Below are 41,052 nucleotides of genomic sequence, written 5' to 3'. Positions count from 1 at the left end.
CCTTCAGCGCCAGGTGCAGCATGACGATCGAGTCCTTGCCGCCGGAGAACAGCAGCACCGGCCGCTCGAACTCCCCCGCCACCTCACGGAAGACGTGCACCGCCTCCGACTCCAGCACCTCCAGGTGAGGCAGCGCGAAGGGGCTACCGGGGGCGCTCATGCCAGCCCCCGTCCCGCCAGCAGGGCGTGCAGCGCCCCTGCCGACTCCGCCACGCTCTGCCCGTGCGCCTCGATCCGCAGGTCCGGGTCGGCCGGCGCCTCGTAGGGGTCGTCGACGCCCGTCAGCCCGGAGATCTCGCCCGCGGCCTGCCGTGCGTACAGGCCCTTGACGTCCCGCACCGAGCACACCTCGACGGGCGTGGCCACGTGCACCTCCAGATAGCCGGTGCCCCGCTCCTGGTGGTGCTTGCGCACCGCCTCGCGGGAGTCCGCGTACGGCGCGATCACCGGGACGAGCACCTTCACGCCGTGCGCGGCGAGCAGCTGTGCGACGAAGCCGATCCGCCGCACGTTGGTGTCCCGGTCCTCCCGGGAGAAGCCCAGCCCGGCCGAGAGGAACTCGCGGATCTCGTCGCCGTCCAGCACCTCCACCCGGTGTCCCTCGTCGCGCAGCCGCCCGGCCAGCGCCCGGGCGATCGTGGTCTTGCCCGCGCTCGGCAGGCCGGTGAGCCAGATGGTGGCCCCGCTCATCGCTTGCTCCTGCTCCTGTGTCATCCGTGCAGCCCGCATTCGGTCTTGGCCAGCCCCGCCCAGCGGCCGGCGCGCGCGTCCTCGCCCTCGGCGACCCTGCGGGTGCAGGGCGCGCAGCCGACGGAGGCGTAGCCGTCCATCAGCAACGGGTTGGTGAGCACGCCGTGTTCGGCGACGTACGCGTCCACATCCTCCTGGGTCCAGCGGGCGATGGGGGAGACCTTCACCTTCCGCCGCCGCTCGTCCCAGCCGACGACGGGGGTGCCCGCGCGGGTGGGGGACTCGTCGCGGCGCAGCCCGGTCGCCCAGGCGTCGTACGCGGCGAGCCCGCGCTCCAGCGGCTCGACCTTGCGCAGCGCGCAGCACAGGTCGGGGTCGCGGTCGTGCAGCCGGGGGCCGTGGGCGGCGTCCTGTTCGGCGACGGTCGCGCGGGGCGTGAGCGTGATGACGTTGACGTCCATCACGGCGGCGACCGCGTCGCGGGTGCCGATGGTCTCCGGGAAGTGGTAGCCGGTGTCGAGGAAGACGACGTCGACGCCTGGCAGGGCGCGCGAGGCGAGGTGGGCGACGACCGCGTCCTCCATGGAGGAGGTGACGCAGAAGCGCTCCCCGAAGCTCTCGGCGGCCCAGCGCAGTATCTCCGGCGCCGTGGCCTCCTCCAGCTCGCGGCCCGCCCGTTCGGCGAGCGCCCGCAGATCGGTGGCGGTCATGAGGTGCCGTCCCCTTCGCCGGGTACGGGTACGGGTACGGGTGCGGGGCCCCGGTGGCGCGGGGCCAGCAGCCCGAGGAACGACAGCCGGAACGCCCGGCTGCAGGCGGCGCATTCCCAGGCGCCGTGCCCTTCCTCGGAGGGGCGCAGGTCCTCGTCGCCGCAGTAGGGGCAGTAGAAGGGGGCGGCGCGTCCGCTCATGACAGGTCCGCCTCACCGGCGCGCGCGACCCAGGACGCGAACCGCTCGCCGTCCTCGCGCTGTTCGCCGAAGCGGGTCAGCACCCGCTCGATGTAGTCGGGCAGTTCCGCGGAGGTGACCTTCAGGCCGCGGACCTTGCGGCCGAAGCCGGCCTGCAGGCCCAGCGCACCGCCCAGGTGCACCTGGAAGCCCTCGACCTGGCGGCCGTCCGCGTCCAGCACGAGCTGGCCCTTGAGGCCGATGTCGGCGGTCTGGATGCGGGCGCAGGCGTTGGGGCAGCCGTTGATGTTGATGGTGACCGGCTCCTCGAAGTCCGGCATCCGGCGCTCGAGTTCGTCGATCAGGGAGGCGCCGCGCGCCTTGGTCTCCACGATGGCGAGCTTGCAGAACTCGATGCCGGTGCAGGCCATCGTGCCGCGCCGGAAGGGGGAGGGCGTGACCTGGAAGCCCAGCGCCTCCAGCCCGGCGACGAGGGACTCCACCTGCCCGCGCGCCACGTCCAGAATGATCATCTTCTGCTCGACCGTGGTGTTGAGCCGGTCCGAGCCGTGGGCCGCGGCCAGTTCGGCGATCTTGGTGAGGGTGGCGCCGTCCACCCGCCCGACGCGCGGGGCGAAGCCCACGTAGAAGCGGCCGTCCTTCTGCTCGTGCACGCCTATGTGATCGCGCCAGCGGTTGCTCGGCTCGGCCGGCGGCGGCCCGTCGGCGAGCTTGCGCTTGAGGTACTCGTTCTCCAGGACGTCGCGGAAGCGCTCCGGGCCCCAGTCGGCCATCAGGAACTTCAGCCGGGCGCGGGTGCGCAGCCGCCGGTAGCCGTAGTCGCGGAAGATGCCGACGACGCCCGCCCACACGTCCGGCACGTCCTCCAGCGGCACCCAGGTGCCGAGCCGCTCGCCGAGCCGGGGGCTGGTGGACAGCCCGCCGCCCACCCAGACGTCGAAGCCGGGCCCGTGCTCGGGGTGGACGACGCCGACGAACGCGATGTCGTTGATCTCGTGGACCACGTCCTGCACCGGCGAGCCGGAGACCGCCGACTTGAACTTCCGCGGCAGGTTGGAGAATTCCCTGCTGCCGATGTAGCGGCGCTCGATCTCCTCGATGGCGGGCGTGCCGTCGATGATCTCGTCCGCGGCGATCCCGGCGACCGGCGAACCGATGATCACGCGCGGGCAGTCGCCGCACGCCTCCGTCGTCGACAGCCCGACGGCCTCCAGCTTCTCCCAGATGGCGGGCACGTCCTCGATGCGCACCCAGTGCAACTGGATGTTCTGCCGGTCGGTGATGTCGGCCGTGCCGCGGGCGTAGGTCTGCGAGACCTCGCCGATGGCGCGCAGCTGGGCGACGGTGAGCCGGCCGCCGTCGATGCGGACGCGCATCATGAAGTACTCGTCGTCCAGCTCCTCCGGCTCCAGGACCGCGGTCCTGCCGCCGTCGATCCCCGGCTTGCGCTGGGTGTACAGCCCCCACCAGCGCATCCGTCCGCGCAGGTCCGCGGGGTCGATGGAGTCGAAGCCGGCCTTCGAGTAGATCGTCTCAATGCGTGTCCGCACGTTGAGACCGTCGTCGTCCTTCTTGAACTGCTCGTTGCCGTTGAGCGGGGTGAAGTGGCCCACGGCCCACTGGCCCTCGCCGCGGTGGCGGCCGGCCTTGCGGCGGGACGTGGCGGCTGAGGGGGTGTGCGAGGTGGCAGCCATGGCGGTATGTCCTTCGGTGGCCTGCGGGTACGCCCACGGGTGCCCCCGGCCTGCGTACGGGTACGGGTACGGGTGCTCACGGGGCTGCGTGGGTGCGCAAGGGGGACGCTCGTCCGCGGCATCGGGGACGGCGGGGGAGCGGGCGAAAGTCAGGAAACGGCAGTGCTGGTGCTGAGACGTCAGCCCGCCGGACAGATGGCGCTGGACACGCGGACGAGGTCGACGTGACGCCGACTCACCAAGACGATTCCAGCTCCGGACATGGGGGAAGCGTGGCACGGCGGGATCCGGCCAGTCCACCATTGTCCGTAATATGGACGAACCCGTCCCGCATCGCGGGACGGGTTCGCTCGGCGGCCTGTGCCGCCCGTGACGGGTGCGGTGCCTGTGCTCAGGCGTGGGCGCCCGGCCAGGGCCCGGGCGGCGCGGTCTCCGGCTGCTCCTCGGTCTTGGTCGCAAACAAACGGAAGCCGCGCTTCTCGTAGTTGGCCACCGCGTGCTCGCCGTCCAGGCTGCAGGTGTGCAGCCAGACCCGCCTGGTCGGCTCCAGGCCCTCCCAGCGGTCGGCCAGGTCCCAGGCCCGCGCGGTGCCGTACGACAGCAGGTGGCCGCCGATGCGGCGGCCGCGGAACCCCGCGATCAGCCCGAAGTAGACGATCTCGACGGTGCCCTCGGGCTGCGCCTCCAGCTCCATGTAGCCCGCCGGCGTCCCGTGCTCGTACGCCACCCAGGTCTCGACCCCGGGCCGCTCCAGGTGCGCGCGCCACTGCTCGTGGCTCCAGGGCAGCCGGTCGAGCCAGGTCACGTCACCGCCGACGGCCGTGTAGAGGAACCGGCTGAACTCGGGCGAGGGCACCTCGGACCGGACGATCCGGATGCCGGACGCCGCGTCCGGAACCTGGACGGGCACGAGGTCGGCGGGCGAGGTCTGTTCCAGCGACCAGGTGGTCACGGTGGTCGTACGGATGCTCATACGTCCAGCGAACCACGGGGCGGTCCGCACGCTGCGCGTGGGGCCCGCGGGGCCGCGCGACTCCCGGCCCTGGGCGCCGGGTGCCTTTGCTCCCGCCGCGGCGGGGTCCGGCGGTGCCGGGCGGGTCTCGGGGGCGGTTCGGCGCCGCCGGGGACCTTGTGGGGGCTGATCGCCGTTGCGGCGGGGGTGGGGTGGCGCGGCTTTCGATTCCGGCGAGGCTCCTGCTTCCGCCGCGGCGGTGCTCAGCCACCGCGGTGGGGTCCGGCGGTGCCGGGCGGGGCCTTGGGGTCGGTTCGGCGCCGGGGCGTAGATCGCGGCTGCGATCCGGTCGGCGCCCGCCCGCGTGCTGCCGCGGCTCCTGCGTTCGCCGCAGCGGCGCTCAGCCGCCGTGGCGGAGTTCGGCGGTGCCGGGCGGGTCTCGGGGCGGGGTGGGTGCCGGGGCCGTCACCGGGTCCGGGCGCGGTCCGTCAGGACTACCGGGGCCGTTGACGACGGGAGGAGGTCTTCGCCCCGTGGTGGGGTCAGGAGGCGGACGTCGACGCCGTCCGCGAAGCGGTACGGGCGGTGGCCGAGCACGCCCCCCAGGGTGCGGCGCATGCGGGACATCTCCGCGCGGACCGTGACCGTCCGGGAGGCGTCGCCGAACAGGTCCGCCGCGAGCTCCGCGGCGGAGCGGCCCCCGGGGTGCCGCGCCAGGACGTACAGCAGCTCGGCGTGGCGCGGGCTGAGCTCCTGCGACCACTCGCCGGCGGCGCCCGCGACCGTGACCGTCCAGCGGCGCGGGCCGCGCACGTCGAGCACGACGCGGTTGGGCACGAGCTCGGCCCGCGGCGCCTCCTCCACCTGCACCAGCCAGCCGTCCGGCAGCGGCGCGAGCGAGCACAGCCCGAGCGAGGGCAGCCACGCCCGCCCCGCCTGCACGGACTTGGGCAGCGAGACCCGGCCGACCGGCCCCATGCCGGTCACCGCCGCGGCCCAGCCGTCGCGGTCCACCACCAGCGCCCGCCCGCTCACCCGGGCCAGCATGGGGGCCGCGACCGCCCGCAGCCGCTCCACCGATTCCCAGTGCCGGGCCCGCAGCTCCCCCTCGCCCAGCTTCGCGACCGCCGTGACCAGCGGCAGCGTGGCGGGGTTGAAGACCGGCGCCGGGCCGCTGACGTTCAGCACGCCCAGCAGCCGCCCGTCGCGCGGATCGTGCAGCGGGGCCGCCGCGCACGTCCACGCGTGGTGGGTGCGGACGAAGTGCTCGGCCGAGCGCACCTGCACCGGCCGCCGCTCGACGAGCGAGGTGCCGATGCCGTTGGTGCCCACGAGCTCCTCGGCCCACGACGCCCCCACGTCGAAGCCGAGCCGGTCGGCGCTGCGCAGCACGCCGGGGTTCCCCTGCCGCCACAGCACCCGGCCCTCGGCGTCCGTGACGGCCATCAGGTGCCGCTCGATGTCGACCACCGAGCCCAGGCCCTCGTGCAACTGGCCGAGCAGCGCCGCGAGCGGCGAGCGCTGCCGCCGCTGCTCGACCTCGTCGGCCGGCAGCGGCGGGGACGAACCGCCCTTCTCCGGATCGACGCCCCGCAGCCGGACGCGGTGCCAGGACTGCCCGATGACCGGGCGCGGGGGCACGGGAGGCCGTGCGTCACCCAGGCAGGCCTCCCGGACGGCCGGCAGCAGGCGTTCGTCGGTGGTTCCGCGGTTCACGCTGCCATGGTGCCGTCCCGCGGGCCCGTCCGGCGGGGCATCCGCAGGATTGCAACTCCATGCAACTGTTGCGCGGGGGCCCGACGCGGGCGGATGGTGTGGGAGAGCGGCCGGAGGGTGGTGCCGAGTCGGCGCAGCATCACCCTCCACCGGACGCTCGTTCCGCCCCATGTCGCCCGCCTGTTCGGCGGGCGTGCGAGCCGACGCTGCCAGGGCGGATACGGTTAGAGCGTGCAGGCAGCAAACGAATCACCGGGGCGTCGGGCCGGCCGGCTGCACAGGGCTCGCGTCCTGTACCGAAATGTCTCGAAACGCAGGATGGCGTGGCTTCTTCTGAAGGACACGGTCAACTCCTGCATCGAATACCGCGTCACCGGGCTCGCGGCGGAGGCCGCGTTCTTCACCCTGCTGTCGCTGCCGCCGCTGCTGCTGGGCCTCCTCGGCCTGCTGGGCTACCTGGACGACTGGACCGGCACCAACACGATCGGCTCCATCCAGGAGAACATCCTCAAGGCGTCCGCGACGGTCCTCAGCGACAAGGGCGTCAACGAGATCGCCCGGCCCCTGCTGCGGGACGTCACCAAGGGCCGCCCCGACGTCATCTCCGTCGGCTTCGCCATCGCGTTGTGGTCCGGCTCGCGCGCCGTCAACGTCTTCGTCGACACCATCACGATCATGTACGGGCTGGAGGGCAAGCGCGGCATCGTCCGGACCCGCCTGCTCGCCTTCCTCCTCTACATCGTCGCCCTCCTCATCGGGGCGGTGGCGCTGCCGCTGATGGTCGCCGGGCCCGAGGCGGTGGTGGACGTCGTGCCCTGGAGCGCCGACGTCGTGCGCTTCCTGTACTGGCCCGTCGTCATCCTGCTGTGCATCGCCTTCCTCACCACGCTCTACCACGTGTCCGTGCCGGTCCGTTCGCCCTGGCAGGAGGACATCCCCGGGGCGCTCGTCGCCCTGACGATGTGGGTGTTCGGCAGCTTCCTGCTGCGCATCTACCTCACCCACACGGTGGAGGGCCTGACCATCTACGGCTCCCTCGCCGCGCCCGTCGCCGTGCTGCTGTGGATCGGCGTCTCGGCCTTCGCCGTGCTCGTCGGCGCCGCCGTCAACGCCGCGCTCGACCGGGTGTGGCCGTCGGTGGCCACCGCCGCTGCGCGCGCCGACGTCGACCGGCTGCGGGCCGCGGCCGCGGCGCAGGAGGCGGCCGAGCGTGCGGCCCGCGCGATGGAGGCGAGCCTGGAGGACGACCTCGACGACTACGGCCCGGACGAGGGCGTGATCGGCCAGGACCGCGAGCCGCCCTCGGAGTTCCCGGAGCGGTGGGCCCAGTTCCTGCCCCCGGACGACGTCCGCTCCCGCCTCCAGAAGGAGGGCCACCAGCCCAAGCACGCGCGGCACGCGAAGCGGCGCGACTAGAGAGAAAAACCTTTCGCGCTCACCCTTCCGCCCTGCCTAAGCTCACCCCAGCGCGAAGGACGCGTGTTCCCAGGAGAGGAGGCGAGGACCGATGACTGTCACGGCCCGCACCCAGCAGAAGTCCGTCACTTCCTTCTCCTCCCTTAAGGAACACCGTCTTGACCGAGCTCTCACACCCTCTCGCCCCCTACGGCTGGGACGAAGGGTTCGCTGACAGCTTCACCGCACACGCCGCCGGGGGCGTCCTCCCCGGCCGCATCGTCCGCGTCGACCGGGGCCGTTGCGATGTCGTCGTGCCCGTGCCGGACGGCACCGGCGTGCAGACCGTGCAGGCCGACACCGCGCTCGTCACCACCGGCGACCCGCTGAACATCATGTGCACCGGCGACTGGGCCGCCGTCGACACCGACCGCGCAATGGTGCTCGCCCTGCTGCCCCGGCGCAGCGCGTTCGTGCGCTCCACGTCGTCCAAGCGCTCCGAGGGCCAGGTCCTCGCCGCCAACGTCGACCACGCGGTCATCGCGGTCTCCCTGGCCGTGGAGCTGGACCTGGGCCGCGTCGAGCGGTTCCTGGCCCTGGCCTGGGAGAGCGGCGCCGAGCCGGTGGTCGTCCTCACCAAGGCCGACCTCGTGCCCGACCCCGTCGTCCTCGGCCACCTCGTCGCCGACACGGCGACCGTGGCGCCGGGCGCCCAGGTGCTCGCCGTGAGCGCGGAGACCGGCGAGGGCGTCGACGTCCTCGCCGCCTCCCTGGCCGGGGGCACGTCCGTGCTGCTCGGCCAGTCCGGCGCGGGCAAGTCCACCCTCGCCAACGCCCTCGTCGGCGAGGAGGTCCAGGGCGTCAACTCCGCCCGTGACCGGGACGGCAAGGGCCGTCACACCACCACCACGCGCAACATGCTCAAACTGCCCTCCGGCGGCGTCCTGATCGACACCCCGGGGCTGCGCGGCGTCGGCCTGTGGGACGCCGGGAGCGGCCTCTCGCAGACGTTCGCCGAGATCGAGGAGCTGGCAGCCCGCTGCCGGTTCCACGACTGCGGGCACGCCGCCGAGCCCGGCTGCGCCGTCCTCGCGGCGGTCGACTCGGGGGAGCTGGGGCAGCGGCGCCTCGACAGCTACCGCAAGCTGCAGCGCGAGAACGCGTGGATCGCCTCCCGCACCGACGCCCGGCTGCGGGCGGAGATCCGCCGCGACTGGAAGCAGAAGTCGGCGGAGGGCCGCGAGGCGTACGCCCGCAAGCGGGGCGGCCTGTAGACACGGTTCCCCCTTGCCGGGTGCGGTACCGCCCGGGCGCGACGCCCGGGCGGTACGGGCCGAGGCGGCCCGGCGCCGTCGCGGCGGGATCCTTCTCCGCCGCGACGGCGGGACGGCCTTCGGCGGGACGGCCTTCGGCGGGACGGCCTTCGGCGGGACGGCCTTCGGCGGGACGGCCTTCGGCGGGACGGCCTTCGGCGGGACGGCCTTCGGCGGGACGGCCTTCGGCGGGACGGCGTCCGGTGGGGTGGCCCCCGGCCCCGTGGGCGGCCCCCGGCGGCCCCGCAGGCAGTGAGACGGCCCGGCAACCGTGGGCGGTGCCGGGCCCGTCTCGGGTTCCGGAGCCCGTACAGCCGCCGCGCCCGGGCCCGTCCGGCGCCGTCGCGGCGGGATCCTTCTCCGCCGCGACGGTGGGACGGCCTCTCGTGGGACGGGCCCCGGTGGCCGTCGGCGGGCCCCGGGCGGTGCTGGGCGGCGCGGCCTCGGCCTCCGTACAGCGCGCCCGGACGGGCCCGAAAGGCCCCGTCCGATTTCCGCCAGTCGCACGCGGCCCCGTGCCGCAGACTGGACGCATGGACGACGAGGCCCGCTACCAGGCGGTACACAGCAGGGACGCCCGTTTCGACGGCGAGTTCTTCCTCGCCGTGAAGACCACCGGCATCTACTGCCGTCCCAGCTGCCCCGCCGTGACCCCCAAGCGCCGGAACGCCTGCTTCTACCCCTCGGCCGCCGCCGCGCAGGGCGCCGGGTTCCGCGCCTGCCGCCGCTGCCGCCCGGACACCGCCCCCGGCTCCGCCGAGTGGAACGTCCGCGCCGACCTCGTCGGCCGCGCCATGCGTCTGATCGGCGACGGCGTCGTCGACCGCGACGGCGTCGCGGGCCTCGCCTCCCGCCTGGGCTACAGCGCCCGGCAGGTGCACCGCCAGCTCACCCAGGAGCTCGGGGCCGGCCCCATCGCCCTCGCCCGCGCCCAGCGCGCCCACACCGCGCGCGTGCTGCTGCAGACCACCGACATGCCGGTCACCGGCATCGCCTTCGCCGCGGGCTTCGCGAGCGTGCGCCAGTTCAACGACACCATCCGCGAGATCTACGCCGCCACCCCCAGCGGCCTGCGCGGCTGCAGGAGCCGCCGGCCCGCCGGCGCCGGCATCCCGCTGCGGCTGGCCCACCGCGGCCCCTACGCCGCCCCCGAGATCTTCGGCTTCCTGCAGCGGCGCGCCGTCCCCGGCGTCGAGGAGGTCCTCGGCACCGAGGGCGCCCGCCTCTACCGCCGCACCCTGCGGCTGCCCTACGGCACCGGCGTCGCCGAGGTCCGCGAACCCCGCCCCGGGGACGGCCGGCACGGAGCCTGGCTCGACTGCCGGATCCACCTCACCGACCCCCGCGACCTGGCCACCGCCGTGCAGCGCGTACGCCGCCTGTTCGACCTCGACGCCGACCCCTACGCCGTCGCCGAGCGGCTCGGCGCCGACCCCCTGCTGCGCCCGCTCGTCGAGTCCCGGCCCGGCCTGCGCTCGCCCGGCGCGGCCGACGGCGAGGAACTGGCCGTGCGCGCCGTGCTCGGGCAGCAGGTGAGCGTGGCCGCCGCGGCACGGCTCGGCGAGCGCCTCGTCGCCGCCTACGGCAAGCCGCTGCCCGCCCCCGACGGCGGCCTCACGCACCTCTTCCCCGAGCCCTCCGCCCTCGCCGACGCCGCCCTCGACGAGCTCGGCATGCCCGACGCCCGCAAGCGCGCCCTGCGCGCGACGGCCACGGCCCTCGCCGACGGCACCGTCCGCCTCGACCCCGGCGCGGACCGCGAGGAAGCGGCCCGGGCCCTCCTCGGCCTCCCCGGCATCGGCCCCTGGACCGCCGGATACGTCCGGATGCGGGCCCTCGGCGACCCCGACGTCCTCCTCGGCGACGACGCCGGCGTCCGCCACGGCCTCGCCGCGCTCGGCGCGGACCCCGGCGCCGCCGACGCCTGGCGCCCCTGGCGCAGCTACGCCCTCCACCACCTCTGGCACCTCGCGGCCACGGCCGCCCCGACCCGCAAGGACTCCTGACCATGACCACCCTCTACAGCGAGATCACCAGCCCCCTCGGCCCGCTCCTCGTCACCGGCCGGCCCTCCGCCGGCGCCCCCGGCGGGACCGCCATCGCCTCCCTGTCCGTGCCCGGCCAGAAGAACGCCCCCGCCGTGGCACCGGGCTGGCAGCGCGACACCGCCGCCTTCGCCGAGGCCGAGCGGCAGCTCACCGCGTACTTCGCGGGCGAGTCCCGGGACTTCCGCCTCGAATTCGCCGCGGAGGGCACGGAGTTCCGCCGCCGCGTCTGGGACGCCCTGGACGCCATCCCCTACGGCGCCACCACCACCTACGGCGAGCTCGCCGCCCGCATCGGCGCCTCCCGCGCCGCGGTCCGCGCGGTCGGCGGCGCAGTCGGCGCCAACCCGCTGCTCGTGCTGCGCCCCTGCCACCGGGTGATCGGCGCGGACGGCTCGCTCACCGGCTACGCGGGCGGCCTGGACCGCAAGCGCGCCCTGCTCGCCCTCGAAGGCTTCGGAGGCATCGAAAGCATCGGAGGCGCGGCGGGCCGGTGAGCAGGTGAGCCGGGCCCGGCCCGGGCACCGCCCCGGCGCCCGGCTCACCCCACGGTGACCGCGCCGATCCACACCCCCACCACGAGCAGGCAAGCGAACAGCTCCACGAGGACGCTCGTGCCCAGCGCCCGCATCACGTTCCGCGTGGACGCCCACGCCGCGCCGTGCCCGCCCAGGCGCCTCCGCTCCATGCCGTAGAGCCCGGCGACGAACCCCGGGACCGCGCCCAGCACCGGGATCACGAAGAAGCCGGCGATGCCGGAGACCCCCGCCACCAGGAAGGCGCGGCGCGAGATGCCCGCGCCCCGGAGACGGCGGGGCGGCAGCAGCCAGCCGACGGCCCGCTCCAGCAGCAGTACGCCCGTCGCCCCCGCCAGCACGGCCCAGGCGAGGGCGGTCCGGTCGGCCATCGACCACCACAGCACGCCGGCCCACACGATCGGCGGCCCCGGCACTCCGGGGGTGACGACGCCGAGCAGGCCGAGCAACATCACGAGGCCGACCAGGACCAGCTGCCACGTCCCCATGCACCAAGGTTGCCGGAAGCCGGGCGGCGGCGCCCCCGGACGATTGCGGCCACCGTGGCCGAGACCCGACCCCCGCCTCCCACCTGCGGGAATACCCGGGGATGCCGGGGGACGCCGGAGGATGCCGGGGGACGCCCGGAGATGCCCACCGGGGTCCGCGTCAGCGGCGTGCGGTCCATCCGTGCGCGGCCGCGTGCCAGCCCAGCTGCAGCCGGGTGGTCACCCCGGCCAGCTCCATCAGCCGCTTCACCCGGCGCTGCACCGTGCGCAGTCCGAGCCCGAGCTGCTTGGCGACGCTCGCGTCGGTCAGGCCGTCCATCAGCAGTGAGAGCACCGCCAGGTCGAGCGCGTCGGGCCCGGCCGCAGTGCCGTCGGCCGCGCGCCGGGCCGCGTCCGCACAGACCCGGAGGGGGAGGGCCTCGTTCCAGATGTCCTCGAACAGATTCACCAGCGACGCGAGCAGCGGGCCGGGGTGGACGACCAGGGCAGCCGGCTCGGGCAGCTCGGGAAGCGCGGCGAGCCCGGCCGTGCGAGGGGTGAGCGGAAGCAGGGCAACTGCGCGGTCGGCGATCACCAGTTCGGCGGGAATGCGCTCCGCGACGCGCATCAGAGCCGGATCCCCGGAATCCGGCAGCGCGGCGAGGCCTGAGCGTTCGACGACGGTGCGGTGGGGTATGCCGGACGCTGTGTCCGATGAAACGGCTGAGCCGTCCGAGCTTCCCGAGCTGTCAGAGCCGCCCGATCCCTCCGGGCCGCCTGATCCCTCCGAGCAGACCGAGCCGTCCAGCGCGGCCCGGTCGGCCGTCCGCCAGGGCCTTCCCGTCAGCAGTGCGCATATCTCCACGGAGGCTCCGTGGCGTATGCGCAGCAGCCGTTCGTCAACACAGCGTGCGCCCGTCACCAGTTCCACACCACTGTGTCCCGCGGGCTGCTGCCGTTCCTTTTCCGTCCCCCCGCAACGGCCCATCTCCCGGACTGCGGCAGGCCCTTCCAGTCCAATGGCACCGAGCACACGACATCCCTCCCCGCGACCGCTTTTCGACTCGGTCATCATCCCCGGGTGAGGTCTGCCGTGCACTCTTCCCGTATGCCCAAGAGTATGGACAATAAGGGCATGAGCCAGCAGGGGGACCCGCGCACCGGCCAAGAGGACGCCTGGTGGGGCGAGTTGTACGACAAGAATGCACCGGATATCGGCTCCGCCGCCGGGGACGACAGCAGCCTGGACGAGCGATTCACCTCCGCCTCGGCGGTGGTGAGGGCGGAGTCCGGCGGTGAACGGCCGAAAAGGACGCAAAGGACGGTGAGGGCGCCGAGAGCAGAGCCCCCCGATCCACCGCGGCCTCCGGATCCCGTCGCCGTTCCCCCGAGCGGGCTTCCTTCACTGCCGAAGGGATACGGGGCGCCCCGTTCGCGCGGGGTGCCCGGGCGTTCCGAATTCACGCCCCCGCCGCCCGGAGCGGAACCTCCGCCCGAACTGCCCCCGCCTTCGCGCGCGGAGCGGCTCGCCGACGGTCCCGTGCCCGGCCGGGCGGCCAGGGTCCCTCTGCCGAGGATTCCGAAACCGCCGGATCTCCATTCGGCGGGACTCCTTCCGGAGCTCCTGGAGAAACCGCAGAAGTGGCGCAAGAGCGACCCCCGCAGGCAGAGCGACCCCCGCAGGCAGGCGGAGGTACCGCGGCAGCCGGGCCGGCCGGTACGGCCCGCAGGCCCGGAGCGGCAGGACCCCCGGAGCCGCGCCGACGGCCCGCCGGAGGCGCGGCCGGATCTGCCGCCGGGGTCCCTGGGGGCGTCGGGCCCCGCCCGCCCGGCCGGGCGTGAACCGGACGGCACGGCGGCCCCGGCCCCGGACCGCTCCCGGCGCCCCGCCCGCCCCGTCGCCGGGGAACGCCCCGGCCGCCCGGCCCGTTCGGACCGCTGCGAAGGCGCGGACCTCTTCTTCGGCGGTGACCGCCGGACCCGCTCCGAACGCGGTCCCGACCGCCCTGACCGCCCGGCACAGACGGGCCGTTCCGGCGCCCCGGCCGCCCCCGAGGCGGAGCAGGCGGAGCAGGTGGAGCAGGTGGAGCAGGCGGACCGCGCGCAGCGCTCCACGCAGGTGAGCCGTACGGGACGCGTGGACCGTGCCGACCACCCCGAATACCCGGACGGGTCCGAGCCGGTGGACGGCTCCGGCGGCGAGGACGCCCCGGGCCGCCGCCCGGACCGTACGACGCGGGCGAGCCGTACGGAATCTGCGGACGGTTCCGGATATCCGGAGGCCCCGGAGCCGGTGGACCGCTCCGCGCGGGCGACTCCTGAAATCCGCCCGGACCGTTCCGGTGACCCCGACGGTCCCGAGCCGGCGGACCTCCCCGACGGCGACGGGGACGCTCTCGTCCGTCCCCGCCGTTCCGCGCAGCCGGGCCGGTCCGAACGCGCAGGCGGCCTCGGCTGTACGAACGGGGCGGAGCCGGTGGACCGCCCCGACGGCGGGGATGACCGCGGCCGCCGCCCGGACCCGTCCGGTCTTGAGGACCGCACCGGCCGTCCGGATCCCTCCCGCCGTGCGGACACCGCGGACCGGCCCGAGGGCCCCGGCGGCCCGGACGCCCTCGCCCAGCCGCAGGCGCCCGCCCGGCGGGAGCTTCAGGAGGGGTACGGGCGGACGGACGAGCCGCGGCCGCCGGAGCGGCTCAAACGGTCGGGGCGGCTCGAAAGGCCGACCAGGCCGGTGCGGGCCGAACGCCCCCTGCGCCCGCCGCGGCGCCCCCTGCCCGAACCGCCGGAACCGCCCGCCCCGCAGCCCCGGCACCTCCTGGAGCCGCCGGAGCTCCCCGAGCCGTACGAGCGGCCGGAGTTCTCCGGGATCCCCGCCCAGCAGCGCCCGGAGCTACCGGAGCTCCCGGAGCCCCGGGAAGAGCCCGCGGCCCCGGCCGTGCCGGCCCGGAGGACGCCCGGGGCGAGCCCCGCCCGCATCACGGCGCGAGACGCCCGGCCGGCCGTCCCCGAGCCCGGCGGCGAGCCCGCCGAGCCGGTGGAGCCCGCAGCCGGGGCGGCGTCCCTGGAGCCGGCCTCCCGCCCGCCCGTCGTCTCCCGCGAGTCCACGCCGCCCCGGCGCCAGCCCCTGGCCGCGCCTCCGCAGCCGCCGGGCCGGGCGGGCCGCGGGGCGGAGTACGTCGGCGAGCGGCCGCCCACGTACGACGCGGAGCCGACGGCCTGGCCCGCGGCCGACCCGCAGGACCTGGACGGCCTCGTGCCGGACACGGTCCTGGACGGCGCGCAGTACGGCGCCGTCACGCTGCGGGCCCTGTCCCTGCGTGGCGATTCCGCGCGCTACCGCGGCGAGCCCCGGCGGGACGCGCTGCTGACCGCCCGCTTCGGCGAGGGGGAGAGCGCGCTGCTGCTCGTGGCGATGGCCAGCGGCCCGCGCGGCTCGAACGTGGCGCCGCGCGCGGCGCGGGACGCCTGCGCGTGGCTGGCCGGCGCCGTCGGCCGCAGCCACGCCCGGCTGGCCGACGACGTCCGCGGCGGCCGGCGCGGCGAGCTGAAGTCGGGCCTGCACCGGCTCACCGACCGTTCCTACGGGCGGCTGCGCGCCCGCGCCGCCGAACTGGGCCTGCGGCCGGACGAGTACACGGCCACCGTCCGCTGCCTGTTGCTGACCGCCGATCCGCAATGCCGTACGCGCGTGTTCTTCGGCGTCGGCGCGGGCGGCCTGTTCCGCCTCCGGGACGGGGTCTGGCAGGACCTGGAGCCGGACCCGCCGGCGGAGCGCACGGGCGAGCCGGTCATCGGCCACGGATCGGCGTCCGCCGACCTGATGACGATGGACTTCGGCATTCCGACGCCGGGCCTCACACCGCCCGTGGAGCCCGTCGAGGTGGAGCCGCCGGGCGAGCCCTTCCGCTTCCGGGCGTCCGTGGCCCGGCCCGGGGACACCCTGGTGCTGTGCACGGCGGGCCTGGCCGACCCCATGCGCGGCGAACAGGAGCTGGGCGGGCGGCTGGCCGAGCGGTGGGCGGGCGAGCGCCCGCCGGGGCTCGCCGAGTTCCTCGCCGACACCCAGCTGCGGGTCAAGGGATACGCCGACGACCGTACGGCGTGTGCCCTCTGGGAGGCGTAACCGGGCCGGTTCCGGGGCGGGGCGGTGACATGGTCACCGCCCCGCCCGGCCGTTTCCGGGCCCGGTGCGGCGCGGAGGTGGCGGCAAGGTACGGACCGGCGTGCCGGGAATTCCCTCCAGCCCCGCACAAATTCCCGGACCGGCGCACGCCAACGGCATATTCACGCACTGCGCAAGAGGCTCCGGGATTTTGGTCATATCACCATGTTGATGGCTCAACAGGCGTTGTCCAGCGTGGTCCGGGGCATGCATTGCGGTGAGTGAGCGCGAGCGTGTTCGAGGCCGGGGCGCCGGGGAGGGGTCGGGGCAGGGAGGATGAAACGGCAGGCAGCAGACCGGGCGGGCGCGGAGGGCTACGCGGGGGAGCGGGAGGACCGTACGGACCACAGGAGCGGTTTCGGGGACGGCGCGGCGCATTCCGGGCCGCAATTCGAAAGGAGGCTCCGCCGCCGGGATCTCACCGGGGTCCGGGAAGTCCGGGCCGAGTTGCGGCGCTTTCTGGCCCGCTGGGGCGCGCCGGGCCGGGCGGAGACCGCCGAGCTGCTCACGAGCGAGCTCGTCACCAACGCGCTGGTGCACACCGACGGGGGCGCCGTGGTCAAGGCCGTGTTCACGGGCGCGGTGGGCGCGGGGTTCACGGGTGCGGCCGGCCGCGCGAAGGGGCGGCTGCGCGTCGAGGTGCGGGACTTCATGGCGGGCCATCCCGCGCTGGGCGGCCCGGGCACGGACATCGGCCCGGTCAGGGACGTCGTTCCGGAGATGAACGACATCGAGAAGGCGGCGACGTCGGGGCGGGGGCTGCTGCTCGTCCACGCCCTGTCGGACGGCTGGGGCGTGTGCGCCCACGGCGTCGGGAAGTCGGTCTGGTTCGAGCTGGCAGCCCAAGAGCCCTGAACCGCCGCTGCGCGGCGACCCAGGGCTCAGGGCTCAGCCGAACTGCCGCTCGATCTGGGCCAGCTTGGCCTCGAGCGAGTCCAGGCGGGGGATCGCCTGGGTGTCGTCCTCCGCGGTGAGGTCGATCGGATCAGGGCGGCCGACCGCCTGCAGCGGACGCGCGCGGACGGGAAGCTGTCCCTGGTCGACTATGGAAGGGTCCGACCCGATCTGCGCCGGCTGTGCGGCGGCGGGCACGGCGGGCCCACCGACCTCGACCTGCCGGCCGCCCCGGACCCGGCCCCACACCCGGTTCTGCCGGTTGTACGCCTTGAGCCGGGCGCGCTCCAGCTTGCCGGCCTCCCTCCTGCGGGCTCTGGCCTGCTCCCGCTGCCGTTTGTCCTCGCGGACCTCCTCCACGGCCTCGTCCAGCGAGCGGACGCCTTCCAGGAGCATCAGGGACCAGGCGCCGAAGGTCTCGCGAGGAGCCCGCAGCCAGCGGACCATCCGGATCTGCGGCAACGGCCTGGGCACCAGGCCCTGTTCGCGCAGCGCGGCCCGGCGGGTCTGCTTGAGCGCCCGGTCGAAGAGGACGGCCGCGGACAGCGACATGCCGGCGAAGAACTGCGGTGCCCCGGCGTGGTCCAGGCCCCGGGGCGCGTGCACCCAGTTGAACCAGGCGGCCGCGCTGGCGAAGGTCCACACGAGCATGCGCGAGCCGAGCGCGGCGTCACCGTGGCTCGCCTCGCGCACCGCCAGCACCGAGCAGAACATGGCGGCCCCGTCGAGGCCGAAGGGCACCAGGTACTCCCAGCCGCCCGTCAGCCCCAGGTTCTGCCGCCCGAACCCCACGAGGCCGTGGAAGGAGAGGGCGGCGGCCACCGCGGCGCAGCAGAACAGGAGGACGTACGAGGCGCTTCCGTAGATGGCCTCCTTGCGTCGTCTGCGCTCCTCATTGCGCTCCCAGGAGTCAGCGCCTCCTCCTGCGTCGTCCGCGCCGTGCCGGCCGCGTGCGAGCACCGTCACCGCCACCACGGCCCCGGCGAGCGCCACGAGACTGGGGAGCATCCAATTCAGCGGTATATCGGTCACTCTCATCTTGCGTCCCTTGCATAGCTGTACAGCCTTTCGCGCGCCATCCTCGCGGAATCGGCCCGTTCGCCAAGGGGTTTCGCGCCAACTGCCTGCCAATGGAGGGCAACGGCATACGGATAGGTGCGAAGAAATTCGAACGCCATTAAGGGAAGAGGGAATTGCGTTCCCTTCACCTCACCCGATCGAGTGGTGTGAGGCCGGTCAGCTTACGGACAGCCGCTGTACCCGGTCCGTGTCGCACGTGCGGGGGCAGGTCGTACAGGTGTCCTCGGGGCGCACGGTGTAGAAGAGGCAGCAACTGACACGGTCACGGGTCGGGATCGGCTCTCCCAGGCGGCCGGTAAGCATCCGGAAGGCCGCGCCGCCGGCGTACGGCGGCGTCACCCCCGGCAGCAGCAGGGCCAGTTCGCGGCGCGCCCGTTCCTCCTCGCCGAGCAGCCGGCCCACATACCACAGGGATTCGGCCAGTTCGTCCGTCACCATGCCCCACAGGGCGCGCGGGCCGCGCCGCATCCGCGGCTGGAAGCCGACCAGCACGGGTGTGAAATGCGCGGCAATGGAAGCGCGCACTTCCGCGCGCAGCGCCTCTTCGCCGGGAACGGTCCGGGCGCCCGGCAAGCCGGCCGCGGGGTCGCCGGGCAAACACGCGAACTCCGCCGCCCGGGCCGTCATCCGGCCCAGGGCGCGGTGGAAGGAGACGTCCCCGGCGGACAGCCGCGGCACCCTGCGGTGCAGGAACCACGGGACGGTGACGAGCAGGCAGGCCGGCCACGCGTAGCGGTGCAGGCCGACGCTCGCGACGACGGCGGGGCGGGCCTGCGCCCCGTGGTCGCGCCGGATCTGCTCGTCGTCCCACGCGAGGAAGGCGTCCAGCTCGCGGCCGCCCTCCGCGAGCCCCGCGGCGCTCACCCAGCCCTCGCCGGTGCACGGGGGCCCGGCGGTCACGGACAGGGTGGGGAGGACCTCGGCGAGGCGGGCGTAGGAGTCCGAGAGCGAGGGCGGGGCAGTCGGGGCGGACGTCATGCGGGACCACCGAATCGCGATCGTTCTACGGGTAAGGCTTACCTTACCCCGGTTGATCGGGGTTTGAACTGCAGGAGGTGCCGCCTATGGTTCAGAAAGGACATCAGGAGGACCCCAATGGAGCAGGGAAGATCCCGCACCGCCCCGCCGGCCGCGGAGCCGTTCGCCGGCGTGCCGCCGCAGGCCGCGCGCGGCGAGGCCGTTCCCGCAGCCGCTCCTGCCGGCGGCCGTGCCGGTGTCCGCGGCGAGGGGGCCCGCGGCGAGCACGTCCACGCCGAGCAGGAGTACCCGGCGTACGGGAGCCGCCGTGCCGCTCCCGCGCCCGCTCCCGCCCCCCGGCTGCCCCAGCGCCACTCCGTGCGCGGGCAGGTGCTGGAAGCCCTGCGCAAGGCTCTCGTCAGCGGCGAGCTGACCCCGGGCGAGGTCTACTCCGGACCGGCGCTCGGCGAGCGCTTCGGCGTGTCGGCGACGCCCGTGCGGGAGGCGATGCAGCAGCTGGCCCTGGAGGGCGCCGTCGAGGTCGTCCCCAACCGCGGCTTCCGCGTCACCTCGCGCACCGCGCGCGACCTGGCCGAGCTCGCCGAGGTGCGCGCCCTGCTGGAGGTCCCGGTGCTGCTGCGGCTGGCCCGTACGGTCCCGGCCGCCCGCTGGGACGGGCTGCGGCCGCTCGCCGAGGCGGCGTGCGTGGCCGCGGCCACCGGCGACCGCGCGCTCTACGCCGAGGCCGACCGCGCCTTCCACCGGGCGCTCCTGGCCCTCTCGGGCAACCGCCAGCTGGTCGCCGTCGCCGACGAGCTCCACCGGCGCGCGCAGTGGCCGACGGCCCACGGCCGGCCGCACCGTGCGGCCGACCTCGTCGCCGACGCGGCCGAACACCACGCCCTGCTGGCGGCGCTGGCCGCGCACGACGTGGAGCGGACCGAAGCGCTGGTGAGGGGGCACTTCGCGGGAGCGGAGTGACGTGAACAGGGGGCGGCGGGGCCGCCCGGAGAACGCCCCGGCGACGGCTCACGGACAGGCGAATGCTCATGGTTCGGCGCCGGGCCCCGCGGGCCGGCGCCGGGCCTGCCGGTCAGTGAGGCTTTGCGATCAGTCCGGGCTCGCCGCCGCGGCGGTCAGCTGTTCCGCCAGCCAGCCCGGGACGCCGCCGAGCAGCCGGACCAGCCGGGCGGCCTCCCTGCGCAGCCGGGCGGCCTCGCCCGGGTCGTCCAGGACGGCGGCGAGCGAGGCCAGCGCCGGGGCGATGCCCACCAGATAGCCCAGCTCTTCCCGGATGCGAAGCGACTCCGCGAAGCCGTAACGGGCCTCGGCGAGCCTGCCCTCGTGCTCGGCCATGGCCGCCACGTGCCGCCAGGTGAAGGAGAGCAGCAGGCGCTGGCCCTGCGCCGTCGCCCCCGCGTGGGCGCGTTCGAAGGCGGCCGTCGCGTCGGACGGGTTGTCCGACAGGTGCTGGGCGATCAGGCCGCGGCGGAAGTGCAGCAGGGGGCGGTTCGGCGACCCCGGCGCGAGCAGGGCCGCTGCCCTGCCCAGGGCCGAGCGGGCCTCGTCGGCCCGGTCGCGGACGCCCAGGAGGGTGGACGCGTAGGCGAGGTGGCCGCGCTCGCAGGCCGCCGCCCCGCGCTCCTCGTCGTCCGTGGCCAGGGCCTCCGCCGCGCGCAGCGCGTCCTCGGCGGCTCCCCAACCCTCTTTGGTGAACATGCACCGCTCGGTCAGCACCGCCGTCCGCTGCAGGGCCCGCGCGGGCTCGGTGGCCGCGCGCGGTGCGAGCAGGGCCGCCGCGTCGTCCCAGCAGGCGCGTGAGCGCAACCGCCATACGGCCCGTTCCAGTGGATCGTCCCCCCGCGGATCCCCGCCCTGCGGTCCCCGCGGCTCCGGCAACCCCGCATTACGCATGGCGGTGTCCGCCACAGTGCCCTCCCCAAGCGCGCCGTCGAGCTGGAAAGCCGTGACCGCATCTCAGCACGAGGACGAGGGCCCGGCCAAGGGTCTGGTGTGAAGCAATTCACAAATGCTCTCCCAGCGGTACGTGCACATTACCAAGAGTGAGCGGCTCCTGAGCGCGGCGGTGCTCATATGTGCTACCGGGAAATTCGCTGGATCACCCCTCCGGGCGGCTGCCAGGATGGCGGCGCGCGCCCTCGAAACGCGCCGCGAAGCCCCACACACCTCGGGAGACACGCCCATGCGCCGGAGCCTCGGTCACCCCCAGCGCCCTGACCGGACGACTCCTTCCGAGGACTTCTTTGCGTACGCACACCCTGCTGTCCGGGCTCTGCCTGCCCGTGCGGCCCGTTCTGAACATCGGCATCCTCGCGCACGTCGACGCGGGTAAGACGAGTCTCACCGAGCGCCTGCTCTTCGACACCGGCGCCATCGACCGGCTCGGCAGCGTCGACGCCGGCAGCACCCGTACCGACAGCGGCGAGCTCGAACGCCGCCGCGGCATCACCATCCGCACCGCCGTCGCGCCCTTCCGCGTCGGGGGCCTGCGCGTCAACCTCGTCGACACCCCCGGCCACAGCGACTTCATCGCCGAGGTCGAGCGCGCCCTCGGCGTCCTCGACGCCGCGGTCCTCGTCCTGTCCGCCGTCGAGGGGGTGCAGGCGCAGACGCGCGTGCTGATGAAGACCCTGCGGCGGCTGCGCCTGCCCACCCTGCTGTTCGTCAACAAGACCGACCGCGCGGGCGCCCGGGAGGCGGAGACGCTCGCCGCCGTCCGCCGCAGGCTGACCCCGCACGTGATTCCCATGGGCACCGTCCGCGGCATCGGCACCCCCGGCGCCCGCACCGTCCCCGGCTCGTACGAGGACGCCGCCTTCCGCGAGGCCGTGGCCGAGGTGCTGGCCGAGAACGACGACGCGCTGCTCGCCGAGCTGGTCGACGACCGGCAGGTGACGCCACCCGAACTGCGCGAAGCCCTCGCGCGGCAGACCGCGCGCGGCCTCGTCCACCCCGTCTACTTCGGCTCGGCCGTCTCCGGCGAGGGCGTGGCGGACCTGATCGACGGCATGGTGCGCCACCTCCCGCCCGCGCGCGGCGGCTCCGGCGCCGAGGCCACCGGCACGGTGTTCGCCGTCGACCGCGGGCCCTCCGGCGAGAAGACCGCCTACCTGCGCCTCTTCTCGGGCGCGGTCTCCGAGCGCGAGCGCATCACGCTCCACCGGCAGGAGCCCGGCGGCGCCCGCACGGAGCACACCGGCCGCGTCACCTCCCTCGTGGCGGTCGAGGCCGGGGAGCCCGGCACCGCACGGCGCCGCGCCACGGCCGGCGACATCGCCCGGATCAGGGGCCTGGCGGAGGTCAGGGTGGGCGACCGCCTCGGCCCCGCGCGCGATGGCGAGCGGACGCCCCACTTCGCCCCGCCCGGCCTGGAGGCGGTGGTCAGGCCCGTGCGCCCCGGGGACGCGGCCCGGCTGCACGCCGCCCTCACGGCCCTCGCCGACCAGGACCCGCTGATCGGCACCCGCGCCCTGCCGGCGGGCGGCGGCACCTCCGTGCTGCTCCACGGCGAGGTGCAGAAGGAGATCGTCGCGGCGACGCTCGCCGAGGAGTTCGGCGTCGACGCGGTCTTCGAACCGAGCACCATCGTCCACCGCGAGCGGGTCACCGGCACGGGCGAGGCGTACGAGGAGATCGGCCGGCACGGCGGTCACGCCTTCTGGGCGACGGTCGGCCTGCGCGTCGGGCCGGGCGCGCCGGACTCGGGCACCGTCTTCCGCCGCGAGACCGAACTCGGCGCCCTGCCCCTCGCCTTCGACCGCGCGATCGAGGAGACCGTCCACCGCACCCTCGCCCAGGGCCTGTACGGCTGGCCGGTCACCGACTGCGTGGTCACGCTGACGCGCTCGGGCTTCGCGGCGCCGGTGAGCACCGCCGCCGACTTCCGCCGCCTGACTCCGCTGGTCCTGATGGCCGCGCTCGCGGAGGCGGGCACGCGGGTGTACGAGCCCTGCCACGCCTACGAGCTGGAGGCCCCCGCCGACACCCTGAGCGCCGTCACGGGCCTGCTGGCCGGGCTCGGGGCCGCCATTCACGACACGGCGGCCGGCCCGGAGGTGTGCGTCCTCAAGGGCACGGTCCCGGCCCGCAGCGCCCCCGCCGCCGAACGCCGCCTGCCCGCCCTGACCCGCGGCGAGGGCGTGTGGTGGACCCTCCCGGCCGCCGACCGCCCGTACGACGGCCGCCCGCCGGTGCGCCCGCGCACGGACGGCAATCCGCTCAACCGGGCCGCGTACCTGCGGCATCTGACGGCGGCGCGGAAGGGGGCGGCGCCGGACGCGGCGGACCCGGCGTAGACGGCGCGGTGCCGCGGCGGCGGGCTCCCGAGGCCGGCTTCGCCCGGTGCGCGGCCGGCGGATCGGCGGCGGCCGTGCGCCCGGCCGTCCGGTACGTCCCGGCGGAGCGGGCGGCGGCCGCGGACGGGGCGGGGGAGGGGGTGCCGGGGACGGTGAGGCAGAGGCCGGCCCCGGTTTCAGGCCACCGACCCCAGCCCCCGCCGCGGCTCGCGGTGGATCGGCGTCCGTACGTCCGTCAGCGGCGCGCCCGTGCCCCCGTGCCGGAGCGCGACGATCTCCGCCGCGATGGACAGGGCCGTCTCCTCCGGGGTGCGCGCCCCCAGGTCGAGCCCGATCGGCGAGCGCAGCCGGGCCAGGGCGGGCTCGCCGACGCCCGCCTCGCGCAGCCGCCCCAGCCGGTCCTCGTGCGTGCGGCGCGAGCCCATCGCGCCGACGTAGGCGACCGGCAGCCGCAGGGCCCGCTCCAGCAGCGGCACGTCGAACCTGGGGTCGTGGGTCAGCACGCACAGGACCGTACGGGCGTCGAGCGCCCCGGACGCCTGCTGCGCGTCGAGGTAGCGGTGCGGCCAGCCGACGGCGACCTCGTCCGCTTCGGGGAAGCGCCCCGCCGTCGCGAACACGGGCCGCGCGTCGCACACCGTGACGTGGTAGCCGAGGAACTTGCCGGCCCTGACGAGCGCCGCGGCGAAGTCCACCGCCCCGAAGACGATCATGCGCGGTGGCGGCAGGCACGACTCCACGAGGAGCGTCACGGGGTCCCCGCAGCGCGCCCCCGCCGCGCTCTCCATGCCCACCGTGACCGTCCCCGTCCGGCCGGCGGCCAGCAGCGCGGCGGCCTCCGCGGCGGCCGCGCGGTCCGGCCCGCCGGACTCCGCGAGCGCCCCCGCGTACGTGCCGTCCGCCCGTACGAGCAGGGCCCGGCCCAGCAGCCCGGCCGGGCCCGCGACCACCCGGGCGAGCGCCACCGGCTCGCCCGCCGCGGCCGCTGCCAGCGCCTCGGCCAGCACGGTGCGCCCGGGAGCGTCCGGAAGGACCGGTACGACCAGGACGTCGAGAACGCCGCCGCAGGTCAGGCCCACGGCGAAGCCGTCGTCCCCGCCCGGGGGCCCACCCGGCCGGCCGAATCGTTCCCGCACGCTCTCGCCGCTCTCCAGCGCGGCGCGGCACAGCTCGTACACCGCGCCCTCCACGCACCCGCCCGAGACCGAGCCGACCGCCGTGCCCTCGGCGTCGACGGCGAGGGCCGCGCCCGGCTGCCGGGGCGCGCTGCCCTCCACGGCGACCACCGTGGCGACGGCGAACGCGCGCCCATCCCCGCACCAGCGGTGCAGCTCCCCGGCGATGTCCAGCATGACGAGCCCTCTCTTGTACGACCTGTGCGATTTGCTATGCGACCTGTGCGAACTACTTGACGCCCAGCCAGCTCTCGATCGGGTGCAGGGCGAAGTACCCCGTGAACACGGCCGTCAGCAGCCACATGAAGACGCCCGGCTCACGCCACCTGCCCTGGGCGGCCTTGATCGCCGTGTAGGCGATGACGCCGGCGCCGACACCCGCCGTGATGGAGTAGGTGAACGGCATCAGCACCACCGTCAGGAAAGCCGGAACGGCGATCGCCCGGTCGCTCCAGTCCACGTGCCGGGCGTTGCTCATCATCATCGCTCCGATGACGACGAGCGCGGCGGCGGCGACCTCGCCGGGCACGATGCGTGTCAGCGGGGTGAAGAACAGGCAGGCGGTGAAGAGCAGCCCGGTCACGACGGACGACAGGCCCGTCCGGGCGCCTTCGCCGACACCGGTCGCCGACTCGATGAAGACGGTCTGCCCCGAGGCCCCCGCGACCCCGCCGATCGCGCCTCCCGCGCCGTCGACGAACAGCGCCTTGCTCAGCCCCGGCAGCCGGCCGCGCTCGTCGGTCAGCCGGGCCTCGGTGGCGACGCCGATGATCGTGGCCATGGCGTCGAAGAAGCCGGCCAGGACGAGCGTGAAGACGATCATTCCGACGCTCATGACGCCCAGTGACCCCCAGCCGCCGAACTCCACGTGCCCGAGGAGGGAGAAGTCCGGCACGGACACGGCGCTCCCCTTGAGCTCGGGCGCGCCGCTCCGCCAGGCGGCGGCCCCCGGGGCGGCCGCGGCGTTGACGACGACGGCCAGCACCGTGCCGACGACGATGCCGATCAGGATCGCGCCGGGGACGTCGCGGGCCTGCAGCATGAGGACGGCCAGCAGGGTGACGCAGAAGACCAGCACGGGCCAGCCCGCCAGCTCGCCCGCGGGGCCGAGCGTCACCGGCCCGCCGCCCTTGGAGGCGTGCACGAAACCGGCCTTGACCAGCCCGATCAGGGCGATGAACATGCCGATGCCCATGGTGATGGCGTGCTTGAGGGCGAGCGGTATCGCGTTCATGATCAGCTCGCGCAGGCCGGTGACGGCCAGCAGCACGATCACCGCCCCGTACAGCACGCACATGCCCATGGCCTGCGGCCAGGTCATGTGGGGCGCCACCTGGGTGGAGAGCACCCCGGAGACGCCCAGCCCGGCGGCCAGGGCGAGCGGGACCCTGCCGACGAGGCCCATGAGGAGGGTGCAGACCGCCGCGGCGAGCGCGGTGGCCGTGATCAGCCCGGTGTGGCCGAGCCGGTTCCCGGCGGCGTCCGGGCCGGACAGGATCAGGGGGTTGAGCAGGAGGATGTAACACATCGCCATGAAGGTGGTGACGCCGCCGCGCACCTCCCGCCCGACGGTGGATCCGCGTGCGCCGATGCGGAAGTAGCGGTCGAGCCGGGAGGCGCCGGCGGAGCGGCGCGGGCCCGCGCCCGCGTCCTGCGCCGTGCCTCTCGGCTCCACGGATGGCTGGGTCATGAGTGCCTGCTCCCATGGTCCGGGCGGGTGGTTCGGCTGCACGACCCGGGGGACGGCCCGAGACGAAGGGCGGCACGTCACCGGCCGCTGGGGGGTGGGGGGCCGGTGGTGCCCTGCGAGGGCTTGCGGGTTGTGGCGGGGGCTCAGGTGCCGGTGAGGTGTTCGGGCCGCACCGGCACCCGGTTGAGCGCGAGGCCGGTCGCCGCCCGGATCGCCGCGACGACGGCCGGGGTGGCGGACAGCGTGGGCGCCTCGCCGGCGCCGCGCAGCCCGTACGGGGCGTGCTCGTCGGCGAGTTCGAGGACGTCCACGGGGATGGCGGGGGTGTCGAGGATCGTGGGGATCAGGTAGTCGGTGAAGGACGGGTTGCGCACCCGCCCGTCCGCGGCGACGACGATCTCCTCCATGACCGCGAGGCCCAGCCCCTGGACGGTGCCGCCCTGGATCTGGCCGGTGACCGCCAGCGGGTTGACCGCCTTGCCGACGTCCTGCGCGCAGGCCAGCTCCACGACCTTGACCAGTCCGAGCCCGGTGTCGACGTCGACGACGGCGCGGTGGGCCGCGAAGGAGTACTGGACGTGGCCGTCGCCCTGCCCGGTGCGCAGGTCGAACGGCTCGGTGGGCCGGTGCCGCCACTCGCGCTCGACGTCGATCACCTCGCCCTCCAGGACGTCGGCGAGGGCGGCGAGGACCTCGCCCGCCTCGGTGGCGACCTTGCCGCCCTCCAGGACGAGCTCGGCCTGCTCCCAGGCCGGGTGGTGCACGCCGAACCGGGCGCGGCCGAGGGCGAGGACGCGCTCGCGCACCTCCTGGCAGGCGTGGCGGACGGCGCCGCCGGTGACGTAGGTCTGACGGGAGGCGGACGTGGAGCCGGCCGAGCCCACGCGGGTGTCGGCGGGCTGCAGGACGACCTGGGTGACGCCGAGTTCGGTGCGGGCGATCTGGGCGTGGACGGTCACCCCGCCCTGGCCGACCTCGGCCATCGCGGTGTGCACCGTGGCCACCGGCTGCCCGGCGACGGCTTCGAGCCGCACGCGGGCCGTCGAGTAGTCGTCGAAGCCCTCCGAGAAGCCGACGTTCTTGATCCCGACCGCGTAGCCGACGCCGCGGACCACGTCCTCGCCGTGGGTGGTGTTGGACAGCCCGCCGGGCAGGGCGCGGACGTCGGGCGCGCCGCCTGCGGTCTCCCACGGCCGCTCGGGCGGCAGCGGCCGGGCCTTGACGCGGCGCAGCAGCTCGGCGACGGGCGCGGGGGCGTCCACGACCTGCCCGGTCGGCATCACGGCGCCCTGTTCCATGGCGTTGCGCCGCCGGAACTCCACCGGGTCCAGGCCCAGCCGCCCGGCCAGCCGGTCCATCTGGGCCTCGTAGGCGAAGCAGGCCTGGACGGCGCCGAAGCCGCGCATCGCCCCGCAGGGCGGGTTGTTGGTGTAGAGGGCGAGGGCCTCGACGTCGACGGCGCCGACCACGTACGGGCCGACGGCCAGGGACGCCGCGTTGCCGACGACGGCCGGGGACGAGGAGGCGTAGGCGCCGCCGTCGAGGACGATGCGCGCCTTCACGTACAGCAGCCGCCCGTCGCTGCTCGCGCCGTGCTCGTAGTGGAGCCTGGCGGGGTGGCGGTGCACGTGGCCGAAGAAGGACTCGAAGCGGTTGTAGACCATCTTCACGGGCCTGCCGGTGCGCAGCGCGAGCAGGCACGCGTGGGCCTGCATGGACAGGTCCTCGCGTCCGCCGAAGGCGCCGCCGACGCCCGAGAGGGTCATGCGGACCTTGTCCTCGGGGAGGCCGAGGACGGGGGCGATCTGGCGCAGGTCGGCGTGGAGCCACTGGGTGGCGATGTAGAGGTCGACGCCGCCGTCCCCGGCGGGCACGGCGAGCCCGGACTCCGGGCCGAGGAACGCCTGGTCCTGCATGCCCACCTCGTAGTCGCCGCTGACGACGACGTCGGCGCGGGCCCGGGCGGCGGCGACGTCGCCGCGGACGACGGGCTGGCGGTGGACGACGTTCGGGTGCGGGACGTGGGCGGCGTGGTGGTCGTCGCGGGCCGGGTGCAGCAGGGGCGCGCCGGGGGCGGTGGCGCTCTCCTCGTCGCCGACGACGGGCAGTTCCTCGTAGGCGACGCGGATCCGGGCGGCGGCGCGGCGGGCCGTCTCGGGGTGGTCGGCGGCGACGAGGGCGACGGGCTCGCCGTGGTAGCGGACGACGCCGTCGGCGAGGACGGGGGTGTCCTGGATCTCCAGCCCGTAGCGGGTCGCGGCGGGCAGGTCGGCGTGGGTCAGGACCGCGTACACGCCCGGGGTGGCGAGCGCCCCGGAGACGTCGGTGGAGAGGATCCTGGCGTGGGCGTGGGGGCTGCGGAGGGTGAACCCCCACAGCATGTCCTCGTGCCACAGGTCGGAGGCGTAGGCGAACTCGCCGGTGACCTTGAGCGTGCCGTCGGGGCGCAGGGCGGACTCGCCGACGCCGCCGTGGGCGCGGGGGCGGGTGGCCGGGCCGAGGCCGGCGGGGGTGTGCGCGGTGCTCATCGCGGGTCCGCCTCTCCGGCGCGGGCGGCCGCGAGGCGGACCGCGTCGAGGATCGTCTCGTAGCCGGTGCACCGGCACAGGTTGCCCGACAGGGCCTCGCGGATGTCCGCGTCGGAGGGCCCGGGGTTGCGCTCGATGAGCTCGTCGGCGGCGACGAGCAGGCCGGGGGTGCAGAAGCCGCACTGGACGGCGCCGGCGTCGACGAAGGCCTGCTGGACGGGGGAGAGCGCCGCGGTGCCCGTGCCGCCGTCCGGTGCCGCCGGCCGGCGCAGGGCCTCGTCCGGGCTCGTCCCGGCCGGTTCCGCCGGTGTGCCGCCGCCCGCGGCGCGCCGCCGGGTGTGCTCGGCGAGGCCCTCGACGGTGACGACCTCCCGTCCCTCGGCCTGGCCCGCCGCCACCAGGCAGGCGCACACCGGCAGCCCGTCCAGCCGGACCGTGCACGAGCCGCACTCGCCCTGCTCGCAGGCGTTCTTCGAGCCCGGCAGCCCGAGCCGCTCCCGCAGGACGTACAGCAGGCTCTCGCCCTCCCACACGTCGTCGGCCTGCTGCGGCCGGCCGTTGACCGTGAAGTTCACGCGCATCGGCTGTCCCTCCCCCCGGCGCGGTAGGCGTCCCACGTCCAGCCGAGCGTGCGGCGCGCCATCACGGCGACCGCGTGCCGGCGGTAGCGGGCGCTGCCGCGCACGTCGTCGATCGGGTTGCACGCTCCGGCGGCGAGCTCGGCGAACCGCCGGGCGGCCGAGGGCGGCACGGGCCGCCCGGACTCCCAGCAGCCGCCCTCCTCCAGGGCCGCGGAGAGGAAGTCCTCCGCGGCGCGGGCCCGCACCGGCGTGGGGGCCGCGGAGCCGATGCCGGTGCGCACCGTGCGGCTGCGCGGGTGCAGGGCGAGGGAGAACGCGCACACGGCGATGACCATGGCGTTGCGGGTGCCCACCTTGGAGAACTGCTGCGGGCCGTCGGCCCGCGCGATGCGCACCGCCCGGATCAGCTCGTCCGGGGCGAGGGCGTTGCGCTTGACGCCGGTGTAGAACTCCTCGGCGGGGATCAGCCGGGTGCCGCGCACGGACTCCGCCTCCACCCGCGCGCCCGCCGCCAGCAGGGGCGGGTGGGAGTCCCCGGCGGGGGAGGCGGCGCCGAGATTGCCGCCGACGCTGCCGCGGTTGCGGATCTGCGGCGAGCCGACGGTGTGCGCCGCGAGCGCCAGGCCGGGCAGCTCGGCCCGCAGCTCCTCCATGATCCGCGCGTACGGGACGGAGGCGCCCAGCCGGATCTCGTCCTCCCCGGTCTCCCATTCGTACAAATCGCCGATGCGGGTCAGGTCCAGCAGGTGGTCCGGCCGGCGCTGATCGAAGTTGATCTCGACCATCACGTCCGTGCCGCCCGCGATGGGCACGGCCTCCGGGTGCTCGGCCTTGGCGGCCAGAGCCTCCTCCCAGCTGCCGGGGCGCAGGAACTCCATGGGGCTTCTCTTCTCGATCGGTCTCACACGGTCGTCCGAGGGATGTGCCGGGGTGCCGGGATGTGCCGGGGGTGTGCCCGGGATGTGCCGGGGGTGTGCCGAGTGGTCCGGTGGGGGGATTCCGCGTGGCGGGCCGCCGCGCTCCGCGGCCGTGCCGCACGCTGTGGGCCCAGTACACAGAGCATCCGGCGGGACGGTGCAGTCACCGAAAACATGAAGCGGTTGGCTGGCCAGAGCGCCCATCTTGTAGATTCGAACGAAAGACGGGGTTGGGAAACCTCACTGCATTCCACTGGTAACAACAAGACAGATCGGCGGCGACCACGATGCGGCTGCGCGCACTCCTGGAGACCGAAGCGCTGGGCCTCCGACTGCTCGGCGGCGAGGACGAGCTGGACCGCACGGTGCGCGGCGTGATGACGACCGACCTGCGCGACCCGAGCCGCTACCTCTCGGGTGGCGAACTGGTCCTCACCGGGCTCGCCTGGCGGCGGGAGCCGGAGGACTCCGAGCGGTTCGTGCGGATCCTCACGGGCGCGGGCGTGGCGGGGCTCGCGGCGGGCGAGGCCGAGATGGCCTCCATCCCGGACGACCTGATCCGGGCCTGCGCCCGCCACCGCCTGCCGCTGTTCTCCGTGAACGAGAACGTCTCCTTCGCGTCCATCACCGAGCACGTCGTCCGGCAGGTGTCGAGCGAGCGCGCCGGGGACCTGGCGGCCGTCGTCGACCGGCACCGCCGGCTGATGACGTCGGGTCCGGCCGGCGGCGGCCCCGAGGTCGTCCTCGACCTGCTCGGCTCCGACCTCGACCTGCGGGCGTGGGTGCTCTCGCCCACCGGCCGCCCCATCGCGGGCTCCTCGCTGGCGGGCGCCGGGCCCGAGCTGCCCGCCGCGGTCAGCGCGGCCCTGGCCGGCGAACACCTGGCCGCCTCGCGCACGGGCCGGCGCGGCCCGCACCGGGTCACCGTCGCCGGCGACACCTACTCGCTCTTCCCCATCAGCCACAGCAGCCGCGCCCTGGCGGCCCGCGACGTGCGCGAGACGGTCCTGTCGGACTGGCTGCTGGCCGTCGAGGCCGACGCCGGGGACTGGTCGCCGGAGCGGCTCGACCTGCTCGACGGCGTCACTCAGCTGATCGCGGTGGAGCGGGACCGGCGCGACGCCGCCCGCACCGTGCGCCGCCGGCTCGCCCAGGAGGTCCTCGAACTCGTCCAGGCCGGGGCGGCCCCCGCCGAGATCGCCGCCCGCCTGCGCGTCGCCGCGCCCGTCCTGCTGCCCGGCCTCGGCACGGCGCCGCACTGGCAGGTCGTCGTGGCCCGCGTCGAGTGGGAGGACGGCGAGATCCAGGGCGGGCCCGTCGCCCAGGCCCTGCTGGAGGAGATGCTCGTCGCCCCGGAGGCGACCGGGCCCGAGCCGTCCGACCGCATCGCCGTCGCCCACATGGGCGACGAGGCCGTGGCGCTGGTGCCGCTGCCCGCCGTCCCGACCGGGGCCGAGGGCGGCGAGGAGGACCGCATCCCCGGCCTGCACGCGGACCGGATCCTCGCGGCCGTCCGTGAGCCGCTCTCCCGCGGCCTCGACGACGACGGCCGCCTCACGCTCGGCGTCAGCGCCGCCGTCCACTCCGCGGAGGGCCTGCGCGGGGCGCTGGAGGAGGCCCGCCACGCCCGGCGGGTCGCCGCCGCGCGCCCGGGCCGGGTGTGCGCGGCGGGCCACCAGGAGCTGGCCTCGCACGTCCTGCTGCTGCCCTTCGTCCCCGACGACGTCCGCCGCGCCTTCACGGCCCGGCTCCTGGACCCGCTGCGCGACTACGACCGCCGGCACCGCGCCGAGCTCATCCCGACGCTGGAAGCGTTCCTCGACTGCGACGGCTCCTGGACCCGGTGCGCGACGCGGCTGCACCTGCACGTCAACACCCTGCGCTACCGGGTGGGCAGGATCGAGCAGCTGACGGGCCGGGACCTGTCGCGCCTGGAGGACAAGCTGGACTTCTTCCTGGCGCTGCGGATGAGCTGAGCGCGGCTGTCGGCTTCCGGCTCGCGGGGGCCCGAGTGCCGGACGTACGACGAAAGGCGGGGGTCGTACGCAGAAAGGAGGAGTCGTGCCCAAGTGGGGTACGGCTCCTGCGGCAGGCGCGCATCATCACGGATATGAGTGAGCCTGAAGAGGCGTGCCCCGGTCCCCACGCCTTCTGCAAGGGGTGCAGGGGGAGCGGCGACTACCACGCCGCCGTCCTCTACCTGAACCAGCCCGGCCAGGGCGGCCACATGACGGGGGCTCACCTCTGCCCGTACTGCACGGGCCGCGGCTTCTTCTGCAAGCACCACCCCCCGTGCAGCGGGCTGCACGACGACGACACGCCCGTCATCGGGCCGGACGTCCTGCCGCCCGTGTGACGTCCGGGTGCGGCCGGGCCCGCCCTCACGCGTGCAGCGTCGCGTCCACCACCAGCGCCCGGTGATCGGTGCCCGGCAGGTCCAGGAAGCGGGCCCGGTCGGGCTGCAGGGCCCGGCTGAGGAGGACGTGGTCGATCTGGACGCCCAGCGGGGGCGCCGTCAGCGACGGCCAGGTGGGCGTCCGGGATCGGCCGACCACGGCCGCGCTGTCGCGCATCCCCGTGTCCAGCACGGAGCGGAAGGCCGCGTGGTCCTGCGAGGCGTTGAAGTCCCCCGCGATGACGGTCGGCCCCCCGCCGCGGCCGGCGGCCATGGCGCGGATGCGGCCCAGCTCCGTCCGCCACAGCTCCAGCCCGCCCGCCACCGGCGGCATCGGGTGCGCCACCTGGAACAGCAGCTGCGCCCCCGGCACCTGCACCAGTGCCCGGGGCATCGCCAGCGTGCCGGGCACCGCGCCGTCCGGCCGCAGCGGGAACCTGCTCAGCAGCGCCGACCCCTGAGCCCGCCCGCCGCCCACGATCACCCGGTACGGGAACGCGGCCCGCACCTGCGCGCCCTCCAGGGCCGGTGCGCACTCCTCCGGCGCGCACTCCTGCACCGAGACCAGGTCCGGCTTCTCGCGCCGCAGGGCCTCCAGCAGGGCCGGGGTCGCCCCGCCGAACTCCAGATTGGCCGTCAGGATGCGCAGCCGGGCCACCACCGGGCCGGAGGCGGGTGCCCGGTCGGCCGCGTACGGGGGCAGGAAGGACAGCGTGCCGAGGACCGCGGTCAGCGCCCACGCACAGCCGGCGAGCCACCGGGTGCCCGCCGAGAGGACCAGTGCCGTCGCGGCCGGAGCGAGCAACCACGGCAGGAACGCCAGCAGTTGGGGCATCGGCGTGACGCCGTCCACGTCGCAGGCACGGCACAGCAGCGGCCCGCTCACCAGCAGCAGGAGCAGGCCCGCGCCCCAGCGGGCGGCCTTGTACCGGACGAGGGGCGGCGGCGCCTGGTCCGCCGCGGGCACCGGGCCGGCCTCCTCCACGGTTTTGACTTTTGTATTACCTGCTGATTGCGGACGGCTTGACGTCATATGGCAAGCTAGACGCTGAAGGTGCCGCTCCGGCCGCATTTGGCGTGTATTTCGCGCGGTGCCTGCACTGTTCGTACGAGCGAGGAGGTGATCGGGATGGCCAGTCGGAGTCCCGAGGGAAGTCCTCGCTTCAGTGCGGTTCCCGCTTGCGCAGCGCTCTGATCCACTGAGCTGATGACCTACGGGGTCGTGTACCCCGGGCGCTGTTGCGCGCACCTTCATCAGGCCTTCACCGGGCCTTGTCCTCGGTCGCCCGTACGGCTCTTTCCTGCCTTCCGGCAGCCGTAGCGACCCGTATCCCTGCATCTCCACCGACTTTTCCGTGCCCACGGCCCGGCCGTACCGCCATGAGGTCATGCCGCCATGCCGCCATGAGGCCATGCCGTCACGCGTTCGTGCGCCGCGCCGTCGTGCCCGGAGAGAGGTTCCGCCATGACCGACACCACCCTCACGCCCCGCAAGCTCGCTCCGCCGGGCCGTACCCGCCGCGAGCGCAAGGCCGCCGAGCTGGAGGCCCGTACCCGCGCCGCCGGCGACCGGCTGGCCAGGATCAGCGGTTGGCCGGCCGCGCAGGTCCTGCAGGACACCCGCGCCACGCCCCACGGCCTGCGCCAGGACGACGCCGAGCTGCGGCTCGCGCGCGGCGGGGCCAACGTCGTCGCGCACGACACCGGCCCCCGCTGGTACGCGCAGCTCACCAGAGCCTTCCGGAACCCCTTCATCATGATCCTGGCCGTCCTGCTGGTGATCATGTACGTGCAGTGGCTGCAGGTCGCCGACGAGGAGCCCTTCGACCCCAAGATCCCCATCATCGGCGCGATGGTGCTGGTCAGCGGCCTGCTGCGGTTCTGGCAGGAGCACCGCTCGGCGGGCGCCGCGGCCGCCCTGCGCGCCCTCGTCACCACGACCACGGCCGTCCGGCGCCGCGAGGGCCACGGCGCCGCCCCGGCCACCGTCGAGATCCCGATGGACCGGGTCGTCGTGGGCGACGTCGTGAGCCTGTCCGCGGGCGACCTCGTCCCCGCCGACCTGCGCCTGCTCACGGCCAAGGACCTCATGGTCGGCCAGGCCGCGCTGTCGGGGGAGTCGCTGCCGGTCGCCAAGGCCGACACGCGCACCCACGACTACGGGCAGTCCACGACCACCGACCCCGTAGAGGCCGACAACCTCTGCCTGATGGGCACCTCGGTGACCTCCGGCACCGCCACCGGCGTGGTCGTCGCCACCGGCGCGGACACCTACTTCGGGTCGATGGCCGGGTCCCTCGTCGGCGAGCGTCCCGAGACCAGCTTCGACGCCGGTGTGAAGAAGGTCGGCTTCCTGCTGATCCGCTTCATGCTCGTCATGGTCCCGCTGGTGTTCGCCGTCAACGGCTTCACCAAGGGCGACTGGAACGAGGCGTTCATGTTCGCCGTCGCCGTGGCCGTCGGGCTCACGCCCGAGATGCTGCCGATGGTCGTCACCACCAACCTCGCGCGCGGCGCCGTCGCCATGTCGCGCCGCAAGGTCGTCGTCAAGCGCCTGAACGCCATCCAGAACCTGGGCGCCATGGACGTGCTGTGCACCGACAAGACCGGCACGCTCACCGAGGACCGCATCGTCCTCGACCGCTACCTCGACGCGCACGGCCGGGAGGACGCCGAGGTCCTCGAATACGCCTACCTCAACAGCCACTTCCAGACCGGCCTGCGCAACCTCATGGACCAGGCGGTCATCGACCGCGTGCTCGAGGCCGAGGAGGTTGTCGTCGACGCCCGCTTCACCAAGGTCGACGAGATCCCCTTCGACTTCGCCCGCCGCCGCATGTCGGTGGTCCTGAGGCGCAACGACCTGGAGGGGGCCGCTTCCGGCGAGCACGCGGGTGCGGAACACCTCCTCATCACCAAGGGCGCCGTCGAGGAAGTCCTCGCGCTGTGCACCCACATGACCGAGGACGGCCGCCGCACCGAGCTCGACGCCGGGCTGCGCCGCCGCGTCACCCGTACCGCCGAGGACCACAACCGGCAGGGGATGCGCGTGCTGGCGGTCGCCACGCGCACGCTGCCCGGCGAGCGCGAGACGTACGGCGTCGCGGACGAGGACGGGCTGACCCTCGTCGGCTTCCTCGCCTTCCTCGACCCGCCGAAGGCGGACGCGGCTGCGGCCCTGCAGGCCCTCGCCGAGAAGGGCGTCGCCGTCAAGGTCGTCACCGGTGACAACGAGCTCGTCGCCGCGCGCGTCTGCGCCGACGTCGGCATCGACGTCGGGGCGGTCGTGACCGGGGCCGTCGTCGACACCCTGGACGAGACGGAGCTGCGCGCCCTGGTCCGCGCCACCACGGTCTTCGCCAGGACCAACCCGGTGCAGAAGGCCCGCATCGTCCGGGCGCTGCAGGCCGAGGGCCACACCGTGGGCTTCCTGGGCGACGGCATCAACGACGCCGCGGCCCTGCGCGACGCCGACGTCGGCATCTCCGTCGACACGGCCGTGGACATCGCCAAGGAGTCGGCCGACATCATCCTGCTGGAGAAGGACCTGACGGTCCTGGAGCAGGGCGTCGAGCAGGGCCGCACCACCTTCGGCAACACCATCAAGTACATCAAGATGACGGCGAGCTCGAACTTCGGGAACGTCTTCTCGGTCCTGGTGGCCAGCGCCTTCATCCCCTTCCAGCCGATGCTCGCGATCCACCTGCTGGTGCAGAACCTCGCCTACGACGTCTCGCAGCTCGCCACGCCCTGGGACCGCATGGACCCGGAGTACCTGCGCGAGCCGCGCACGTGGGACGCCAGGGGCATCGCCCGGTTCATGCTCTTCATCGGCCCGATCAGCTCCGTCTTCGACATCACCACCTTCCTGGTGCTGTGGCACGTCTTCGGCGCGGACAGCGAGGCGGGCCAGACGCTGTTCCAGTCCGGGTGGTTCGTCGAGGGCCTGCTGTCCCAGACCCTCATCGTCCACATGATCCGCACCCGCAAGGTGCCCTTCATCGGGTCCCGGGCCTCGGTCCCGGTGATGGTGATGACCGCCGTGGTGATGGCGTTCGGCATCCTCCTGCCGTTCTCGCCGCTGGCCCCGGCGCTCTCGATGGAGCCGCTGCCGATGGGCTACTTCCCGTGGCTGATCGCGATCCTGCTGGCGTACTGCGCCCTGACCCAGGTGGTCAAGACCTGGTACGTCCGGCGATTCAACACCTGGCTGTGACCGGCCGATAGAGATACCGACGAGGAAGGTGGATCATGGTTGTGGTCAACGAGTGGCACATGGCGGCCAACATCGCGGCCGGCCTGGGCTTCGGTGCGATCATCGGACTGGAGCGCCAGTGGCGGGCCCGGATGGCGGGACTGCGCACCAACGCGCTGGTCGCCGCCGGATCCGCCCTCTTCGTCCTCCTCTCGCAGTACGGCTTCGCCTCCGCCACCAGCACCACCGGCTACGACGGCTCCCGCGTCGCCGCGCAGATCGTCTCCGGCATCGGCTTCCTCGGCGCGGGCGTCATCATGCGCGACGGCCTGAGCGTGCGCGGCCTCAACACCGCGGCGACCCTGTGGTGTTCGGCAGCCGTCGGCGCCCTCGCCGGGACCGGGCTGTACGTGGTGGCCGCGCTCGGCACGGTGGGCGTGGTCGGGGCCAACACGCTGCTGAGGCCGCTGGCGCGCGGCCTCGACCGGGGGCCGCACGGCGGCGCGGAAGTGGCCACCGACTACCACTTCGAGGTCGTGTGCACCGAGCCCGAGGAGGCCCACGTCCGCACCCTCGCCGTCCAGGCCGTCGCCCGCCCCGGCTTCCGGCTGCGCTCGGTCTACAGCGCCGACGCGGAGGCTCCCGGCAAGGTGGTCGTGTCGGCCGACCTCACCACCGAGCGCCGCGACGACAGCCTCCTGGAGGAGGCCGTCAGCCGCCTCTCCCTGGAACCCGCGGTCTCGGCCGTCAGCTGGACCGTCCTGCAGGGGCCCGACGACGACGCGGACGACGACTACACGGCGGAGCGCCGGGGGCGGCGCCGGGTGCGGGACTTCTTCACGGGGAGGTGACGCGCCGGGCCGGCCGAGCATCGCCGTCACGCGGCGGGGCGGCCGAGCACCTCCGTCATGCGGGAGAAGGCGTCGTCGCCGTAGCCCGCCTCGATGGCCCGCCGGGCGGTCGCACGGGCGGCCTTGAGGATGCCGGCGTCGATGCCGTGGTGCTCGGTGGCGTCCACGACGTGCTCGATGCCCGCCGCGGCCGAGGCGAGGGTGAAGACGTCACTGACGTGGTTCCCCGCGTCGGTCCGCTCCGCGTGATCGGTGAGGCTGCGGGGCAGCAGGCCCACGATGCCCTGGGCGAACGGCTCCAGGTCCTTCGCCTTGATGTTCTCGGCCTCGGCGAGGGCGAAGGCGTGCGCGATGCCGCTCATGGCCGTCCAGAGGATGTCGAGCAGGGCCACGTCGTGGGCCGCGGCCCGGCCGGGGTCGGCGCCGAGGTACGTGCCGGTGCCGCCCAGGGCGGCGAGCGTGGCCCGGTGGGCCCGGTGGACGGATTCCGGGCCGCTGTAGAGCACGACGGCATCGGGGCCGCCGATGGTCACGGTCGGGGTCATGATCGCGCCGTCCAGGTAGCCGAAGCCGTGCCGGGCGGCCCACGCGGCCGTCTCGCGGGCGTTCGCGGGGGAGTCGGCGGTGAGGTTCACCAGGGTCCGGCCCTCGAGGGCCGTGGTCTGCGGGCCGAGGACCGTGCGGACGGCGGCGTAGTCGATGACGCAGACGACGACGAGGGGGCTCGCGGCGATCGCCTCGGCGACGGTGGGGGCGAGGACCGCACCCTGCTCGACCAGGGCGGCGGCCTTGCCGGGGGAGCGGTTCCACACGGTGGTCGGGTGACCTGCTTCCAGGAAGGCGCCGGCCAGGGCCCGGCCCATGGGGCCGAGGCCGATGACGGTGACGGGCGCGCCGGAGGGGACGTGGGTCATCTGCTGTCCGTTCGGTCGTGGGGTGGTTCGTGCGGTGGTTCGTGCCGTGGTTGGTCGGGTGCTTCGCGGGGTGGTCCGTCACGAGCTTCGTCCGGGTTCCGCCGGGTCCTCAAGTACGCACTTCGAGGTGAGTGATTACCCCGGAGAAGGTGTCCCGGCCGCGTCCCGGCCTGCACCTGGTGTGCCGGTCCCGTCACCGAACGTCGCTCCGGGAAATCTCCACAATCTCCGAGTACCGGCGGTAGCACCTGTTCACCGCCCCTGGATATGCCGGTTATGCCCGGCGCGCTTGGTGGGCGTGTGTCCATTTATGTTCCGCGCGGATCATGGTGCCCGTGTATCTGTTACTCGATCTTGTGAAGAACGTGTGATGATCCGGCGGAGGAATCTGAAAGCGCACCTTCGGAAAGGGCCTCCGGACGTCAATGCGGTTGGCCGTGCCACCCGTTCGCGTGCTTATATCTGCGGCACCGCGACGGCTCTTTGAACGGTGGCCGGTTCCGGCCGGGCCGACGCGGTCAATTGAGAAACATTCAGACAAACGAAGGGTGCGCCATAATGCGTGACAACCTCGAGACCCGTGAGATCGCCGACGCCGAGCTGGACGCCGTTTCCGGCGGTGTGAGCATTTCCGGCGGCCTGCTCGGCGCCGTGACCGGCGACGTTCACAACGTCCTGGGCACCGTGACCTCGCTGCAGACGGTCCAGGCCGTCCCGGGCGCGGCCGGTCAGGTCGAGGGCATCGTCGGCGTGCGCGCCGGCGTCGCCGGTCTCTGAGAAAACCGCCACCCGTGAATCCCGGAACTCCTCCCCTGTTCCGGGGTTCACGGCTGCCCGTAATTCCGCCGCATATTCCAGTACCCCGGTCATCGGCACCCCGGACATCAGTACCCGAGTCACCGCTGCAGTAGAAGGAATAGTCCGTGCAGTTCCGCCAGCAGGCGCTTTCCAAGCTGCAATCGCCCGAAGAGCTCGATCTGCCCGTAGGATTCGCGCGCCCGCAGGGCCGGCTCGTGCTGGCCGTCACGGTCGTCGTCGTCGCGGCGGCGGCTTTCTGGGCGTTCACCGGGACCGTGTCGTCCAGGCTGAGCGCATCCGGCATTCTCACCCGGGCCGAGGGAAGCTATCTGCTGCAGAGCCCGTACGCGGGGCAGGTCACCGGAGTCCTCGCGCGCGAGGGCCAGCTGCTGGCGCCGGGCGCCCCCCTGCTGCAGATCAGCACGGACCGGGGCGAGCGGACCGTGCGCGTCGTGGCCGGCGGGAGGGTGACGACGCTCGTCGCCAGGACGGGCGCGGTCGTCACGACCGGCGCGGACGTCGCGACCGTGGAAAAGGTGACGAACCCGGACGAGCCGCTGGTGGCCATGCTGTACGTGCCCGGCGGGAGCGGCGGCGAGATCCCCGTGGGCGCCGCGGTCGACCTGAGCGTCCAGTCCGTCCCCCGGGAGAAGTTCGGCGTGCTGCGCGGCCGCGTCCAGTCCGTCGGCCGCGCCCCTCAGACCCCGGCGCAGATCGGCGGCTTCCTCGGGGACGCCCGGCTCGCCGCACAGTTCGCCCGGCAGGGCAACCCCGTCGCCGTGCTCGTACGGCTGGAGCGCTCGCCCGCCGCCCGGTCCGGCTACCGCTGGTCCTCGGCGGACGGCCCCCCGTACGCCGTCGACTCCACGACGCCGGTCACCGGCGCCGTCCACCTCGCCGACGAGCGGCCCGTCGACTGGCTGCTGCCGTGACCGCCTCGCGCCGCCGCCGCGCCCCCGCACCCGCCCCCCGGGGCCGTACGCCACGGCCCGTCCGTACCCCCACCGTGCTGCAGATGGAGGCGGTGGAGTGCGGCGCCGCCGCGCTGGCCATGGTGCTCGGCCACTACGGCCGCTTCGTCCCCCTGGAGGAGCTGCGCATCGCGTGCGGCGTCTCGCGCGACGGCTCCCGCGCGAGCAACCTCCTCAAGGCCGCCCGCAGCCACGGGCTGAAGGCCAAGGGCATGCAGATGGACGTCGGCGCGCTCGCCGGGGTGCGTTCGCCGGCCGTCCTGTTCTGGGAGTTCAACCACTACGTCGTCTACGACGGCACGGGCCGCCGCTTCGGCCGCCGGGGCGTGTACGTCAACGACCCCGCCAAGGGGCGGCGGTTCGTCCCCATGGACGAGTTCGACGACGCCTTCACCGGCGTCGTCCTTACCTTCGAACCCGGCGACGACTTCCGCCGCACCGGCCGCAGGCCGGGCGTCGCCGGCGCCCTGCCCGCCCGCCTGCGCGGCACCTCCGGCACCCTGCTCGCCGCCGTGATCTCCAGCCTCCTGCTGGTGGTCGTCGGCGCGGCGGTGCCCGCGCTCAGCCGCACGTACATCGACACGTTCCTGATCGGCGGCCGGACGTCCCTGCTGGGCGTGCTCTTCGCGTCCATGGCGGGCGCCCTGGTGCTCACCGCGACGCTCACCGCGCTGCAGCAGGCCAACCTGCTGCGCGGGCGCATCATCTCCTCCACCCTGGGCAGCGCCCGCTTCCTGCGGCACCTGCTCCGCCTTCCGGTCACCTTCTACTCCCAGCGCAACCCCGCCGACCTCGTCCAGCGCCTGCAGTCCAACGACGCGGTCGCCGAGACCCTGGCGCGCGACCTCGCCGCGGCCGGCGTGGACGCGGTCGTCGTGCTGCTCTACGCGGTGCTGCTGTGGACGTA

The 41,052-nt window shown here is 74.5% G+C and carries 35 protein-coding genes and 1 pseudogene (1 of these 36 only partly in view); 16 read left to right on the top strand and 20 right to left on the bottom strand.

All coding sequences use genetic code 11. The features are described from left to right. From ACFPP6_RS21095 to ACFPP6_RS21060, 8 genes and pseudogenes are all read right to left on the bottom strand, one after another. Positions 1 to 160: pseudogene (locus ACFPP6_RS21095) on the bottom strand (sulfate adenylyltransferase subunit CysD); the annotation flags it as partial. Continuing rightward, positions 157 to 714 carry an adenylyl-sulfate kinase gene (cysC, locus tag ACFPP6_RS21090; protein WP_382044577.1) on the bottom strand — a complete coding sequence of 186 codons (558 nt, stop codon included), beginning with the start codon at positions 712 to 714 and terminating at the stop codon, positions 157 to 159. The gene cysC and the pseudogene ACFPP6_RS21095, both read right to left, overlap by 4 nt. After that, entirely contained in the window at positions 711 to 1,400 is a 690-nt protein-coding gene (locus ACFPP6_RS21085) for a phosphoadenylyl-sulfate reductase (protein WP_382044575.1), read from the bottom strand. The genes cysC and ACFPP6_RS21085 overlap by 4 nt, the downstream gene beginning before the upstream one ends. Next, positions 1,397 to 1,600: a hypothetical protein gene (locus ACFPP6_RS21080; protein ID WP_382044572.1), complete on the bottom strand. Its 204-nt coding sequence runs from the start codon at positions 1,598 to 1,600 to the stop codon at positions 1,397 to 1,399. Before ACFPP6_RS21080 ends, ACFPP6_RS21085 begins: the two co-directional genes overlap by 4 nt. After that, positions 1,597 to 3,294 (bottom strand): nitrite/sulfite reductase, encoded by a 1,698-nt coding sequence (locus tag ACFPP6_RS21075; protein WP_382044570.1) that lies wholly within the window; start codon positions 3,292 to 3,294, stop codon positions 1,597 to 1,599. Before ACFPP6_RS21075 ends, ACFPP6_RS21080 begins: the two co-directional genes overlap by 4 nt. Before the next feature lie 179 nt (positions 3,295 to 3,473). Further along, a complete protein-coding gene (locus tag ACFPP6_RS21070) occupies positions 3,474 to 3,557 on the bottom strand; it encodes a putative leader peptide (RefSeq protein ID WP_353620284.1) in 84 nt (27 codons plus the stop codon). 128 nt (positions 3,558 to 3,685) lie between these two features. Beyond that, positions 3,686 to 4,261, bottom strand: coding sequence for a GNAT family N-acetyltransferase (locus ACFPP6_RS21065; protein ID WP_382044621.1), 576 nt, complete (start codon positions 4,259 to 4,261; stop codon positions 3,686 to 3,688). Positions 4,262 to 4,711: 450 nt separating this feature from the next. After that, on the bottom strand, positions 4,712 to 5,962 hold the full coding sequence (locus ACFPP6_RS21060) for a helix-turn-helix domain-containing protein (RefSeq protein WP_382044568.1): 1,251 nt from the start codon (positions 5,960 to 5,962) through the stop codon (positions 4,712 to 4,714). A gap of 231 nt (positions 5,963 to 6,193) precedes the next feature. On the opposite strand from ACFPP6_RS21060, the gene ACFPP6_RS21055 reads away from it, so the two are divergent. The 5 genes from ACFPP6_RS21055 to ACFPP6_RS21035 all read left to right on the top strand — a co-directional run bounded on the left by ACFPP6_RS21055 (position 6,194) and on the right by ACFPP6_RS21035 (position 11,212). Next, on the top strand, positions 6,194 to 7,378 hold the full coding sequence (locus tag ACFPP6_RS21055) for a YihY/virulence factor BrkB family protein (protein ID WP_382044565.1): 1,185 nt from the start codon (positions 6,194 to 6,196) through the stop codon (positions 7,376 to 7,378). Positions 7,379 to 7,536: 158 nt separating this feature from the next. Continuing rightward, positions 7,537 to 8,631, top strand: a complete 1,095-nt coding sequence (gene rsgA / locus ACFPP6_RS21050) for a ribosome small subunit-dependent GTPase A (RefSeq protein WP_382044562.1) — start codon at positions 7,537 to 7,539, stop codon at positions 8,629 to 8,631. A 13-nt stretch (positions 8,632 to 8,644) separates the two neighbouring features. Further along, complete coding sequence (locus tag ACFPP6_RS21045; protein WP_382044560.1) at positions 8,645 to 8,926, top strand: hypothetical protein; 282 nt, start codon at positions 8,645 to 8,647, stop codon at positions 8,924 to 8,926. A 277-nt stretch (positions 8,927 to 9,203) separates the two neighbouring features. Then, on the top strand, positions 9,204 to 10,676 hold the full coding sequence (locus ACFPP6_RS21040) for a DNA-3-methyladenine glycosylase 2 family protein (protein WP_382044558.1): 1,473 nt from the start codon (positions 9,204 to 9,206) through the stop codon (positions 10,674 to 10,676). 2 nt (positions 10,677 to 10,678) lie between these two features. Then, a complete protein-coding gene (locus ACFPP6_RS21035) occupies positions 10,679 to 11,212 on the top strand; it encodes a methylated-DNA--[protein]-cysteine S-methyltransferase (protein ID WP_382044555.1) in 534 nt (177 codons plus the stop codon). A gap of 44 nt (positions 11,213 to 11,256) precedes the next feature. Here the strand turns inward: ACFPP6_RS21035 and ACFPP6_RS21030 are convergent, their stop codons facing one another. Together ACFPP6_RS21030 and ACFPP6_RS21025 are read right to left on the bottom strand one after the other, a co-directional pair. Then, entirely contained in the window at positions 11,257 to 11,739 is a 483-nt protein-coding gene (locus tag ACFPP6_RS21030) for a DUF456 domain-containing protein (protein WP_382044552.1), read from the bottom strand. 160 nt (positions 11,740 to 11,899) lie between these two features. Beyond that, a complete protein-coding gene (locus tag ACFPP6_RS21025; RefSeq protein WP_382044549.1) occupies positions 11,900 to 12,346 on the bottom strand; it encodes a helix-turn-helix transcriptional regulator in 447 nt (148 codons plus the stop codon). 1,455 nt (positions 12,347 to 13,801) lie between these two features. On the opposite strand from ACFPP6_RS21025, the gene ACFPP6_RS21020 reads away from it, so the two are divergent. Both ACFPP6_RS21020 and ACFPP6_RS21015 read left to right on the top strand, forming a co-directional pair. Then, a complete protein-coding gene (locus tag ACFPP6_RS21020) occupies positions 13,802 to 15,844 on the top strand; it encodes a protein phosphatase 2C domain-containing protein (protein ID WP_382044546.1) in 2,043 nt (680 codons plus the stop codon). A gap of 315 nt (positions 15,845 to 16,159) precedes the next feature. Continuing rightward, on the top strand, positions 16,160 to 16,738 hold the full coding sequence (locus ACFPP6_RS21015) for an ATP-binding protein (RefSeq protein ID WP_382044543.1): 579 nt from the start codon (positions 16,160 to 16,162) through the stop codon (positions 16,736 to 16,738). Between the two features lie 33 nt (positions 16,739 to 16,771). Here ACFPP6_RS21015 and ACFPP6_RS21010 read toward each other — a convergent pair whose 3' ends face one another. Both ACFPP6_RS21010 and ACFPP6_RS21005 read right to left on the bottom strand, forming a co-directional pair. Beyond that, positions 16,772 to 17,815 carry a DUF2637 domain-containing protein gene (locus ACFPP6_RS21010; RefSeq protein ID WP_382044540.1) on the bottom strand — a complete coding sequence of 348 codons (1,044 nt, stop codon included), beginning with the start codon at positions 17,813 to 17,815 and terminating at the stop codon, positions 16,772 to 16,774. A gap of 198 nt (positions 17,816 to 18,013) precedes the next feature. Further along, positions 18,014 to 18,835 (bottom strand): (2Fe-2S)-binding protein, encoded by an 822-nt coding sequence (locus ACFPP6_RS21005; RefSeq protein WP_382044537.1) that lies wholly within the window; start codon positions 18,833 to 18,835, stop codon positions 18,014 to 18,016. Between the two features lie 117 nt (positions 18,836 to 18,952). On the opposite strand from ACFPP6_RS21005, the gene ACFPP6_RS21000 reads away from it, so the two are divergent. Next, on the top strand, positions 18,953 to 19,795 hold the full coding sequence (locus ACFPP6_RS21000) for a GntR family transcriptional regulator (RefSeq protein WP_382044534.1): 843 nt from the start codon (positions 18,953 to 18,955) through the stop codon (positions 19,793 to 19,795). 129 nt (positions 19,796 to 19,924) lie between these two features. Here ACFPP6_RS21000 and ACFPP6_RS20995 read toward each other — a convergent pair whose 3' ends face one another. Next, positions 19,925 to 20,728 (bottom strand): hypothetical protein, encoded by an 804-nt coding sequence (locus tag ACFPP6_RS20995; protein ID WP_382044618.1) that lies wholly within the window; start codon positions 20,726 to 20,728, stop codon positions 19,925 to 19,927. 350 nt (positions 20,729 to 21,078) lie between these two features. Between ACFPP6_RS20995 and ACFPP6_RS20990 the strand changes: the two genes are divergently transcribed. Next, entirely contained in the window at positions 21,079 to 23,130 is a 2,052-nt protein-coding gene (locus tag ACFPP6_RS20990) for a GTP-binding protein (protein ID WP_382044531.1), read from the top strand. 176 nt (positions 23,131 to 23,306) lie between these two features. On the opposite strand, the gene ACFPP6_RS20985 is transcribed toward ACFPP6_RS20990, so the two are convergent. The 5 genes from ACFPP6_RS20985 to ACFPP6_RS20965 form a co-directional block, all read right to left on the bottom strand. Then, positions 23,307 to 24,482: an XdhC family protein gene (locus ACFPP6_RS20985; protein WP_382044529.1), complete on the bottom strand. Its 1,176-nt coding sequence runs from the start codon at positions 24,480 to 24,482 to the stop codon at positions 23,307 to 23,309. A 52-nt stretch (positions 24,483 to 24,534) separates the two neighbouring features. Then, positions 24,535 to 25,995: an NCS2 family permease gene (locus tag ACFPP6_RS20980; protein ID WP_382044526.1), complete on the bottom strand. Its 1,461-nt coding sequence runs from the start codon at positions 25,993 to 25,995 to the stop codon at positions 24,535 to 24,537. Between the two features lie 143 nt (positions 25,996 to 26,138). Beyond that, positions 26,139 to 28,523, bottom strand: a complete 2,385-nt coding sequence (pucD, locus tag ACFPP6_RS20975) for a xanthine dehydrogenase subunit D (protein WP_382044523.1) — start codon at positions 28,521 to 28,523, stop codon at positions 26,139 to 26,141. Then, positions 28,520 to 29,104 (bottom strand): (2Fe-2S)-binding protein, encoded by a 585-nt coding sequence (locus ACFPP6_RS20970; protein WP_382044520.1) that lies wholly within the window; start codon positions 29,102 to 29,104, stop codon positions 28,520 to 28,522. The genes pucD and ACFPP6_RS20970 overlap by 4 nt, the downstream gene beginning before the upstream one ends. Next, a complete protein-coding gene (locus tag ACFPP6_RS20965) occupies positions 29,095 to 29,982 on the bottom strand; it encodes an FAD binding domain-containing protein (protein ID WP_382044517.1) in 888 nt (295 codons plus the stop codon). The genes ACFPP6_RS20970 and ACFPP6_RS20965 overlap by 10 nt, the downstream gene beginning before the upstream one ends. Positions 29,983 to 30,308: 326 nt before the next feature. Between ACFPP6_RS20965 and ACFPP6_RS20960 the strand changes: the two genes are divergently transcribed. Both ACFPP6_RS20960 and ACFPP6_RS20955 read left to right on the top strand, forming a co-directional pair. Beyond that, positions 30,309 to 31,997: a PucR family transcriptional regulator gene (locus ACFPP6_RS20960; protein WP_382044515.1), complete on the top strand. Its 1,689-nt coding sequence runs from the start codon at positions 30,309 to 30,311 to the stop codon at positions 31,995 to 31,997. 134 nt (positions 31,998 to 32,131) lie between these two features. Beyond that, positions 32,132 to 32,377, top strand: a complete 246-nt coding sequence (locus tag ACFPP6_RS20955) for a hypothetical protein (protein ID WP_336006609.1) — start codon at positions 32,132 to 32,134, stop codon at positions 32,375 to 32,377. Between the two features lie 25 nt (positions 32,378 to 32,402). Here the strand turns inward: ACFPP6_RS20955 and ACFPP6_RS20950 are convergent, their stop codons facing one another. Then, positions 32,403 to 33,383, bottom strand: coding sequence for an endonuclease/exonuclease/phosphatase family protein (locus tag ACFPP6_RS20950; protein ID WP_382044512.1), 981 nt, complete (start codon positions 33,381 to 33,383; stop codon positions 32,403 to 32,405). A gap of 498 nt (positions 33,384 to 33,881) precedes the next feature. Here ACFPP6_RS20950 and mgtA point away from each other — a divergent pair, with 498 nt between their 5' ends. Together mgtA and ACFPP6_RS20940 are read left to right on the top strand one after the other, a co-directional pair. Next, a complete protein-coding gene (gene mgtA, locus ACFPP6_RS20945) occupies positions 33,882 to 36,632 on the top strand; it encodes a magnesium-translocating P-type ATPase (RefSeq protein WP_382044510.1) in 2,751 nt (916 codons plus the stop codon). 35 nt (positions 36,633 to 36,667) lie between these two features. Further along, positions 36,668 to 37,462, top strand: coding sequence for an MgtC/SapB family protein (locus ACFPP6_RS20940; RefSeq protein WP_245699679.1), 795 nt, complete (start codon positions 36,668 to 36,670; stop codon positions 37,460 to 37,462). A gap of 26 nt (positions 37,463 to 37,488) precedes the next feature. Here ACFPP6_RS20940 and ACFPP6_RS20935 read toward each other — a convergent pair whose 3' ends face one another. After that, positions 37,489 to 38,376: an NAD(P)-dependent oxidoreductase gene (locus ACFPP6_RS20935; protein ID WP_382044507.1), complete on the bottom strand. Its 888-nt coding sequence runs from the start codon at positions 38,374 to 38,376 to the stop codon at positions 37,489 to 37,491. Positions 38,377 to 38,934: 558 nt separating this feature from the next. Between ACFPP6_RS20935 and ACFPP6_RS20930 the strand changes: the two genes are divergently transcribed. From ACFPP6_RS20930 to ACFPP6_RS20920, 3 genes are all read left to right on the top strand, one after another. Next, complete coding sequence (locus ACFPP6_RS20930) at positions 38,935 to 39,153, top strand: hypothetical protein (RefSeq protein WP_058042404.1); 219 nt, start codon at positions 38,935 to 38,937, stop codon at positions 39,151 to 39,153. A gap of 146 nt (positions 39,154 to 39,299) precedes the next feature. Beyond that, positions 39,300 to 40,106 carry an HlyD family efflux transporter periplasmic adaptor subunit gene (locus ACFPP6_RS20925; RefSeq protein WP_382044504.1) on the top strand — a complete coding sequence of 269 codons (807 nt, stop codon included), beginning with the start codon at positions 39,300 to 39,302 and terminating at the stop codon, positions 40,104 to 40,106. Beyond that, positions 40,103 to 41,052, top strand: the start of a protein-coding gene (locus tag ACFPP6_RS20920; RefSeq protein ID WP_382044502.1) for an NHLP family bacteriocin export ABC transporter peptidase/permease/ATPase subunit. It continues 1,255 nt past the right edge of the window; only the first 950 of its 2,205 coding nucleotides appear in the window; the start codon lies at positions 40,103 to 40,105; the stop codon falls past the right edge of the window. The genes ACFPP6_RS20925 and ACFPP6_RS20920 overlap by 4 nt, the downstream gene beginning before the upstream one ends.

The organism is Streptomyces aureoversilis (genome assembly GCF_042657885.1).
Taxonomy (GTDB): Bacteria; Actinomycetota; Actinomycetes; order Streptomycetales; family Streptomycetaceae; genus Streptomyces; species Streptomyces aureoversilis.
The sequence above is the reverse complement of the archived record's forward strand: the minus strand, read 5'-3'. Positions and strand labels throughout refer to the sequence as shown.

What these genes read in the sequence shown, in the direction of transcription:
- cysC (WP_382044577.1), bottom strand. Translation starts at nt 714, where the DNA reads ATGACACAGGAGCAGGAGCAAGCGATGAGCGGGGCCACCATCTGGCTC.
- ACFPP6_RS21085 (WP_382044575.1), bottom strand. Translation starts at nt 1,400, where the DNA reads ATGACCGCCACCGATCTGCGGGCGCTCGCCGAACGGGCGGGCCGCGAG.
- ACFPP6_RS21080 (WP_382044572.1), bottom strand. Translation starts at nt 1,600, where the DNA reads ATGAGCGGACGCGCCGCCCCCTTCTACTGCCCCTACTGCGGCGACGAG.
- ACFPP6_RS21075 (WP_382044570.1), bottom strand. Translation starts at nt 3,294, where the DNA reads ATGGCTGCCACCTCGCACACCCCCTCAGCCGCCACGTCCCGCCGCAAG.
- ACFPP6_RS21070 (WP_353620284.1), bottom strand. Translation starts at nt 3,557, where the DNA reads ATGTCCGGAGCTGGAATCGTCTTGGTGAGTCGGCGTCACGTCGACCTC.
- ACFPP6_RS21040 (WP_382044558.1), top strand. Translation starts at nt 9,204, where the DNA reads ATGGACGACGAGGCCCGCTACCAGGCGGTACACAGCAGGGACGCCCGT.
- ACFPP6_RS21035 (WP_382044555.1), top strand. Translation starts at nt 10,679, where the DNA reads ATGACCACCCTCTACAGCGAGATCACCAGCCCCCTCGGCCCGCTCCTC.
- ACFPP6_RS21030 (WP_382044552.1), bottom strand. Translation starts at nt 11,739, where the DNA reads ATGGGGACGTGGCAGCTGGTCCTGGTCGGCCTCGTGATGTTGCTCGGC.
- ACFPP6_RS21025 (WP_382044549.1), bottom strand. Translation starts at nt 12,346, where the DNA reads ATGCGCGTCGCGGAGCGCATTCCCGCCGAACTGGTGATCGCCGACCGC.
- ACFPP6_RS21015 (WP_382044543.1), top strand. Translation starts at nt 16,160, where the DNA reads ATGAAACGGCAGGCAGCAGACCGGGCGGGCGCGGAGGGCTACGCGGGG.
- ACFPP6_RS21010 (WP_382044540.1), bottom strand. Translation starts at nt 17,815, where the DNA reads ATGAGAGTGACCGATATACCGCTGAATTGGATGCTCCCCAGTCTCGTG.
- ACFPP6_RS21005 (WP_382044537.1), bottom strand. Translation starts at nt 18,835, where the DNA reads ATGACGTCCGCCCCGACTGCCCCGCCCTCGCTCTCGGACTCCTACGCC.
- ACFPP6_RS21000 (WP_382044534.1), top strand. Translation starts at nt 18,953, where the DNA reads ATGGAGCAGGGAAGATCCCGCACCGCCCCGCCGGCCGCGGAGCCGTTC.
- ACFPP6_RS20995 (WP_382044618.1), bottom strand. Translation starts at nt 20,728, where the DNA reads ATGCGTAATGCGGGGTTGCCGGAGCCGCGGGGACCGCAGGGCGGGGAT.
- ACFPP6_RS20985 (WP_382044529.1), bottom strand. Translation starts at nt 24,482, where the DNA reads ATGCTGGACATCGCCGGGGAGCTGCACCGCTGGTGCGGGGATGGGCGC.
- ACFPP6_RS20980 (WP_382044526.1), bottom strand. Translation starts at nt 25,995, where the DNA reads ATGACCCAGCCATCCGTGGAGCCGAGAGGCACGGCGCAGGACGCGGGC.
- pucD (WP_382044523.1), bottom strand. Translation starts at nt 28,523, where the DNA reads ATGAGCACCGCGCACACCCCCGCCGGCCTCGGCCCGGCCACCCGCCCC.
- ACFPP6_RS20970 (WP_382044520.1), bottom strand. Translation starts at nt 29,104, where the DNA reads ATGCGCGTGAACTTCACGGTCAACGGCCGGCCGCAGCAGGCCGACGAC.
- ACFPP6_RS20965 (WP_382044517.1), bottom strand. Translation starts at nt 29,982, where the DNA reads ATGGAGTTCCTGCGCCCCGGCAGCTGGGAGGAGGCTCTGGCCGCCAAG.
- ACFPP6_RS20960 (WP_382044515.1), top strand. Translation starts at nt 30,309, where the DNA reads ATGCGGCTGCGCGCACTCCTGGAGACCGAAGCGCTGGGCCTCCGACTG.
- ACFPP6_RS20955 (WP_336006609.1), top strand. Translation starts at nt 32,132, where the DNA reads ATGAGTGAGCCTGAAGAGGCGTGCCCCGGTCCCCACGCCTTCTGCAAG.
- mgtA (WP_382044510.1), top strand. Translation starts at nt 33,882, where the DNA reads ATGACCGACACCACCCTCACGCCCCGCAAGCTCGCTCCGCCGGGCCGT.
- ACFPP6_RS20940 (WP_245699679.1), top strand. Translation starts at nt 36,668, where the DNA reads ATGGTTGTGGTCAACGAGTGGCACATGGCGGCCAACATCGCGGCCGGC.
- ACFPP6_RS20935 (WP_382044507.1), bottom strand. Translation starts at nt 38,376, where the DNA reads ATGACCCACGTCCCCTCCGGCGCGCCCGTCACCGTCATCGGCCTCGGC.
- ACFPP6_RS20930 (WP_058042404.1), top strand. Translation starts at nt 38,935, where the DNA reads ATGCGTGACAACCTCGAGACCCGTGAGATCGCCGACGCCGAGCTGGAC.